Below are 57,671 nucleotides of genomic sequence, written 5' to 3'. Positions count from 1 at the left end.
TCGTAATGTATAAAATTTGTCGAAATGACCATGACACGTTATGACAAACATTCTACCGCATAGCGGTTAAAGTTAAACGTAAAGAGTGAGGTTATTAGACAGATTGAGAAGATAAGGCTAACATCAAACTTTGGTGTTAGCCCAATTTTCTTCTTGCGCTAACCTTAGCTCTCAACGAAGGGGGTCAAATTGTGCTAAGAGATTTATTCGTGAAAAAGAAAAAGTACGCTGCAATACCTTCAGAACAAGTACGAAAAGATGTACCGGATGGCGTTATGACAAAATGTCCGAAATGTAAAAAAATCATGTATACGAAAGAGCTGCTAAAAAATTTAAAAGTATGTGTGAATTGTGGATATCATCATCCTATGAATGCATGGGAACGTCTTGATAGTATATTGGACGAAGGGTCATTCCGTGAGTATGACAAAGAAATGGTTTCATTAAATCCACTCGAGTTTCCAGGATACGAAGAGAAACTAGAGAGCGATCGTAAGAAGACTGAATTGAACGAAGCGGTTGTAACTGGTGAAGGAACAATTGATGACATGCTTGTTGTTGTTGCAGTAATGGATTCTCGTTTTCGAATGGGCAGCATGGGCTCTGTTGTAGGAGAGAAGATTGCCCGTGCAGTTGAAAAAGCGTACGACTTACAAGTTCCATTTATTATCTTTACTGCATCGGGTGGTGCCCGTATGCAAGAAGGGATATTAAGTTTAATGCAAATGGCAAAAACAAGCGTAGCTTTGAAAAAGCATAGTAATGCAGGAGGACTATTTATTTCTGTTATGACTCACCCGACGACGGGCGGGGTTTCAGCGAGTTTCGCTTCACTTGGTGATTACAATCTTGCAGAGCCAGGTGCACTTATCGGATTTGCTGGTAGACGTGTAATTGAACAAACAGTGCGTGAGAAACTACCGGAAGATTTCCAAACGGCAGAATTTTTACTAGAGCACGGTCAATTAGATGCGGTGGTGCATCGTGATGATATGAGAGAATCGCTCCGTAAGATTTTAGAAGTTCATCAAGGAGGGGAAATGGCTGTATGGCAGAGTTAGAATTTGAGAAACCAGTTGTTGAGCTAAGAAATAAGATTCGTGAACTGAAAGACTATACGAAAAACAGCCAGATGGACTTCAGTGAGGAGATTCGTATTTTGGAAGACAAGCTAGAAAAATTAGAGGAAGATATATACGGCAATATGAAAGTATGGGACCGTGTTCAAATTGCTCGTCATGCAGAACGACCGACAACGCTCGATTATATTGAGCACTTATTTACTAATTTTTTTGAATGTCATGGAGATCGCCTATTTGGCGACGATGCAGCGATTGTCGGCGGCATTGCGAAATATAAAGGGATGCCTGTAACTGTAATTGGGCACCAACGCGGAAAAGATACGAAAGAAAATATTCGTCGTAATTTTGGGATGCCTCATCCAGAAGGATATCGAAAAGCACTGCGTCTCATGAAACAAGCGGAAAAGTTTAATCGTCCTATTATTTGTTTCATCGATACGAAGGGAGCTTATCCTGGTAAAGCAGCTGAAGAACGTGGACAAAGTGAGGCAATTGCCCGTAATTTATTTGAAATGGCGGGTTTAACTGTACCTGTTATTTGTATTGTTATCGGTGAAGGTGGTAGCGGTGGTGCGTTAGGTCTTGGAGTAGGAGATTACATTCATATGCTGGAAAATTCCACGTATTCTGTTATTACACCAGAGGGTGCGGCGGCAATTCTTTGGAAAGATGCAGGAAAAGCGAAGGAAGCTGCAGAAGCGATGAAAATTACAGCATTAGATTTGAAAGAATTAGGTGTAATTGACGAAATTATTCCAGAGGCAAAAGGCGGAGCGCATCGTAATGTTTTAAAACAATCAGAAAATATAGATTTAATGCTTAAGAAAACTTTTGAACAATTAAGCGGAATTTCGAAAGATGAATTAATCGAAAAACGTTATGAAAAATATATGAAAATTGGGCAAGTTTCGTTTTCAAACGCTTCCATTGGGATAAAATAAGAAAAGCGTGCGTTCCTCTTCGCGAATGCACGTTTTTATTATGAAAAGACACATCTTCTCCATTGTGTTTTTGTATTTTTTCGTGTTATTTTATTATAAGGCAAATAATCTTTATGAGGTGAGTACAAATGAAACGTATTGGTGTATTAACAAGTGGTGGAGATTCACCTGGTATGAATGCTGCCATTCGTGCAGTTGTTCGTAAAGCGATTTTCCATGATATTGAAGTATATGGTATTTACCATGGATACGCTGGTTTAATTTCTGGTCATATTGAAAAATTAGAACTTGGTTCTGTTGGCGATATTATCCACCGTGGTGGTACAAAATTATATACAGCAAGATGTCCTGAGTTTAAAGACCCAGAAGTACGACTTAAAGGAATCGAGCAATTAAAGAAACATGGTATTGAAGGACTTGTTGTTATTGGTGGAGATGGTTCTTACCAAGGTGCTAAAAAATTAACTGAGCAAGGATTCCCATGTGTTGGTGTACCAGGTACAATCGACAATGATATCCCTGGAACAGACTTCACAATTGGTTTCGATACAGCTTTAAATACTGTTATTGATGCAATTGATAAAATCCGTGATACAGCTACATCTCATGAACGTACATATGTTATCGAAGTAATGGGGCGTCATGCTGGAGATATCGCATTATGGGCTGGTTTAGCTGATGGTGCCGAAACTATCTTAATTCCAGAAGAAGAGTATGACATGGATGATGTTATTGCTCGTCTGAAACGCGGTAGTGAACGTGGTAAAAAGCACAGTATTATCGTTGTAGCTGAAGGTGTTGGAAGTGCGATTGACATCGGTAAGCACATTGAAGAAGCAACAAGCTTTGATACTCGTGTAACTGTATTAGGTCACGTACAACGTGGTGGATCACCAAGTGCACAAGACCGTGTATTAGCAAGTCGTCTTGGTGCAAGAGCAGTTGAATTATTAATTGCTGGTAATGGCGGACGTTGTGTTGGTATTCAAAACAATAAACTTGTTGATCATGACATTATCGAAGCGTTAGCTCAAAAGCATACAATCGATAAAGATATGTATCAATTATCTAAAGAATTATCCATCTAATCGGCTTAATGCCTTGTATTTGGGAACGGTTTCATAATTTTCGGAGGTGCAATATGCGTAAAACTAAAATTGTATGTACTATAGGTCCTGCTAGTGAAAGTATTGAGAAATTAGAACAATTAATGGAAGCGGGTATGAACGTTGCTCGTTTAAACTTCTCTCATGGTAGCCATGAAGAGCACGGCGCTCGTATTAAAAACATTCGTGAAGCTTCAAAGAAAACTGGTAAAACAGTTGGTATTTTACTTGATACAAAAGGTCCGGAAATCCGTACTCACGACTTCGTAGACGGACAAGCTGAGCTTGTAACAGGTGCGGAAGTAATTCTTTCTACTGAACAAGTATTAGGAACTGCAGAGAAGTTCTCTGTATCTTATGCTGGTCTTTATGATGATGTTGACCCAGGTTCTCGTATTCTAATCGATGACGGTCTTATCGAACTAGAAGTAATCGAAAAAGCTGATGGAAACATCCGTACAAAAGTATTAAACAGCGGAACTGTAAAAAATAAAAAAGGTGTTAACGTACCAAACGTAAGCATTAAGCTTCCTGGTATCACTGAAAAAGACGTAAAAGATATCGTTTTCGGTATCGAGCAAAAAGTTGATTTCATTGCGGCATCTTTCGTACGTAAAGCATCTGACGTATTAGAAATTCGTGAATTATTAGAAGGACATGACGCTCAATACATCCAAATCGTACCAAAAATCGAAAACCAAGAAGGTATCGACAACATCGATGCAATCTTAGAAGTTTCTGACGGTTTAATGGTTGCTCGTGGTGATATGGGTGTAGAAATTCCACCAGAAGAAGTACCATTAGTACAAAAGCGTCTAATTAAAAAATGTAACGTATTAGGCAAACCGGTTATTACTGCAACACAAATGTTAGATTCTATGCAACGTAACCCACGTCCGACTCGTGCGGAAGCAAGTGACGTAGCAAACGCAATCTTCGATGGAACAGATGCAATTATGCTTTCAGGTGAAACTGCTGCGGGTCAATACCCTGTAGAAGCTGTAACAATGATGGCTAACATTGCAGTGCGTGTTGAAAAATCATTACAATATGAAGATATGTTCAAAAAACGTATTAAAGAGTTCACTCCAACAATTACAGATGCAATTAGCCAATCTGTTGCGCATACAGCACTTGCTCTTGATGTAGCTGCAATCGTAGCTCCAACAGAAAGTGGACATACTGCGAAAATGATCTCTAAATACCGTCCAAAATCTCCAATCGTAGCTGTAACATCTGACGAGCAAGTAGGACGTCGTCTTGCACTTGTTTGGGGTGTACAAGCGTTTATGGCTGGAAAACGTGCAGCTTCTACTGACGAAATGTTAGATACTGCAATTCAAACAGGTATGGATGCAGGTCTAATCGGACTTGGAGACACTGTAGTAATCACTGCTGGTGTTCCAGTTGCTGAAACTGGTACAACAAACTTAATGAAAATCCACGTTGTTGGTGAAGAAGTTGCTAAAGGACAAGGAATCGGTCGTAAAGCTGCAAAAGGTAAAGTAGTTGTAGCAAAAACAGCTGCTGAAGCTGTAGCGAACGTAAACAAAGGTGATATCCTTGTTACAACAAGCACTGATAAAGATATGATTCCTGCAATTGAAAAAGCTGCTGCTTTAGTTGTTGAAGAAGGCGGCTTAACAAGCCATGCGGCTGTTGTAGGTGTATCTATCGGTATTCCTGTTATCGTTGGTGTAAACGGCGTAACAACAACTTTAAAAAATGGCCAAGAAGTAACAGTTGATGCAGCACGCGGAATTGTTTATAATGGACATGCGGAAGTGCTATAAGAAGTAATACGGAGAGAAGGAGCGGAGTCCTTCTCTTTTTTTTACACAAAAAAGGATAGAGATAACTTTAAACGCCTGAAATCACTCCAGGAAACGTTTGTTATAACGTTTATTGGAGAGGGTTGTTTATCTTTTATGAGGCTTATACGGACGTCGTAAGGGACTTATAAGGGGCTTGGTAAGGTGAAAGGAAGATACTTAAACCTTTGAAATGAAATGTGAAGGAGTGCGAGCTATGAAGTGGTTACTATTCTTGCTTATTTTAATACCGGCGATTGAAATTACGGTCTTAATTGGATCAAGTCATGTAATAGGTTTATGGTCTACGTTCGCTATGATTGTATTTACAGGTATTGTAGGTGTGTATTTGGCGAAACGGCAAGGGTTTAAAATAGTTAGAGAGATTCAATTTAGGTTAAATAGAGGAGAAATGCCGGGTGATGCCGTCCTAGATGGTATTTTCGTCTTTATAGGAGGTATTCTTTTAGTGCTTCCTGGATATGTGACAGATATAATAGGTTTTATCTTTGTTATCCCAGTAACGAGGGTTTTATTGAAGCCGATTGTTATGAAGTGGATTGATTGGAAATTGAGAAAGAAGGCTACTATTATTGTTCAGAAATAACACTTAGATTATAGCGATCTAAGTGTTATTTTTTTATTGTATTTTCTATTTATACCTCTGGTAGTTAATGCTAGGTAGAATACAGGGGGTTACGGATTGGGAGTTTTACATTAGGGTAATATTTTTTTGTGTTGTTTAGTGTGAAAAAAGTTAGATGAGAGAAAAAACTACTGATTAAAGGAGTGGTTCGCCCTATTTTGTATATCTATTCATTTACATAAAAAGTAATAAATGTAAGTAATAATTATAAAATAAATAGAATAAAAATGTAAAAATACCGCGAAATATGCGTTTTTCATGAAAAAAACAAGAGAATTATCCTTTTTTAGGAAATCCTCTCGTTTGAAATGTAGTTAGTATAAAAATAAGTACAATGAATAATCAGTGGGAAATTCCCACTGATTACAGTTAAGTTTTTTGTTGTATGTGAATTAGAAAATATTATTTTGATGGTGAGCCTTTAATGAATTTCCATAAGTCATGGAAAACGTGGGCTTTGTGTAATGTGTTAAGTAGTACTAATGTGACTGGACCGATGATTAATCCTAAAAAACCAAAGAGCTTAAAGCCGACAAATAAAGCGATGAGTGTCGCTAATGGATCAAGTCCAATATTAGATGAAAGTACTTTCGGCTCCATGATTTGTCTTTGGACAATCACGACGATGTATAAGATGAGAAGACCGATGGCGAATGCGGTGTCGCCTGTGAAAAATACGTATATAACCCAAGGAACGAAGACGGCTCCAGTTCCTAAGTATGGGAGTAAATCTACAACTCCTGTAATAATCGCGATAGTAATTGCGTATGGCACGCGTAATATTAAAAGGCCGATTAGTACAATGACAGTTGTCATAGACACGAGTGTAAGTTGTGCTTTAACAAAACCAAACAAAGCTTTTCTTAAATCGACAAAAATAGTTTTTCCGTATCCGTGTACACGATTAGGTAAAAAATTTCTTACTTTATGAGCAAGATGGTGCCAATCGTAACTAATGAAGAAAGTTGCTAATAAAATGAATACAAGGACAGTTAAAGTTGTTGGTAATGCGCTAATGAAATTTGTTAATCCACTTATAATAGCGGTTAAAAGTTCTTTCATTTGTGTCGTTGCTTCAGTGCCTAAGTTTTGAATGTTTTGTGTAATAGTATATCGTTGTGGTTCGCCGAGATGATTAAATTTAGAAATTAAATCATCGTAGAGAGGCATAATATGATTAAGCGCAAATTGTTGAGCGAATGCAACGATATCTGGGAACTTCACTGTAACAATTTGAAGTAAGTATGTTGTGGCGGATATTGCTTCAGTTACAAGGTATGTAACAAGTCCGACGATAGCCCCGAATACGAGAATTAAGCTAACGAGTACTGCTAATGCACGAGGGAATTGTAGTTTTTGATTAAGGAAATTGACGACAGGATTAATCAAATAAGCGAATGCAAAAGCGATAATAAAAGGATAGATAAGTCCTGACATGTATAGTAATACATAGAACCCAGCTACCGTTGCTACAATGACAAATATGAGTCGCAATATCATATATAGTAAGTTTCGGTTCAAAGATGTATACCTCCCATTCCAATTTGTATTAGCCTAATTCGTTCAACTTATAACGAGTAGCATTCACTGATTAAAGTTTCACTTTTATGTTATAGTGGAATGATGGATTTTCCCTGCTTTTTCAGTACATGAACGACTGTAAAAGCTTGTTGATGATGCTTCTACTATATGGTAAAAACTTCATTTTCTCTTCTTTTTATTTTACCTGTTTCTTGTTAGAAAAGAAAGGAGAGACAATCGTTTTCAAAAATGTATACATGCTTTACTTTTTTTTGTTACAGTCTCATTCTGTAAGTTAAAAATGCATGGAAAAATGAAATTGTTACCTTATTCTCATTGGCAAATAGACATCGATATGACATGTATAACGATAGGTTTAAAGGTATTTTTGTTTGAAAGCGAGTTCATTATTTTCAGAAAGGAAGTGCAAACATGATTAGTCAGTCAACGTTATTTTTATTCATACTACTTATTATAGGACTTATTGCTAAAAACCAATCGCTTACTGTAGCTATTGGAGTGTTATTCTTATTGAAGTTTACGTTTTTAGGAGATAAAGTCTTTCCTTACTTACAAACGAAAGGGATTAACCTTGGTGTAACAGTCATTACAATAGCAGTGCTCGTACCGATTGCGACAGGGGAAATAGGCTTTAAACAACTTGGAGAAGCAGCGAAATCGTATTATGCATGGATTGCTTTAGCCTCAGGTGTGGCGGTCGCTTTGTTAGCGAAAGGCGGCGTACAATTATTGACGACGGACCCACATATTACAACTGCGCTTGTTTTTGGGACAATTATAGCTGTAGCTTTATTTAATGGAGTCGCTGTAGGTCCGTTAATTGGGGCTGGAATTGCCTATGCAGTTATGAGTATTATACAGATGTTTAAATAAGGAATTTTATAGTAATATAAAATTTTTGAATTCTTTCTGTTCACAAAAGTCAGATAATTGTTTATAATAGGATTAGAAACTTTGAAAAGTTACATAACAGCAGAGACTATACACCAGATAAAATAAAAACAACATAAAACAATTTTATAATGATATTGTTTTATGTTGTTTTTATCATAAACTCTTCGGGATTCATTTTCCTCACTAACTTGTTGTTCTGAGCGTGAGGATTCGGGGAGACATTCACGCTCATGCTTTCCATGTAGCAATGGACAATAAGAGGGGAACATCGCAACAAATTTGCATGAACGTGCATTTTGCTTGCCTAAAGAGTGAACGAGCGTTCATAATTTATAAGGGGAGCAAATAGATATAAGGAGCAAGGTTGGGAGAATTTTCAGGAAAAGGAGAGAATGTCATGACTGTTATTCGAGGTTTAGAAGGGGTAGTAGCAACAACATCATCTGTGAGCTCTATTATTGATGATACATTAACTTATGTTGGGTATAATATTGATGATTTAGCTGAGAATGCTACGTTTGAAGAAGTAGTGTACTTATTATGGCACCGCAAGCTTCCTAACGAAAAAGAACTAGCGGAATTTAGTGAAACTGTATCTGAATACTATAAAGTACCAGGTGAGATTTTAACATATTTGAAACAAGTAGATTTAAAAATCGCGCATCCGATGTCTGTTTTACGAACTGCGATTTCCATGCTATCATTATACGATGAGAGCGCTGAAATTATGGATGAGAAGTCCAATTATTTGAAAGCGGTTAAATTACAGGCTCAAGTAGGAACTTTAATTGCTGCTTATGCAAGAATCCGTAAAGGTTTAGATATTGTTGAGCCGAGAAAAGATTTATCATTAGCTGGAAACTTCTTGTACATGTTAAATGATCGTGAGCCAAATGAAGTTGAAATTGAAGCTTTTGATAAGGCGCTTGTACTTCATGCAGATCATGAGTTAAACGCTTCTACATTTACTGCACGTGTTTGCGTAGCTACACTTTCAGATGTATATTCTGGTATTACAGCAGCAATCGGTGCATTAAAAGGTCCTCTTCACGGCGGAGCAAATGAAAATGTAATGAAGATGTTAACTGAAATTGGCGAAGAAGAAAATGTAGAATCATATATTCATAATGCTCTTCAAAATAAAGTGAAAATCATGGGCTTTGGCCACCGTGTGTATGAGCATGGTGATCCACGTGCAAAACATTTACGTGAAATGTCTAAGAGATTATGCGTGCTTTTAGGAGAAGACAAATGGTATAATATGTCTATCAAAATTGAAGACATTGTAACAAAAGAAAAAGGTCTTCCACCAAATGTTGATTTCTATTCAGCTTCTGTATACCATTGTTTAGGAATTGACCATGACTTATTTACACCTATTTTTGCAATTAGCCGTATGTCAGGCTGGTTAGCTCATATTCTAGAACAATATGAAAATAACCGTTTAATCCGTCCACGTGCTGATTATAATGGACCTACGCATCAAGTGTATGTTCCAATTGCACAACGATAAGCGAAAAACACTATTTCGATAGTAAAAATACGCTTTCAAAAGTCTGATTTTTCCGGGAAGATGTAATGATTAGAATATTTAAATTTGACTAACGGTTTGAACTGAGGGGTTATTCCCTCAGTTTCATACATATGAAATTTCAAACATGGGGGTTATCACATTGACGACAGGTGAAAAAATTACTGTAACTAATGGTGTTATGAATGTACCAAACAATCCGATTATTCCATTTATCGAAGGAGATGGAATTGGTCCTGATATTTGGGCTGCAGCGTCTCGCGTACTAGAAGCAGCAGTTGAAAAAGCTTATGATGGTGAGAAGAAAATCGTTTGGAAAGAAGTGCTTGCAGGGGAAAAAGCATTCAACCAAACAGGCGAGTGGTTACCGGAAGAGACTTTAAATTTAATCCGTGAATATTTAATCGCAATTAAAGGTCCACTTACAACTCCAGTTGGCGGTGGTATTCGTTCTCTAAACGTAGCGCTTCGTCAAGAATTAGATTTATATGTATGTCTACGTCCAGTTCGTTACTTTGAAGGTGTTCCTTCACCTGTAAAACGTCCGGAAGATACTGATATGGTTATTTTCCGTGAAAATACAGAAGACATTTATGCTGGAATTGAATATGCACAAGGTTCTCCAGAAGCAGAAAAAGTTCTTGCTTTCTTAAAAGAAGCAATGGGTGTTAATAAAATCCGCTTCCCAGAAACATCTGGCATTGGTATTAAACCAATCTCAGAAGAAGGGACAAAGCGTCTTGTTCGTGCTGCAATTCAATATGCAATTAACGAAAAACGCTCTTCTGTTACATTAGTTCATAAAGGAAACATTATGAAATTTACAGAAGGTGCTTTCAAGAACTGGGGTTACGAAGTAGCGGAACAAGAATTCGGCGACAAAGTATTTACTTGGGCTGAATATGATCGTATCGTTGAAAAAGATGGAAAAAATGCAGCGAATAAAGCGATGGCAGACGCAGAAGTGGCTGGGAAAATCATCGTAAAAGATTCTATTGCAGACATCTTCTTACAACAAATTTTAACTCGTCCACGTGAGTTCGATGTTGTTGCAACAATGAACTTAAACGGAGACTACATCTCTGATGCACTTGCTGCACAAGTAGGTGGAATTGGTATTGCACCTGGTGCAAACATTAACTATGTGACTGGACATGCTATCTTTGAAGCTACACATGGTACAGCTCCAAAATATGCAGGTTTAGATAAAGTAAACCCATCTTCAGTTCTTCTTTCAGGTGTACTATTATTAGAGCACTTAGGATGGAACGAAGCTGCGAATTTAGTAACTGATTCAGTTGAGAAAACAATTGCTTCAAAAGTAGTAACATATGATTTCGCACGCTTAATGGAAGGTGCAACAGAAGTGAAATGTTCTGAGTTCGCTAATGAACTTATTAAAAACATGGATGTAGCGATAATCAAAAACGCATAATTAAAGGGGGGGAAATTATGACAATCAAACGCAAGAAAGTTTCAGTCATCGGTGCAGGATTTACAGGAGCAACAACAGCATTCTTATTAGCACAAAAAGAACTTGCAGATGTTGTATTAGTGGACATTCCACAGCTGGAAAATCCAACAAAAGGGAAAGCGTTAGATATGTTAGAAGCGAGCCCAGTACAAGGTTTTGATGCTAACATTATTGGTACATCTGATTACGCAGATACTGCTGATTCTGATGTTGTCGTTATTACAGCAGGTATTGCGCGTAAGCCTGGTATGAGCCGTGATGACTTAGTAGCAACAAACTCTAAAATTATGAAAAGTATTACGCGCGACATTGCAAAACATTCACCAAATGCGATTATTGTTGTATTAACAAATCCGGTTGATGCAATGACATATTCTGTATTTAAAGAAGCAGGATTCCCGAAAGAGCGTGTTATCGGTCAATCGGGCGTATTAGATACAGCTCGTTTCCGTACATTCATTTCACAAGAATTAAATCTTTCTGTGAAAGACATTACAGGATTTGTTCTTGGTGGACATGGTGACGATATGGTACCTCTTGTACGCTATTCCTATGCAGGTGGCATTCCGTTAGAAACATTAATTCCAAAAGAGCGTTTAGAAGCAATCGTAGAACGTACACGTAAAGGTGGCGGTGAGATTGTAGGCTTATTAGGAAACGGTAGTGCATATTATGCGCCAGCAGCTTCTTTAGTTGAAATGACAGAAGCAATCTTGAAAGATCAACGCCGTGTATTACCTGCTATTGCATACCTTGAAGGTGAGTATGGTTATAGTGACCTTTACTTAGGGGTACCAGTAATTCTAGGTGGTAACGGAATTGAAAAAATTATTGAATTAGAACTTCTTGCAGATGAAAAAGAAGCGTTAGATCGCTCTGTAGAATCTGTACGTAACGTTATGAAAGTTCTTGTTTAATAATTAAATATAAGCGGAAAAAGATTCGGGGCCCCGAATCTTTTTCTACTATATATTGAAATGTTTTTTTGAAATAATATGAAAACGCTATCATTAGGTGTATCCTATAATGAAACTATAGACTTATACTATATATTGCCCTCATCATAGTAAATTTCGGATAAGGTATCGCTTTTAGTAGGATAATAAGGTGAAAAAATCGGAGGGGGTTGTAACATGTTAAAGAAAAAAGTTCAAATTGGTCGTAGAATGGATGAAATTACAGTAGGAGAGAAATTATCTATCACTGAAAAAATTGAGGATAAAGATTTGTTATTGTACTTAGGGTTAACGAATGATGCCAATCCATTATATATTCAGCATGATTACGCATCCCAAACTCCGTATGAAAAGCCGATTGTGCCAAGCATTATGCTAACAGGGCTCATTACAACGGCGGTTACGAAATATTTACCGGGTCCAGGTAGTCATATTACTAGGAAGGACCTTACGTTCGTGAAACATGTTCACCATTATGAAACGTTACAAATCCACTTTGAAGTTGTGGCTGTTTCAGAGGAGGAACATACAATTGATATGCTCGTATCAGCTTATGATGAACAAGGAGAGCATGTTGTAAAAGGTTCATTAACAGTAACGCCACCTTTTAAATCTGTTTCTATTATGGAAAAAGCATTAGATAATTTTTAAAAAATGAAAGTTAGAATGATATAAAAGTAGCGCTGGTCGTATTCTTATTAAGGATATGCTGGCGCTACTTTTTGTTTGGAAGAGGGGACGATAACTGTGAAATGGGAAAGGGAAGACATTATTTTTGAAATGATGAGAGAGGCTGAAGTATGGGCTGATTCAATCGCGAATGAAATGTACGGGAGTGTATTTGATGGATATGAAACACCAGATTATAAAATAGCGTATGCTCTTTCGTTTTTTTTAGCGCAAAATCAAGGCTTCACGGTTTGTACAGGGGTGATTTGTGAAGCTGATAGGATGATTTACAGGGTATGGATAGCTAATGAATAGCGAAAGTGTAATTATTTCGATTTTCTAGAGTAAATCTACTGTAATCTAACCCCACAAATAGACAATTATATTGAGGGGGACCTTGTTTTCTAGTATGATGAGAATAACGGGGAAAATACTAGGATGAAGAAGGTTTCAAGTCTATAACTTGGAGGAAAAGAATGAACAATCGTATTTTAGTAGTGGATGATGAGGAGTTTATCTTAACTTTAATTGAATTTAATTTACAACAAGCTGGGTTTGAAGTTATAACAGCGATGGATGGAGAAATGGCGCTTCAAAAAGCGACAACAGAACGCCCAGATTTAATTATATTAGATTTAATGCTTCCGAAAATGGATGGTATGGAAGTTTGTAAAGAATTACGATTGCAGCGTGTTATGACGCCGATTTTAATGCTAACAGCAAAAGATGATGAGTTTGATAAGGTACTGGGTCTTGAACTTGGGGCTGATGATTATATGACGAAGCCATTTAGCCCGAGGGAAGTTGTTGCTCGTGTGAAGGCGATTTTGCGCCGCACGAAATTACAGCAAGAAGAACAAGTTTCGGAAGCACCAGATGAAGAGAGCATCATAATTGCAGAGCTTAAAATTTTACCGGAGTTTTATGAAGCGTACTTCCAAGGTAGGAAACTGGAGTTAACACCGAAAGAATTTGAGTTACTTGTTTATCTCGCGAAAAATAAAAGTCGTGTATTAACTCGTGACCAATTATTGAGTGCTGTATGGAATTATGATTTTGCTGGTGATACTAGAATTGTTGATGTCCATATTAGCCATTTGCGCGATAAAATTGAACAAAATACGAAAAAACCGACGTACATTAAAACGATACGTGGTTTAGGTTATAAATTAGAGGAGCCAAAAGGGGATGAATAAATTTCGCTCCAGGCTTCTTTTTACATTTGTTTCTCTTATCGTTTTTATTTTAGTTGGACTAGGTGTATTATTAGAAACTGTATTTGAAAATTACTATATAGATCATGCTAAAGAAAGAATGATAAAAGAGACAAGATATGTTGCTGTATTAGCAGAGGAGCAAGGGTTTGAATCTGTTTTAAAAAATCCGTATGTATTTCAAAAGTTAGAAGAACAAATACCAGCTTCTATTATATTTGTTGATGAAAAAAAGAAAGTTCAATATAGCGGAGGGCAACAATCTGCATTTAGTCAAGAGATGATTAAAGAACTTTCTTCTGAAACAGCAAAACAAAGAAATAAAGTTATTACGAAAGAAGCGGATCAAAAGAATGAGTTTTATCATGCTGTGTTCGTTCAGGATGTAGCAGGGAAGCAAGGATACATTTTGGTGAAAAGTACAATCGATACTTTGAGGGACGTTCACCAAAAAACGTGGGGATTATTAATTATCGGATTTGTCATTGCTTGTCTTGTCGTTGTATTCCTAGGTGTTAAAATTACAGGACAATATATTAGGCCCATTGAATCAGTTACGAAAGTTGCGATTGAATTAGCGAAGGGTAATTATAAAGCGCGTGCATATGAAAGTCATTCGGATGAAACAGGAATGCTAAGTAAAGCAATTAATATTTTAGCTCGTAATTTACAAGAGATGACACTCGAACAAGAAATGCAACAAGATCGTTTGCACACATTAATTGAAAATATGGGAAGCGGAATGATTTTAATTGATAGTCGTGGTTATATAAACCTTGTAAACCGTTCTTATAAGGAGACTTTCCACGTAACAGACGAAGAATATTTAGATCGTTTATATTATGAATCGTTTCACCATACGGAAATTATTGAGCTTGTAGAAGAAATTTTTATGACAGAAGTGAAAGTGCGTAAACAAATGTTATTGCCGCTTGGTATTGAGCGAAAGCATTTTGAAGTATACGGAGCGCCAATTATTGGGACGAACCATGAGTGGAAAGGAATTGTTCTCGTATTCCATGACATTACGGAGTTGAAGAAATTAGAACAAATGAGAAAAGACTTTTTAGCGAATGTTTCTCATGAATTGAAGACACCGATTACTTCTATTAAAGGTTTTTCAGAAACACTCTTGGACGGAGCGATGGATAATAAAAAATTCTGCGAACATTTCTTACATATTATTTTAAAAGAAAGTGAGCGCATGCAAGGATTAATTGAAGATTTATTAGATTTATCAAAAATCGAGCAGCAAGGGTTTAGATTAAATATGGGTACGGTTGATATGAAGGGGATTCTTGAAGACATTCACATGGTGCTCGATAATAAAGCGGGTGAAAAAGAAATCTCTTTACAAGTGAATGGATTGAAACGAGTTTCCGTTATTGGAGATCCGAGCCGCTTAAAACAAATCTTTATTAATTTAATTAATAATGCAATCGTGTATACGCCGGCTGGCGGTGTTGTTTCAGTTGAATTATTAGAGGATAAATATAATGCGTATATAAAGGTGTCGGATACTGGAATTGGTATTAGTAAAGAAGAAATCCCTCGTATATTCGAACGTTTTTATCGAGTTGATAAAGCGAGAAGTAGAAATACGGGTGGAACGGGTCTTGGTTTATCAATTGTAAAACATTTAGTTGAAGCACATCAAGGTACGATTACGGTGGATAGTGAGGTTGGGGAGGGAACAACATTTACGGTTGTTTTGCCAAAATCAGCTACTGAAAAATAGGGTGAAGGATATTTACAATATATTAACAATGGCTTAATTAAATATTAATAAAGCTCTGTTAATATAATAGATGAAAACCCCTTCATCCAAGGAGTAATTTTGGACGAGAATAGTTATGCTGTTCTCGTCACTTCCCTTTTATGTTAGTAAACGTTTGTATATATGATAGAAAATAGCCGTTATTTTTCTTCTCTCTATTAGTCATGTTAATATAGAGAGAGGACAGGAACGGTTTTTTTCTGAGGAAAAAATCGTTTCAAATATGTATGGGGAGGTTTGTAGTTTGGAAAAAAAAGTCGTATTAGTAGATGGTAATAATATCGCGTATCGTGCTTTCTTTGCACTACCGCTTTTAAATAACGACAAAGGTATACATACGAACGCAATTTATGGTTTTACAATGATGTTAATGAGGATACTAGAGGAAGAAAAACCGACGCATATGCTTGTGGCGTTTGATGCGGGGAAAACAACATTCCGTCATAAAACGTATAGTGATTACAAGGGAGGACGTCAAAAGACTCCACCTGAGTTATCAGAGCAATTCCCGTTTATTCGTGAGATGCTTGATGCATTTAATGTTCCGCGCTATGAATTAGAAAACTATGAAGCGGATGACATTATGGGAACGCTAGCGAAGGAAGCGAGTGAGCAAGGGGCTTATGTAAAAGTTATTTCAGGAGATAAAGACTTACTTCAACTTGTTTCTGATAATACACTTGTATGTATTCCGCGCAAAGGGATTACAGAAGTAGATGAATATACGAAAGAAGCTTTATTTGAGAAATATAGCTTATCACCAAAGCAAATTATCGATATGAAAGGTTTAATGGGAGACCAATCGGATAACATTCCAGGTGTACCAGGTGTTGGTGAGAAGACAGCCATTAAATTATTAACGCAATTTGAAACGGTTGAAGCAGTGTATGAAAACTTAGATCAAGTGAGCGGAAAGAAATTAAAAGAAAAGTTAGAAGCAAATAAAGAACAAGCACTTATGAGTAAAGAACTTGCGACGATTATTACAGACGCACCAATTACTGTGCATGTAGATGATATGGCATATAAAGGGTATGAACCAAGTGATGTTATTCCAATGTTTGAGAATTTAGGATTTACATCTCTTTTAAATAAGCTAGGTGTTACGCCTGAAGAAACAGCTCCAGCTGAGTTAGATGATATTACATTTGATATTGTGGAAGAAGTTACAGAAGAAATGCTTCAGCAAGATAGTGCGCTTATTGTTGAAGTACAAGAAGATAACTATCATAGAGCGGACATTCAAGGTTTTGGTATTCAAAATGAAAATGGCTGTTACTTTATTCAAACAGACATTGCTCTTAAATCAGATGCTTTCAAAGCATGGCTTGCAAATGCAGAAATGAGAAAGCATACATTTGATGCGAAGCGAGCTATCGTTGCTCTCAAGTGGAAAGGTGTAGATATTCAAGGGATTGATTTTGATTTATTAATTGCTGCTTATTTACTGGATCCAGCTGATACAGATAAAGATTTTCGTGCTGTAGCAAAAATGAAAGAAACACATGCCGTGAAATCTGATGAAGAAGTTTACGGAAAAGGTGCGAAGCGTGCAGTTCCAGAGTTAGATGTAGTAGCGGAGCATGTAGCTCGTAAAGTGCATGTATTATATGATGTAAAGCAAACATTCATTGAAGAGTTAAAAAAGAATGAGCAATATGAATTGTTTACAGAGTTAGAATTACCACTTGCGCGTGTATTAGCTGATATGGAAGTAAAAGGTGTAAAAGTTGATACGGAGCGTCTTCGTAATATGGGAGAAGAACTTGCAGGTAGACTAAAGGAAATGGAACAGGAAATTTATAAGCTTGCGGGAACGGAATTTAATATTAATTCACCGAAGCAACTTGGGGTTATTCTGTTTGAGAACTTAAACTTACCAGTTATTAAAAAGACGAAAACAGGTTATTCTACGTCGGCGGATGTATTAGATAAACTTATGGATCATCATGAAATTATTCCAAATATTTTACATTATCGTCAATTAGGAAAGCTAAATTCAACTTACATTGAAGGTTTATTGAAAGTTGTACATGAAGATTCATCTAAAATCCATACTCGTTTCAATCAAGTGTTAACGCAAACAGGTCGATTAAGTTCAACAGATCCGAACTTACAAAATATCCCGATTCGATTAGAAGAAGGAAGAAAGATTCGTCAGGCATTCGTTCCATCAGAAGAAGGATGGATCATGTACGCGGCGGATTATTCACAAATCGAACTTCGTGTGCTTGCTCATATTGCAAATGATCCAGGGTTAGTTGAAGCATTCCAACATGACATGGATATTCATACGAAAACAGCTATGGATGTATTTGGTGTTGGGAAAGATGAAGTAACATCTAACATGAGACGACAAGCAAAAGCTGTTAACTTCGGAATTGTGTATGGCATTAGTGATTATGGTCTTTCGCAAAACTTAGGAATTACAAGAAAAGCAGCAGCGGAATTTATTGAAAAGTATTTAGAAAGTTTCCCTGGTGTACAAGAATACATGGATGAAATCGTAAAAGATGCGAAACAAAAAGGATATGTGGTTACATTATTAAATCGTCGCCGTTATATTCCGGAAATTACGAGTCGTAATTTCAATTTACGTAGCTTTGCTGAGCGTACAGCTATGAATACACCAATTCAAGGTAGTGCGGCTGATATTATTAAAAAAGCGATGATTATTATGGCAGATCGTCTAGAAGAAGAAGGATTACAAGCACGTCTTCTTCTGCAAGTACACGATGAATTGATATTTGAAGCACCAAAAGAAGAAATTGAAAAATTAGAGAAGCTTGTACCTGAAGTAATGGAGCATGCAATTGAACTAGCCGTTCCATTGAAAGTTGATTATTCTTACGGTCCAACTTGGTACGACGCGAAATAAGGACGTGATGAAATGCCAGAATTACCAGAGGTTGAAAACGTTAGACGGACGCTTGAAAATCTTGTAACAGGAAAAACGATTGAAGATGTCGTTATTACTTATCCAAAAATAGTAAAACGACCGGATGATGCAGAAATCTTTAAAGAAATGCTAAGAGGCGAGACAATTGAAAATATAAAGCGAAGAGGAAAGTTTTTGCTTTTATATGTAACGAATTATGTCATTGTTTCACATTTGCGTATGGAAGGTAAGTTTTTACTTCATCAAGAGGATGAGCCAATTGATAAACATACGCACGTCCGTTTCTTATTTACAGATGGAACTGAATTACATTATAAAGATGTGAGAAAGTTTGGTACGATGCATCTCTTTAAGAAAGGTGAAGAGTTGAATCAAATGCCTCTTGCTGACTTAGGCCCGGAGCCATTTGATGCTGAATTGACACCGCAGTATTTACAAGAAAGATTGCAAAAAACAAATCGTAAAATAAAAGTTGTATTATTAGATCAGCGTCTTTTAGTGGGGCTTGGAAATATATATGTAGATGAAGTGTTATTCCGTTCTCAAATTCACCCAGAACGAGAAGCTGCGTCTTTAACAGAAGAAGAAATAGAAAGAGTGTACGAAGCAATTGTTACAACGCTAGGCGAAGCAGTAAAGCGAGGCGGCAGTACAATTAGAACGTATATCAATTCGCAAGGGCAAATTGGTTCATTCCAAGAACTTCTAAATGTATACGGAAAAAAAGGAGAACCATGTGTGACTTGTGGTACGATCTTAGAAAAAACAGTTGTTGGCGGCCGGGGAACACATTACTGCCCAATTTGTCAGCCTAGAATATAGAAAAGAGATAACATCGGATAGGCATTTGTCATATACATACAGCAGAGCTATGTATAAGGGAGGAGCTTACCGATGTACCTTTATTTATCTCTTATTTTATTAGCTTTTACATTAAGCTTAGATAGCTGTAGTGTAGGGCTAACATACGGATTAAGGAGTGTAAGAATTCCACTAAGATCAATTATAATTATCGGGATCTGTTCAGCGGCTGTCATGCTCGTTTCCATGGGAATTGGACATATGATCGCGAAAATATTTTCACCTGTTATCGCAACGCGTATCGGTGGGCTTGTTCTTATTGGAATCGGGATTTGGGTATTATATCAATTTTTTCGGAGTGATAAAAAAGAAGAACCGAAGCAAGAGGAGAAGGTTTGGAAATTAGAAATTGCTTCTCTAGGGCTAGTGATTCAAATTTTGAGGAAACCGACTGTTGCGGATTTTGATAAATCAGGAACTATATCTGCAGGTGAAGCGCTACTTCTCGGTATTGCTCTTTCTGTCGATTCGTTTGGTGCTGGAATTGGTGCATCCTTATTAGGTTATGCACCTGCTATGATGGCGATATTAGTTGCAGTGATGAGTTCTTTATTTTTATTTATTGGAATGAAGCTTGGTACGGTTTTATCGAATATGAAGTGGTTACAAAAATTTACATTCCTGCCTGGGGTATTACTCATTATTATTGGAATTTGGAAAATGTAAGTATGGGCGTGGAACATTAGTTTCGCGCCTTTTATTATGAGGAGGATTATTATGACAGTAGTAATTGGATTAACGGGAGGCATTGCAAGCGGAAAAAGTACGGTATCAGAAATGTTTCGTGAACTAAATATACCAGTTATTGATGCTGATATTATTGCACGAGAAGTTGTAGAACGAGGAAAGCCAGCATATAACAAAATTGTAGAGGTGTTTGGAACGGAAGTGTTACAAGAAGATGGGGAGCTTGATCGACCTAAATTAGGAAGTGTTGTTTTTTATAATGAAGAAAAACGATTGCAGTTAAACAAAATTGTGCATCCTGCGGTACGTGAAGAAATGAATGCGCAAAAGGAGATGTACATAAAAGAAGGTATGCAAGCGGTTGTGTTAGATATCCCTCTTTTGTTTGAAAGTAAATTAACAAATCTCGTTGATCGTATTTTAGTTGTAGCAGTTATGCCGAGTACGCAATTAGAACGTTTAATGAAACGGAATAATTTTTCAGAAAAAGAAGCAACGGCGCGTATTCAATCTCAAATGCCATTAGAAGAAAAAGTAAAGCATGCAGATGAAGTGATAAATAATGATGGCACAATTATGGGAACGAAAACACAATTACAGGTAATTTTAAAGAAGTGGAACATTATTAACTAAAAAATTGTGAAATTAATGAAAATGCTTAGTGACATATCTCCTTTTTGTGTTATACTATTATTGGGATTGGAGATAAATAGTATAACGCATTCAAGGGGGATAACATATTATGACTCGTGTGGCAATTAATGGATTTGGACGTATTGGGAGAATGGTATTTCGTCAAGCAATAAAAGAAAGCGCATTCGAAATTGTAGCAATCAATGCAAGCTATCCATCAGAAACGTTAGCACATTTAATTAAATATGATACAGTTCATGGTAAGTTTGACGGAACAGTAGAAGCATTTGAGGATCACTTATTAGTTGATGGGAAAATGATTCGCCTTTTAAACAACCGCGATCCAAAGGAATTGCCTTGGACGGATTTAGGTGTTGAAGTTGTAATTGAAGCAACTGGTAAATTTAACTCGAAAGAAAAAGCAATTCTTCACGTTGAAGCTGGAGCGAAAAAAGTTATTTTAACAGCGCCTGGTAAAAATGAAGATGTAACAATCGTAGTTGGTGTGAACGAAGACCAATTAGATATTACAAAACATACTGTTATTTCAAATGCATCTTGTACAACAAACTGTTTAGCGCCTGTTGTAAAGGTGTTAGATGAGCAGTTCGGAATTGAAAACGGTTTAATGACGACTGTTCATGCTTATACAAATGACCAAAAAAATATTGATAACCCACATAAAGATTTAAGAAGAGCACGTGCTTGCGGACAATCAATTATTCCGACAACGACAGGTGCTGCGAAAGCGCTTGCAAAAGTTCTTCCGCACTTAAACGGCAAACTTCATGGTATGGCACTTCGTGTACCAACACCAAACGTGTCTCTTGTTGACTTAGTAGTAGACGTAAAACGTGATGTAACAGTTGAAGATATTAATGAAGCGTTCAAAACTGTTGCAAACGGTGCATTAAAAGGAATTGTAGAATTTAGTGAAGAGCCTTTAGTGTCTATCGATTTTAATACAAATACACACTCAGCTATTATTGATGGTTTGTCTACAATGGTAATGGGTGATCGTAAAGTGAAAGTACTTGCTTGGTATGATAATGAGTGGGGCTACTCTCGTCGTGTTGTAGATCTTGTAACGTTAGTTGTTGATGAATTAGCGAAACAAAAAAATGTGCAACATATTTAAGTGAACGAGGGAGAGGGCAAGTGAAAATTTGCCCTCTCTTTTTAATTTTTTCTGAAAAGGAAAAAAATTATATGAGTATATTTTGGAAAGTGGACATACCACGAAACGTTGGGATTACTGTATTCGTGAATCATTAATTGTTTTTAGGGAAAAGTAAAGAGGAAAATATGACAGAAAATCGAAAAAACTGTTGTTGCAAAATGAAAATAAACAAAGTATACTAACACTCGTAAACTTAAGAGCTGAGGTACGTAGTCACTACTTAAAGGGTTAGGACCTCTCTGGACTAACTTTCCCCCGTGGTAGTGGAGCAAGCCAAATTGCAAATTAGTTTTCAATTCGAACAGTTAGAATAAATTTACAAGGGGGAACTGTAGAATGGATACTATGGATACGATGGGTCGTCACGTGATCGCTGAACTTTGGGATTGCGATTTCGACAAGCTTAATGACATGCCGTATATTGAACAATTATTTGTGGATGCAGCACTAAGAGCTGGTGCTGAAGTGCGTGAGGTTGCTTTTCATAAATTTGCACCACAAGGTGTAAGTGGAGTAGTAATTATCTCGGAATCACATTTAACAATTCATAGCTTTCCGGAGCACGGTTACGCAAGTATTGATGTTTATACTTGTGGGGATCGTATTGATCCAAATGTTGCTGCAGAATATATTGCAGAAGGTTTAAACGCGAAAACGCGTGAGAGCATCGAGCTTCCTCGAGGCACTGGTAGCTTCGAAATTAAGCAGAGAGAAACAAAAGCTCTTTAAAAAAGAACATAATTGATTTAAAATGTAAAGAGGTGTATAATGCACCTCTTTTTTAGTTTATATAAAATAGGATCATGATATGTAATAACTTAGAGTGGTCAGTATATAAGAATGAGTTATATAATATTGTATATATATTTTCACATGTAGGTGAGTAGCGAAAAAATAAAGATTATATTGTAAAGGAGTGAATGAATTGCGTTGTCCATCCTGTTTTCATAATGGCACAAGAGTGTTAGATTCGCGTCCGGTAGACGAGGGACGCTCTATTCGAAGAAGAAGAGAGTGTGAAAGTTGTTTAAGTCGCTTTACAACATTTGAAAGAGTAGAAGAATCACCTCTTATCGTTGTTAAAAAAGAAGGAACACGAGAAGAGTTTAATAAAGAGAAGATTTTACGCGGTTTAATTAAAGCGTGTGAAAAAAGACCTGTATCTTTAAGGCAGTTAGAGGAAGTGACACAAAGTGTGGAGCGTGAACTTCGTAACTTAGGTATATCGGAAGTGAAAAGTGATATGATTGGTGAAATTGTTATGGAAGAACTTCGTGATATTGATGATGTTGCTTACGTACGTTTTGCTTCTGTGTATCGTCAATTTAAAGATTTAAATGTATTTATTGAAGAATTAAAAGATATACTGCAAAAAGAGAGAGAGTAGAAGGTGTAGTATATTCTCTTTATATACTGTAAGTAAATGAGATAAGAGAGCTAGAAGCGGAAGCTAATAGCTCTTTTTCGCTAAGGAATTATATAATAAAGATAGAACGAGTGAAATATAGGTTAGATTGGATGAGAGAAAGGAAAAGCAAGAATGGAAAAACAGTCATGGATGGAGCTATTGCCGATTGATCGTTATAAGGTAAGTGCGAAAGGGTTGTTACATAATTACGACCGGAAAGTTTTAACAATGTTGTATCAGCCATTAATAGGTAGTAGAGCTTTTAGCTTATACATGACGCTATGGGGAGAGTTAGAGCAAGATCGTGTATTTGGAAAAGAGAATACACATCACTCCCTTATGGTGACCATGCAAATGCAACTTCCTGAAATATATGAGGAACGAGTAAAGTTAGAGGCGATTGGGCTTTTAAATGTATATATTAAAAAAGAAAAAGATATTCGAATGTTTATATATGAGTTGCAACCACCGTTATCTCCGAAGCAGTTTTTTGATGATATTGTTTTAAGTATCTTTTTATACAATCGATTGAGTCGGACAAAATATAACCAAGTAAAGCAATATTTTTTAGAAGAAGAATTCGATTTTGCTTCTTATGAAAATGTTACGCGCTCCTTCAACGATGTATTTGATTCATTTAACCCGGGTCAGTTTGAGCATGCGCAAGAAGAACTTCGTATCCCGAAAACGACAATTATGCCAAGTAACGAGAAGGGGGATGCTCCGAAAGTTTGGAATGATTTCTTTGATTTCTCTTTATTTGTGGAGGGATTATCAGCGCTTGTTCCTAAAAAGGCAATTACAGATCAAGTACGAGAATGTGTCATTACACTCGCTTATGTGTATGGTGTGGATGTGTTATCAATGCAAAATATCGTTCTTGGTACGGTGACAGAGGTGCAAACAATTGATATCGAAAGACTTCGAAAAGGAGCTCGTGATTGGTATCAATTTGAAAATGGTCAAGCATTACCTATATTAAGTGAAAGAGTGCAACCTCATGCTGCGCGTACGATGAAAGAGAAAGAGCCATCTACGCAAGAAGAAATGCTGATGAAGCAGTTAGAGGAAATATCGCCAAAACAACTATTGAAAGAAATTTCGGGCGGTGCAGAAGCAACGAAAGCAGACTTGCAAATTGTTGAGGATGTAATGATAAATCAAAAGTTAACGCCGGGGGTTGTGAATGTACTTATTTATTATGTTATGCTACGCTCAGATATGAAACTTGCGAAAACGTATGTTGAGAAGATTGCTGGACATTGGGCACGAAAAAAGGTCGGTACAGTAGCTGAAGCGATGGCGTTAGCGAAAGAAGAAAACCGTCAATATCAAGAGTGGGCTGAGACGAAGAAAAAAGGTCGTACGGCGAAGAAAACAGTGCGAAGAGAAATGGTACCAGATTGGCTTAAAGAAGAGCCGAAAGAAGAAGTGAAAGAAACTGTGAAAACGGACGTGAGTGTTGAGAAAAATACAAGTTCGTTAGAAGATGAGCGGAAGCGATTAGAAGAAGTGTTGAAAAAATATAAGCGTGATTAATAAAAGAGAATGAACGCTCTTTGAGGTGAGGAAATGGAGCATATTCAAAATTCATTTACGAAATTAATGGAAAATGAAAATTTTAAAAATAGATATGAAGTCTTAAAGACAGAAGTGATGGCGCATCCGCGTGTGAAAGCATTTATAGACGAACATAAAGGTGAAGTAACGACTTCTATGATTGAGCGTAGCCTTGTGAAGTTGTATGAATATATTGGACAAAGTGTAGGGTGTGCGGATTGTCCGGATTTAGGATCATGTAAAAACATGCTAGAAGGATATGAGCCGAAGCTCGTCATCCAAGGTAAGATGATTGATATTCAATACGATCGTTGCATTAGAAAAGTAGCATATGATGAGAGAAAAAAATATGAAAAACTTGTTCAAAGTGTATATATGCCAGCTGACATTTTACAGGCAACTATGGAAAATTTAGACCCTTCAGATTTAGATGCACGTATTGATGCAATAGGTGCATCGAATGAATTTTTAAACACATTCGAACCAGGTAAAAAAGTACAAGGTTTATATTTGTACGGTAAATTTGGTGTAGGGAAAACGTATCTTTTAGGGGCAATTGCAAATGAGCTTGCTCGAAAGAAAATTAGTTCGATGCTCGTATACTTCCCTGAATTTCTACGTGAAATTAAAAGTTCGATTCAAGATAATTCGATTGGTGAAAAGATTGATGCAGTTAAACGCGTACAAGTATTAATGTTAGATGATATCGGAGCAGAAGCGATGTCAAGTTTTGTGCGTGATGATGTGCTTGGCGCAATCTTGCAGTTCCGTATGTTAGAGAACTTACCGACGTTCTTTACGTCTAACTTTGATTTCAAGGAGTTGGAACATCATTTAACGTATACACAACGCGGTGAGGCAGAACAAATGAAAGCAGCACGTATTATGGAACGAATTAAATATTTAGCGAAGCCAATTCCAATTGGTGGGAAGAACCGTCGTCATAAGTAAAAGAGCAAGCTGAGAAGCTTGCTCTTTTTTTGTTATAGTGATGATTTCTTGGCGATAAGATTAAAGTATTCAAGGTGTCTAAAACTAATGCTTTCTTCATAACGATGTAGTAACTCTTAAGCCGTTTACATATGACGGAGGAATCTTTTATATACTCAAACATCTTAATACCGTCCGTTTATCCTAATTCGTGAGGGCTAATAATCAGTAGGGGATGAATAAAACCCCCACTGATTAAAGTTTCACTTTATCATAATGGTCAAATTGTTGAAAATTCATAGTAGCTTGTATCATTTTTTTCTCTCCCCCTTAATATATATAAAATTAGCAAGCCATATCGAGTGGATTTTCTAACGATGGGAGATATATTTCTACTAAGAGTGAACTTCCACAGATCGGACTCTTATAGGATGTGTAACGTATAGATGCAATCCTTTAGAGCGGGGATAAAAGGGGGGACAAAAGTGATTGAAATTTGCTTCGAAGAAAAAAATGATGCTGCGCACGTATACAGACAACTAACGAAAAGAACGGAATCTTTATACAAGGAAACAAGTGTATATTTAGATGGGCAAAAGGTTATTATTCATATACCACTATGTGAATCGAATTATATTGAAAAGATTTTATTGCCAGTACTACTATATTTCATTATGAATGTGAAACAAAATGAATGGATTCATACCATTTTAAAGGAAAAGTTTTTTTACGAAGAACAAGAAGAGTGTCATCAAATCTTGCATATGGCACAGGAGATATTAAAAGAAAGAAGAAAAGGAGTGGCTCATGATTTAACGCGTCATAAATTTGAGACCTATATTATGTCATCTTTAAATGATTGGCTTTGTGATCCGCTTTCATTCTCGTTTTCATCATATGTCCGTTTTCGCCTTCGTACATATAGGGAAATGGTAGCCAGACTTGCTGAAGTTGCAATTGATGAGTATAAAATGGAGCAAGAATACCAAATGTTCATTGAGACCCTTCGTCAACAAGTTAGTGACCGGAAATCACGTTTGTCCTGTGTACATCTTATTTTTGATGAAAGTTTTATTTTCTATGATGATAAAGGTAGACGTTTAAAACAGGAGAGATTGGTCCAATATATAGATGAAGAATTATTAAAGCAAAAGGATGTATATATCGATACGAAAGTAATTGCGCCACTTCTTTCTATTTCGCCGAAAAAGATTTATTTATATACGAAAGAACAAGATCATAACATGATTGTAACTTTGCGAAATGTATTTCAAGAACGGGTCCAATTGCATGGATTACATGAGTTTGAGCGCAATGTGAAAAATTTAAAAAATAAAGGTAACGCCCTTGATTTTCTAAGTTTTTGAGCATATAATTACCTACATAAATGAAATATATTGAAATGTCATGATGAGGACATGAGTAGTTATCTACGATTTTCAGAGAGGGAAGCCTTAGGGTGCGAGCTTCCTAGTACGGGATTATTACTTACCACCTCTAAACTTTAGCAGTGAACGTTTTTCTAGTAATTGCTAACGGACAACACCGTTATGTTGAACTTGAGCAATTAACAATAAGGTTAATTGGAACAAGGGTGGAACCACGAATTCAACACTCGTCCCTTTTTACGGGATGAGTGTTTTTTATTTTGAAAAAAAAGAGGAGTGACCAGTGATGGCAGATGTAGTTAAAATTACTTTCCCTGATGGAGCTGTGAAGGAGTTTCCAAAAGGCGTAACAACTGAAGAAATCGCAGCTTCTATTAGCCCAGGCTTAAAGAAAAAAGCTGTGGCTGGAAAATTAAACGATGAGATGATCGATCTTGTTACACCAATCGAAGAAGATGGTGCAGTTTCTATTATTACATTAGATTCTGAAGATGGCTTATACATTTTACGCCATTCAACAGCCCACCTTTTAGCACAAGCGTTAAAACGTTTATATAAAGATGTTAAGCTTGAGCTTGGCATTGGTCCAGTAATCGAAAATGGCTTCTACTACGATATTGATATGGAAGAAGCAATTACGGTTGAAGACTTCAAGAAAATCGAAAAAGAAATGCAAAAAATTGTGAACGAGAACTTAGAAATCGTTCGTCATGAAGTACCACGTGCAGAAGCACTTCGTCGCTTTGAAGAAATCGGCGATGAGTTAAAATTAGATTTAATTAACGATCTTCCAGAAGATGCAGTTATTACAATCTATGAGCAAGGCGAATTCTTCGACCTTTGCCGTGGTGTTCACCTTCCATCTACAGGGAAGATTAAAGTATTTAAATTATTAAGCGTTGCTGGTGCTTACTGGCGCGGCGATAGCAATAATAAAATGTTGCAACGTATTTACGGTACTGCATTCGTTAAGAAAGCAGAATTAGATGAGCACTTACGTATGCTTGAAGAAGCAAAAGAGCGCGATCACCGTAAATTAGGCAAAGAATTAAAACTATTTACTAATAGCCAAAAAGTAGGACAAGGTTTACCACTTTGGTTACCAAAAGGTGCTACAATCCGCCGTATTATCGAGCGTTACATCGTTGATAAAGAAGCAAGCTTAGGCTATGATCACGTATACACTCCAGTACTAGGAAGTAGAGAGCTTTATGAAACTTCTGGTCACTGGAACCACTACCGTGATGGTATGTTCCCATCAATGGAAATGGATAATGAAGAATTAGTTCTTCGTCCAATGAACTGCCCTCACCATATGATGGTTTATAAAAATGATATTCACAGCTACCGTGAATTACCAATCCGTATTGCGGAACTTGGAACAATGCACCGTTATGAAATGTCAGGTGCGTTATCTGGATTACAACGTGTACGCGGAATGACTTTAAATGATGCGCACATTTTCGTTCGTCCAGATCAAATTAAAGAAGAGTTAAAGCGTGTTGTAAACTTAACTCTAGAAGTATACAAAGATTTCGGTTTAGAGAACTATTCATTCCGTCTATCTTATCGTGACCCAGCTGATACTAAAAAGTACTATGCTGATGATGAGATGTGGGAAAAAGCACAAGGTATGTTAAAAGAAGCTATGGATGAAATGGGTCTTGATTACTACGAAGCTGAAGGTGAAGCGGCATTCTACGGTCCAAAACTTGATGTTCAAGTTCGTACTGCTCTTGGAAAAGACGAAACACTTTCAACTGTACAATTAGACTTCTTACTTCCAGAACGCTTTGAACTATCTTACGTTGGTGAAGATGGTAAACAACATCGTCCAGTTGTAATTCACCGTGGTGTTGTATCAACTATGGAGCGTTTCGTTGCCTTCTTAATTGAAGAATACAAAGGTGCATTCCCAACTTGGTTAGCTCCAGTTCAGGCGCAAGTAATTCCTGTTTCTCCGCAAGTGCATTTAGACTATGCGAAGAAAGTACAAGATGAATTACGACGTGCTGGTATCCGTGTTGAATTAGACACTCGTGAAGAGAAAATTGGTTACAAAATCCGTGAAGCACAAATGCAAAAAATCCCGTACATGCTTGTAGTAGGTGACAATGAAGTGGCTGAAAACGGCGTAAACGTACGTAAATATGGTGAACAAAAATCAGAAACAATTGCATTAGATGCTTTTGTTGACATGATTAAAGTAGAAGGAAAACGATAAGAAAGAGCCGCGGTATACCGCGGCTTTCTTATGTATTATAAATAATTAAATTTAGAAAAAATAACCAAACAATACTTATCATAAAAAAGTATTGCAAGTATGTTAGTTGTTTGTTACAATATTTCTTGTTGTTAGTAAAACACATCGCGTCTTCTTGACAGACGTCATGTCCTATGATAAACTCATCAAGGATAATAGAATATGGTTTTGGAACAAGTAGAAGCACCCGCTTCTCACCTGATGGACGCATTCGCAGTTAGCAGGTAAATGTATTTCTTACTTAAGATATTACAAGTGTGGGTGCCGTATGCCCGCACTTTTTTTGTTCGGGTTCTACAATTACAAAACGTATTCTGAGAAAACCTTGGAGGTGGCTTACTATTAGCAAGGATATGATGATTAACGAGCAAATTCGTGCACGTGAAGTACGTTTAGTTGGTGCAAATGGCGATCAACTTGGAATCAAGTCTCGTAATGACGCTTTAGACTTAGCTGCAAATCTTAATCTTGATTTAGTATTAGTTGCTCCAAATGCGAAACCGCCAGTATGCCGCATTATGGACTACGGTAAATTCCGCTTTGAGCAACAGAAGAAAGAAAAAGAACAGCGCAAAAATCAAAAAGTAATCAGCATGAAAGAAGTTCGTTTAAGTCCAACAATTGATGAACACGACTTTAACACAAAACTTCGTAATGCTATCAAGTTTTTAGAGAAAGGCGACAAGGTTAAAGCGTCAATTCGCTTTAAAGGACGTGCCATTACTCATAAAGAAATCGGTCAACGTGTTTTAGATCGCTTCTCAGAAGCTTGTGCTGAAGTTAGTACAATCGAATCTAAGCCTAAAATGGAAGGACGTAGTATGTTCTTAGTTTTAGCACCGAAAAACGATAAGTAATAGATAGAGGAGGAAATACCTATGCCTAAACAAAAAACTCATCGCGGCGCTGCAAAGCGTTTCAAAAAGACTGGATCAGGTAAACTGAAACGTTCTCACGCTTACACAAGCCATTTATTCGCTAACAAATCTACAAAAGCTAAACGTAAACTACGTAAAGCTGGTGTAGTAAGCGCTGGTGACTTCAAACGCATTCGTCAAATGCTTGACAACTTAAAATAAGTTCGGCTGATATATAGAACAATTAGGAGGTAATATTATGCCAAGAGTAAAAGGTGGTACAGTTACTCGTCAACGTCGTAAAAAAGTAATAAAATTAGCAAAAGGTTATTACGGTTCTAAAAATACATTATTCAAGGTTGCTAACCAACAGGTTATGAAATCTCTAATGTATGCATTCCGTGACCGCCGTCAAAAGAAACGTGACTTCCGTAAATTATGGATTACACGTATCAACGCAGCAGCTCGTATGAATGGTCTTTCTTACAGCCGCTTAATGCACGGTCTTAAAAATGCTGGCATCGAAGTTAACCGCAAGATGCTTGCTGACTTAGCTGTTCATGACGAAAAAGCTTTCGCTGAATTAGCAACAGTTGCAAAAAACAACATTAACTAATTAATTAGTTGAAACCTTAGAAGATTTTTCTTCTAAGGTTTTTTATTTACATTCATTGCAAATATTTAATGATTTGCAAAATCCTTTACTTATTATCGTTATCGATATGACAAAATCAATGCGAAAACTATAGTGATATAGAAGAATATGTGTATAAAGTCGGGAGAATCCTCCCGGCTTTTTTTTATTTATGCTCCTTTGGAAAGAAGAGTATCTTTCCTAGCAGAAACGACACTGCTATAATGGAAAGATGATATGGAACTTTCATCAGATAAAGTAAAATTTTAATCAGTGGGGTGTTATCCTCGGCTAAATATTAGCCATCACCAATGAGATGAACAATCGAATAGCGATGATTGAAACGTATTTGCAAATTAAGGACAAGCTATTTTATAAAGAGTTAGGTAGCTGACTTGTTAATAAGAACCGAAAAATAATAATGAACTTTGAGATGAAACAACATTGTTGCGTAAAATGCGATGTTGGAGGAGGACAATAGAATGGACTTACTACAACTATTTAAACTACAAAAAGAATTAGATGACCGTATTGTGAAAGAACATGACTTACAACCGAAAAAGTTGTTAAAAGAAAAAATGTTAGCTCTTCTTGTAGAAATTGGAGAACTTGCAAATGAAACACGTTGTTTTAAATATTGGAGCAATAAACCAGCATCAGAGCGTGAAGTAATATTAGAAGAATACGTAGATGGTTTGCATTTTATCTTATCAATCGGAATCGATTTAGGAATTGATAAAAACTTCTTATTCTATAAATGTGCGCAAACGAATAAAACACAAGTAGAAATTTTCTTAGACACATATGCAAAAGTGATTCGATTTACAGATCAACCTTCTATTACGAACTATATTGAACTATTTACAAGTTATCTTCGCCTTGGACAAGCGCTTGAATTTGAACAAGAAGAGATTGAAAAGGCGTATTTAGACAAAAATGAAGTGAATCATCAGCGTCAAACACAAGGATACTAAGTTAATTTTTGAATATTTCAATTTCCTTTTGTATAATAAAGTGACTGAAGAAAAAGGAGGGTGTTGGCAATGACAAAATTAGACGAGACATTGACAATGCTAAAAGAATTAACAGACGCACGCGGTATTGCGGGTAATGAGCGCGAACCACGTGAAGTAATGAAGAAATATATTGAGCCGTTTGCAGATGAACTTTCTACTGATAATTTAGGAAGTTTAGTTGCAAAAAAAATTGGGGAAGAAAACGGCCCAAAAATTATGGTTGCAGGTCATTTAGATGAAGTTGGCTTTATGCTTACGCAAATTGATGACAAAGGCTTCCTTCGTTTCCAAACGGTTGGTGGCTGGTGGTCGCAAGTTATGCTTGCACAGCGCGTAACAATTGTAACGCGTAAAGGAGATATAACAGGTGTGATTGGTTCGAAACCACCGCACATTTTACCTCCAGAAGCTCGTAAAAAGCCAGTTGACATTAAAGACATGTTCATCGATATTGGTGCTTCTAGCCAAGAAGAGGCAATGGAGTGGGGCGTAAGACCAGGAGATCAAGTTGTACCTTACTTTGAATTCCAAGTAATGAAAAATGAAAAGATGTTACTTGCAAAAGCATGGGATAACCGAATCGGTTGTGCGATTGCAATTGACGTATTAAAACAATTAAAAGGTGAAAAACATCCAAACGTTGTATACGGCGTTGGGACTGTGCAAGAAGAGGTTGGTCTTCGTGGTGCGAAAACATCTGCGAATTATATCAAACCAGATATTGCGTTCGCAGTAGATGTTGGTATCGCTGGAGATACACCGGGTGTAACGTCAAAAGAAGCGCAAAGTAAAATGGGCGATGGACCGCAGATCATTTTATATGATGCTTCTGTTATTGGTCATACAGGTTTACGTGACTTTGTAGTTGATGTTGCTGATGAATTACAAATTCCATATCAGTATGATTCTGTAGCGGGCGGGGGAACAGATGCAGGAGCAATTCACATTGCTGTAAATGGTATTCCTTCTATGGCAATTACGATTGCGACACGCTACATTCATTCTCATGCGGCAATGTTACACCGTGATGACTATGAAAATGCAGTGAAGTTAATTGTAGAAGTTATTAAACGTCTTGATAAAGAGGCTGTACATAACATTACTTTTAATTAATAGAGAAAGCGAAGGGATCTTTCCCTTCGCTTTTTGCATTTTAAAATGGTCTTTCTAACCCTGCTGCAGTATGAGCTCCTAAAATAATTAAGCGAGTTAATTGCATTGCCATGAAATGTGGGGTATAAATCATGCCTCTTTTTAACCATGACATAATCATTCCGATATGAGCGCCTGTAACATAACTAATAAGAATATCACGAGGGACCATAAGGTCTTCATCATCTGGCTGGGAAATAGATAAGCTTAATGTTAAATGTGTTTGAATTGTTTTCATCATTTTATAAGAATAGTTGCCAGTTGCCTTATCGCCGAGCATAACGTTATAGAAATTAGTATTTTCTGCGATATGCTCAAACAAAGCTAAAAAAGTTGGATGTGGTGAATCAAAAGTGAGCTGAAAATCTTCTTTATTTCGATTTTGTGGTTTAATTACTTCAGCTAATTTTTCTAGCATTTCTTCTATGCTTTTGTCTAATAAATCATATTTATCATGGTAATGGCTATAAAATGTAGCGCGATTTACAGGAGCACGTTCCGCGATATGTTGCACAGTTACATTTTCAAAGCCCTTTTCGCCTACTAAAGCGACAAAAGCATCCTGTATGAGTTGTCTCGTTCGTTTTACACGTGGATCATTTGTATTTTTAATAGACATTTTTACTTCACCTCGTTTAATTTTTTTAACTTAAACAACACATATATAGTGTAATGTTGCTTAAACAACATATAGATTTAAATTGTTGGTTGTAGATTTGGCACAATTATTTATAATTATAAACGATAGTCCTTCAGAAATCAGCACCGCTCGCAGACAGACGAAATGAGGTTTGTACTGCAAAGGGTGTGATTTTTTTGTTTAAAAGTTAATATAATTAACAATTAAACAATATAAACAATAAGGATGTAAATAGTTTAGAAAAAAATTATATGCGATATAAGGAGAGGAATGCAATGAATCAGTTTCGAAGAATGGTAATTATCAACATTATCACATTAATTGTATTAGTTGGCGGCGGTATCGGCGGTTATTACTACTACAATCAAGCAGAAAATTATTTAAAAACAGACAATGCAAAAATTGACGGAAAGGTAATTCCGATTGCATCACCAGTAGCAGGTAAGTTAACAGACTGGAAAGCTGAAGTAGGAAAAAACTACAATGAAAACGATAAATTAGGTGCTGTCACTGTAGCAGGAGCAAATGGCGAACAAACAGTAGACGTAACAATTCCGCAAAATGCAACGGTTGTACAATCAAACGCAACAACAAACGCGTTCGTTGGAGCAGGTAGCCCAATTGCATACGCATTTGATATGAGTAATCTATGGGTAACAGCAAACATTGAAGAGACAACTATTGATGATGTTCAAAAAGGTCAAACAGTAGATGTATATGTAGATGCATACCCAGATACAACGTTAACAGGAAAAGTAGAACAAGTTGGATTAACAACAGCGAATACATTCTCGATGTTACCATCAAGTAACGCAACAGCGAACTATACGAAAGTAAAGCAAGTTGTGCCAGTTAAAATTTCTTTAGATCATAGTAAATCAGTAAATATTGTTCCTGGAATGAATGTGTCAGTTCGTATTCATAAGTAAGGGGGAGATGAGATGTCCTCAATTGCAATTGTAGGATATGCACTATTTTGTATAATCGTCTTCTTCCTTGTAAATCGTCTTTTACGAAAGAAAAAAACGAATATGGGAGAAGAACAAGTCCCAGCCGTAAGTAAAATAGAGGTAACTAAAGCAGAAACAGAACTTGAACAAAAACAAGAAATAGAAGCTTCTAACGTAGTGGAATTAGAAACAGGGAAGCAAGAGCAAGTAAAGCAGGAAAAAGAAATGCTGAAGAGACAATTGCCGGTAGAGAATGTGAATGTAAAGGCAGTTGTAGCTGTATTAATTCTTGGTATGTTCGTTTCTATTTTAAACCAAACAATCATTAATGTTGCATTGCCTCCATTAATGAATGAATTTAACGTATCAACTTCAACGGCCCAATGGTTAATTACAGGCTTCATGCTTGTAAACGGAATTTTAGTACCGATTAGTGCCTTTTTAGTTTCACGATTTACGTATCGTAAATTATTCGTAGCGGCAATGTTATTTTTCACGGTAGGATCTATCATTTGTGCTACATCAGGTAACTTTACAATGATGATGACGGGCCGCATTATTCAAGCGGTCGGTGCAGGTATTTTAATGCCAGTTGGTATGAATATCTTCATGACATTATTCCCGCCTCATAAGCGCGGAGCAGCGATGGGATTACTAGGGGTAGCAATGATTTTAGCGCCAGCTATCGGACCAACTATTACAGGTTGGGTGATTGAAAATTATAGCTGGAACTTAATGTTCTACGGTATGTTTGTGATCGGTTTAATTATTACGTTCTTATCTTTAAAATTCTTCACACTAGCACAGCCGGTGTCTAAAACAAAGTTAGATGTATTTGGTGTTATTAGTTCAAGTATTGGACTAGGAAGCTTATTGTACGGATTTAGTGAAGCCGGAAATAATGGCTGGACTAGTGCAGAAGTTGTTATAACACTTATCATCGGTGTCATTGGTTTAGCAGTATTTATTTGGAGAGAGTTAACAACGGACAATAAAATGCTCGATTTACAAGTGTTTAAATATCCAACGTTCACTTTCACATTAGTAATTAACGCAATCGTAACGATGGCATTATTCGGAGGTATGTTATTACTTCCAGTATATCTGCAAAATATTCGCGGCTTTACGCCGATGGAATCTGGTCTACTACTCCTTCCGGGATCATTAATTATGGGGATTATGGGACCAGTTGCAGGTAAACTATTTGATAAGTATGGTATTCGTCCGTTAGCAATTGTCGGATTAGCCATTACAACATTTGCGACATATAAATTTACAACGTTATCGATGGATACACCGTATAGCGTTATTATGATGGATTATATTATACGTTCAATTGGTATGTCATTCATTATGATGCCAATTATGACAGCTGGTATGAACGCGTTACCGATGAAATTAATTTCTCACGGTACAGCAACGCAAAATACGTCAAGACAAGTAGCTGGTTCAATTGGAACGGCGATATTAATTACGCTTATGACGCAACAAACTACTGCTCACGTAGCGGATTATGGCAATATGTTAACAACGTCAAACCCAATTTTAGTTGATAAAGTACACGGTATGGGCCAAAGCTTAGCGGCATTAGCCGGATCAGCTCAAGCAGGAGATGTGATGAGCACGCAACTATTATTCGGACAAATTTCAAAGTTATCTGCAATTAACGGTATTAACGATGCCTTCTTAATTGCCACAATATTAGCCGGTATTGCTTGGGTGTTATCGTTCTTCTTACCATCAGGCAATAAACCAAATAGAAAAGCAGGGAATTAATTTCCCTGCTTTTTTATGTTTTTATGTAGTTAAATATAAAAGATGATAAGCAGTCAAAGAGCATAATCCTGTTATAAACAAAATTATCCCCATAGAACGGATATGTGTGAATTGTCTCCCGCTTATAATAGCTAATAGTCCGGCTAAAGGGAAGAAGCTCCAATATAAAGTTCCTGAAATTGGGAGCATCCGCTCTAAATCTATTCCATAGCCTATACAAATGATAGGAATAACGATAAGCGATATGCTAATCAATCCCGCTATAAAAGTAAGTAATTTCCGGTATTTAATTCCGGCAGCAATTAAAAAAATGCCCACGATGACTTCACATAGCATCAAAATAGGGCCTAAGATAATCCAAACTAACAATCCGGTAACTTCCATGTGTAATAACTCCTTAATGAATGAAATATGAATCAGGCATAGACATGAGCTGATAACAAATAGCTGCGAACAGTCCTAACGAGAAAATAATGGATCCCATATTACGTATACTTTTAATTTTTGAACGTGCCCCATTAATCCCTGCTAATAAACCAGCTAGAGAGAAAAGCATCCAATATAGAACCGCTGGAATATGAAGAACATCCTCTCCGTTTATACCTTTGTTCAAAAAAATAAAAGGCATTATAACGAATGAGCAGCAAATAATCCCCATTAAAATAGCAAGGAATTTACGATGAATAATTCCGTTTACCACTAAAAAAATACCACCAGCAATTCCGCACAACATGAGAAGTGGCATAAAAAGCATCCAAATATTACTTAATTAACATAGGTAAACTCCTTTATGTTAATTAAGTGATATTTTACTACATGAGGTTTATTTTGGATATTGTTAATAAATATGAATAATTTGATAGGAATGTATGGATGATGTGTTATTGGCTCTTAGAAAAGCTAGGGGATAGTGTGACGAGAGAAGCGTTTGAAGTTGTTATAAAAGAATGAAGGAGGTATCGGGATGATACCTCTTTTTTACGTTGAAAAGGCGATTACATTAGTCAAAATATGTAATAGTATAGCTGGAATAATAGATTTAGTTTGTTTGTACAATAAACAAGCAAATATTCCTGTCATAAATGCGCTAATCATAACTCCCGCAGAGTACGTATGAGCAATACCGAAAATTAAACTTGAGAGGATTACAGCTGGCCAAAAGGTAAACTTCTCTTCGAAAAAACGAAGAAGAATACCTCTGCATACAAGCTCTTCAAAAATAGGTGTAAAAATCCCACCAGCTAGAAGTAAGAGAAGTGGATAGTGCTCTAGTGTTGAAAGTTGTAATGCATCAGACTGTTCTTGTACGGATGAAGGGAATAATTTATCTAGTACAAACATATCTACAAACAGGGTGAGTACATAATAAATGAGAACATAGATGTACATCTGAAAAGATTTTAAAACTCGAAAATCGAATGTAGGTAATACTAGTTCTTTCAGTGGTTTATATTTCATGATATATACGATTAGTAAAAGTAGGGCAACTGATTCATAACTTGCATTTTTTATAGATTCAAGCAAAGGTTTATTTGTATCTGGGTTAATGTATCCATATAACTCAATAGGTAAAAATGTAAAGAGTATATTTATTAATGAGAGACACGGAAAGAGAATGAATAAAACTCCAAGAAATTGTAACCATGACATAGAGTTTTTCTGTTCGTGTGGAATTTGTGTAGCGGGTTGCATATGTTCAAATCACCTCTTTATATTTATATATAAAATTATAGTTGATTTGAATTTGGAATGTTACGTTTAAATATTACATACAAGATTCAAATTTGAAATATTCCGTTTGTTTTTTAGGGGGAAATAATAAAAGAGGTATCACTCTGTAGTGATGCCTCTTTCTCATTGATAACTATGTTCTGCCTTGTTATTCGATTTCGATTGCTCTATTTGCAATTCACGCTCTACCAATCGGTCTAGTTGTTGGATAGCTTTCAATGCTTTTTCATAAGAAATCGTTCTATAATGATGTGCGCCACCCGGTTCTTCATCGGCTTCATCCGCCCACTTAATAACGTTTTGTAGAGGTGTTCTTTCAAGCGTTTGTTCTAGTAGGAAAGAATCGGTGTGCAGAAGAATTGCAACAGAAATTTCTTTTGCTAGTTTCGGATGTTCTCCTAATCTAATAAGCAATTTATGAGCTCTTTCGGCTCCTTTAATCGCATGTATATCATTCTTTTTATACAAGTCATAGTCCCATTCTCCCTCACTGTACCATGTGTGATGTCCGATATCATGAAGGAAACCAGCTTTTGTTGCAGCGTCGACTGAGGCATGATGCTTTTTCGCTAAGTGAAACGCATGGTAAGCGACAGCAATCGCGTGGACCATTCCAGAACGGTTTACATATTTTTGTGTAATGTGATGTTTAAAAACTTGTTCAAGCGTAATACGTTGCATAAAACATTCACTCCTTTTTATCTAATGGTGTCTATAAGAAAATCGATCGGTTTAAATGTATTTTGAACATTGTACTCCATCGGGATAGCGTTAGTAAAGTAGAAATGTTTAGGAGAAGAAAAATTTTATAGACATAAAAGGTCACCTTAGTTTTTTTTCTAAGGTGACCTTTTATTGTTTATTTTTTTAATCCTTGCTCCAGTGTTTCTAACATTTCGTGTTTTTCATTTTCATCAGCATTTTTCCAAATGACTTCGAATAAAACGCCAAGACCTGGAAGCATTTTTTCTTCACCGCTTTGAATTGCATCGACAATCGTTTCTTGTAATTGGTCTTGTGAATTCCCAGTTACATTCGCTAATACAGCGCCGCGTAAATTAAAATTCATGATTTTCACCTCTTCTTCAGAATTGAAACTGACGTTAGTTTTTGTTCTTTTTTATGTAAATATGTATGAAAAATAGGCTATAATGATAAGACAAGAAGAGAGGGAAATACATATTATGAAAAACATTGATTCAGTACAAAATCCGCGTGTGAAGCAGTGGAAAAAGCTGCAGACGAAAAAAGAGCGCGATAAAAAAGGTTTATTTTTTGTAGAAGGATTCCATTTAGTAGAGGAAGCTTTAAAGGCGGGAGTTGTAACAGAACTTATCGTTTCTGATCAGACAGATCTTCCGAAAGATTGGACAGTTAATGATGTGGAAATGTATATTGTGCCTGAAGCAATTGTAAAAATACTTCGTGAAACAGAAACAACGCAAGGTGTATTTGCTGTTTGTGAAAAGCACGAGAAAGAAGTAGCTCTTACTGATGGGAAGTTTCTTTTATTAGACGGCCTTCAAGACCCAGGTAATTTAGGAACGATTATTCGTACAGCTGATGCAGCTGGTATCCATGCCGTTGTGCTTGGAGAAGGATGCGTTGATGTTTATAATAGTAAAGTACTCCGTTCTACACAAGGTTCTATTTTCCGCTTACCAATTGTAAAAGGGAACTTAGAAGAATGGGTAGACAAGTTAAAAGAAAATAGTGTCCCTGTATATGGAACAGCTCTTGAAAATGGAGTTCCTTACGGTGAAGTAACACCGGCCGGAAGTTTTGCATTAATTGTAGGAAATGAAGGAAGCGGCGTACGCCAAGAAATTCTTGCGAAAACTGATCAAAACTTGTATATTCCAATTTATGGCGGGGCAGAATCATTAAATGTTGCAGTTGCAGCAGGGATTTTAACGTATTATTTACAAAGCCCGGTTGCGAACAAATAAAAAACTTCTTATAATAAGTTGAAGTATATGTTTGTAATGAACATACAATAAAAGTTAAATAACGAAAAACGTTGATAGAGAAGAGTAGCTTACAAAATCGCCATATAGGGAGAGAGTGCCATAGACTGAAAGCATTCTTATGGTAGACGAAAGTGAATTCACCTCTGGAGTTGACGCCAGGACCATTTATATGTAAAGGCGTTCCGGTCAGAATTGATCGTTATAACTAATGAGTGGGCAGACTTGTTCTGTCAATTTAGGGTGGTACCGCGAATTTACCTCGTCCCTTTTTGGGAGCGGGGTTTTTTTATTTTTAAAATTAGGAGGGTTCCAAATGGAAGCACGTTTAAAAGAGCTAAAGCAAAAAGCGTTAGAGCTTATTGAAGAAGCGAAAGAGCTAAAAGGCTTAAACGATGTACGCGTAGCGTATTTAGGGAAGAAAGGCCCAATTACAGAAGTATTACGCGGCATGGGAAAATTATCAGCAGAAGAGCGTCCACGTATGGGAGCATTAGTAAATGAAGTACGTGAAGCGATTCAAACGCGTCTAGACGACAAAATTGGTAACTTAGAAAAAGCAGTAATTGAGGCGAAATTAGCTACTGAAACAATTGATGTTACACTGCCAGGTCGTCCTGTTGAAACAGGTTGTCACCATCCGTTAACATCAGTTGTTGAACAAATTGAAGATGTATTCATCGGTATGGGTTATGAAGTAGCTGAAGGAACAGAAGTAGAAAAAGACTACTACAACTTCGAAGCATTAAACTTACCGAAAGATCACCCAGCGCGTGATATGCAAGATACATTCTACATTACAGAAGAAACGTTACTACGTACACATACATCTTCTGTGCAAGCACGTACGATGGAAAATAATAAAGAAAAAGGCCCGATTAAAATTATTTGTCCTGGTAAAGTGTATCGCCGCGATGACGATGATGCGACGCATTCACACCAGTTCATGCAAATTGAAGGTCTTGTAATTGATAAAAACATTCGCATGAGTGACTTAAAAGGTACACTGCAAGTATTCGTGAAAAAGATGTTCGGTGAAGATCGTGAAATCCGTCTTCGTCCAAGTTTCTTCCCATTCACAGAGCCATCTGTAGAGATGGATATTTCTTGTATGATGTGTCACGGCAAAGGTTGCGGCACTTGTAAAGGAACTGGCTGGATTGAAATTTTAGGCGCAGGTATGGTTCACCCGAACGTACTTGAAATGGCTGGTTATGATTCAAAAGAATATCAAGGTTTCGCATTCGGTATGGGCGCAGAGCGTATCGCAATGTTGAAATACGGCGTAGATGACATTCGTCATTTCTATACAAATGATGTACGTTTCTTACAACAATTCAAACGAGCGTAAGGGAAGGAGAGGATAAATATGTTCGTATCATATCGTTGGTTACAAGAGTATGTAGATATTAAAGATGTAACAGCACAAGAACTAGCAGACAAAATCACGAAAAGTGGTATTGAAGTAGAGGGCGTTGAAGTATTAAATAAAGGTGTAAAAGGTGTTGTAGTTGGTCACGTATTAGAATGTGAAAAACACCCAGAAGCTGATAAATTAAGCAAATGCTTAATTGATATCGGTGAAGAAGAGCCAGTACAAATTATTTGTGGTGCTGCTAATATTGCAAAAGGTTTAAAAGTACCAGTTGCAAAAGTTGGCGCTGTACTTCCTGGTAACTTCAAGATTAAAAAAGCAAAACTACGCGGTGAAGCTTCTCACGGTATGGTTTGTGCGCTTCAAGAGCTTGGTATTGATGGAAAGTTAGTTTCAAAAGAATATGCAGATGGTATCTTCATCTTCCCAAGTGACGCTGAAGTTGGTGCAGATGCACTTGAAATTTTAAACTTACACGATGAAGTACTTGAGCTTGGTTTAACACCAAACCGTGCAGATTGCTTAAACATGTTAGGTGTTGCATATGAAGTAGCTGCTATTTACGGCCGTGAAGTAAAACTTCCAGCTATCGACTTACAAGAAACAGCAGAAAAAACTTCTGATTACATTTCTGTAAGTGTAGAAGCGAAAGAAGAAAACCCATTATATATTGCAAAAATGGTTAAAAACGTAAAGATTGGTCCATCACCAATCTGGATGCAAACTCGTCTTATGGCAGCTGGCATTCGTCCAATTAGCAATGTAGTTGATATTACAAACTACATTTTAATGGAATACGGTCAACCGTTACATGCATTTGATTACGATAAATTAGGTTCAAAAGAAATCGTTGTTCGTCTTGCAAAAGAAGGCGAAAAAATTGAAACGTTAGATGATCAAGAACGTACATTACAAAGCCACCACCTTGTAATTACAAACGGCACAAAAGCTTTAGCTGTTGCTGGTGTAATGGGCGGAGCTGATTCTGAAGTTACAAATGACACAGTAAACGTTCTAATCGAGTCTGCATACTTTGCAGGACAAACTGTGCGCCGTACATCAAAAGATTTAGGTCTTCGTAGTGAATCAAGTGCACGTTTTGAAAAAGGGATCGACCCAACACGCACATTTGAAGCGATTCAACATGCAGCTGCTTTAATGGCAAAATACGCTGGCGGTGAAGCACTTGAAGGTGTAGTAGAAGCTGATAACTTACAAGTACAAGAGCGTACAGTATCTGTTACTGCTGAAAAAGTAAACCGTGTATTAGGTACAGATATTTCTGCAAGTGAAATGGGTACAATGTTCACAAACTTAAAATTCCCATTCACAGAAGTTGAAGGAACATTCCATGTAAATGTACCAGCACGTCGTCCTGATATTACAATTTCAGAAGACTTAGTAGAAGAAGTGGGTCGTCTATACGGTTATGACCACATTCCAGTTACATTACCTTCTGGAACGATGACACGTGGTAAATTAACATCGGCACAAACGAAACGTCGTAAAGTACGCCGCTTCTTAGAAGGCGCTGGTTTATATGAAGCAATCACGTATTCATTAACAAGCGCTGACAAAGCGAAACAATATATGGTTGAGCTAAACGAAAAAGCTCCTGTAAATCTTGCACTTCCAATGAGCGAAGAGCGTAGCCAACTTCGTTTAAGCTTAGTGCCACAATTGTTAGAAGCAGTTTCATACAATGTTGCACGTAAAAACGATAGCGTTGCTTTATACGAAGTAGGTTCTGTCTTCTTACCAACAGAAGCAGGAGAACTTCCGAAAGAAGAACAACATCTTGCAGGTGTTATGACAGGTCTGGCTCTTCACCATGCATGGCAAGGTGAGAAGAAAGTTGTAGACTTCTTCGTTGTGAAAGGTGTGCTAGAAGGATTATTCGACGTACTAGGTGTTGCCAACCAAATCACATATGCACCAGCAAAACGTGAAGGTATGCACCCAGGTCGTACAGCTGACATCGTATTAGATGGCGAAGTAATCGGATTCATCGGTCAATTGCACCCAGAAACAGAAAAACAAATAGATGTGAAAAATACATTCGTGTTCGAACTATCTCTTGTAAAAGTATTCGGTGCAGACGCAGAGGAAACTTACTACTCAGCAATTCCACGTTTCCCATCTATGACACGTGATATGGCTGTTGTCGTAACAACAGAAACAAAAGCTGGTGAAATGAAGCAAGTAATTGCTGAAGCTGGCGGAGAACTTCTGAAAGACGTAACACTATTTGACTTATACGAAGGTGAAAAAATGGAAGAAGGCAAGAAATCACTTGCATTCTCTATGACTTACTTCGATGCAGAACGTACGTTAACAGACGAAGAAGTAACAGAAGCACATAACCGTGTATTAACAACGGTAGAAGAGAAATTTGGTGCGGAGTTACGTAAGTAATTAAAAATTGCCGGATTTAATTCCGGCAATTTTTTTATTGGAGCGGTTGTCGAGTGTTATCGGTAATTCGATATATTATAAAAATCGCCGATATACATCAAGGCATCTTGCATCTTTCTCTCGAATGTAGTACATTAATTTTAGTTTAACAAAATGAAAGACGATGATAAGGAAAAGTAGTATATACTATAATCCAAAGCGAGTCAGGGACGGTGAGAGCCTGATGAGGCGGTATATGTGAAGAACACCTTGGAGTTGCTAACCGAAATTGAAGCTTGTATTCAAGAGTAGACTTAGACGGGAATCCGGCCTGTTACAAACCGGGAAGTATGTATTACATACGAGTTAAAGTTGGTCTTTATGACAAATTGGGTGGTACCGCGAAGTTTAACCTTTCGTCCCTTTATGGATGAAAGGTTTTTTTGTATTTAAATATATCAGCAAAGGAGAATTTCACTATGGAAAACACATTAGTAAAAAGTCTGTATAGAGATACAGAAAAGTATGCAGATCAAACAGTACAAGTATCAGGGTGGATTCGTAACTTACGTGATTCAAAAGCATTTGGTTTCATCGAATTAAACGATGGTAGCTTCTTCAAAAGCGTTCAAATCGTTTTCGATACAGAATTAGAGAACTTCAAAGAAATTGCAAAGCTTCCACTTAGCTCTTCAGTTAAAGTAGAAGGTAAAGTAATTGCAACGCCTGGAGCGAAGCAACCATTTGAAATTAAAGCAGAAAAAATTGATATCGAGGGCTTATCAGATTCTGATTACCCACTTCAAAAGAAGCGTCATACGTTTGAATACTTACGTACAATCGCTCACTTACGTCCAAGAACAAATGCATTCTCTGCAACGTTCCGTGTACGTTCTATCGCAGCATTTGCGATTCACCAGTTCTTCCAAGAGCGTGGATTCGTACATGTTCACACACCAATCATCACTGGTAGTGATACAGAAGGTGCAGGCGAAATGTTCCGTGTAACAACACAAGATTTAAACAACGTACCAAAAGGTGAAGACGGACAAGTTGATGAATCAAAAGACTTCTTCGCTAAAGAAACAAACTTAACAGTAAGTGGACAGCTGAACGCTGAAGCTTATGCATTAGCATTCCGTGATGTTTATACATTTGGACCTACATTCCGTGCGGAAAACTCAAACACAACTCGTCACGCGGCTGAGTTCTGGATGGTTGAGCCTGAGATTGCATTCGCTGAGTTAGGCGATGTAATGGATCTTACAGAAGATATGCTGAAATATGCAATGAAATACGTACTAGAGCATGCACCAGAAGAAATGGACTTCTTCAACAGCTTCGTTGATAAAACAGTTCTAGAGCGCATGAACAACGTGATTAACTCTGACTTCGGTCGTATCACATATACAGAAGCAATTAAAGTACTTCAAGAATCAGGTGCTGACTTCAAATACCCGGTAGAATGGGGTATTGATTTACAAACAGAGCATGAAAGATACTTATCAGAAGAAATCTTCAAACGCCCTGTATTCGTAACAGACTATCCAAAAGACATTAAGGCATTCTACATGCGTATGAACGAAGATGGTAAAACAGTAGCTGCTACTGACCTTCTAGTTCCTGGCATCGGCGAATTAATCGGCGGAAGTCAACGTGAAGAAAGAATGGACGTTTTAGTAGACAGAATTAAAGAACTAGGCATGAACGAAGAGGACTACTGGTGGTACTTAGAACTTAGAAAATACGGCGGTACAAAACACGCTGGATTTGGTCTAGGTTTCGAGCGCTTCCTAATGTACATCACTGGCATGGCTAACATCCGTGACGTAATTCCATTCCCAAGAACGCCAGGTTCTTCTGAATTCTAAAATATGAAAAAAGCGAGAGGATTTCCTCTCGCTTTTTATTTTGTATATTGTATAGTTTATTCTCCCATAGTAAAAAGTAACGCGAAGGGGTGAATATAAATGAGTAAAAAAGTGAAAAAAGATCATTCAAGATCAAGCCTTGGTTCTCCAGAAGTAGAAGGACAAGGAACAACGACGCATGAAACAGGTTCTCATAAAGTATCTTCATCAAATAAGAAGCAGAAACGAAGCTAACATAAAGAAGGAGAGTCTTGGCGACTCTCCTTTTTTTATGAATTACATCTTATTATCATTAATCTCTTTTGTAATGTTATCTACATCTTTGTCTAATCGATCTAAATAGAAAAACCATAGTAAGCTCATGAGCACGTAGTAGATGGCCATCACACCAAGATTATCAGATATATTTTCGAATGTGGATTTAGTAGTGAAAAAAGCTCCCCAAATGGTAGAAATAGTGAGGTAAGAAAGTGGGCCGACGAGATGTACGAAAACATATAATAACTTTTTAACCTTTAAAGCGTTCATATGAATTCCCTCCTTATGTAAACAATCTTTTTCTTCTAATCATACATTCAGGTTCCTCACAGAAGTGTTGTAGTTTTGCTGGATTATGTATTAACAAGCGGGCATCGTGTTTCCCGATAAATCTTCGAATCCGAAAGTTTAATAAGAAAGATCGGCCATAACGCTCTATTAAATCGTTGAACTTTCGTTGTTCACTGAGTAGCTGAATGTTTTCTCTAATTTCAAACTGTCTTTCGTGTGGATCACCTAGTAAAATATTTAGAATCAGTTGTAGAAGTAGCAATGGGAATCTCCTCCTATGTTAGAATAATCTGTATATTTTAATTGTAACAAAAATAAAAGGACAATAGTAGAGTGAAACAAAAAACAGGAGTTTGTAGCCTCCTGTTTTTGTCGATACTATTTTAATAAGCGAAGCGCCTTCTCCCTATTAGCGAAATGCATTTTCACAAACTCAGGTAAGCGTTCTTTACCAAGCTTTTGAATTAATTTAGCAGCGGCGATATCAACTTGTTTACCGGCACCTTTTGGAAGTGGCATACCAGCTTTTTTACTTAGTTCGTCAAACTGTTTTACGAACGAGTAACGAGCTAAAATGGAGGCAGCGGCTACTGCTAAATGGACGCTTTCGCCTTTCGTCGCGAAGTAAACATTTTCACGCTGTACCTGTTTTTGTTTTGCTAAATATTTGTAGTATGTATCAGGTTGTGTGAATTGGTCGATTAAGACGCCTTCAGGTTTTGTAGGTGCGATTTTTGCTAATAAGTTTGTAATAGCTTTATTATGTAGTAAAGCTTTTAACTTACCTTGGTTGTTTCCTTTATCAAATAGCTCGTTATATTTTTCGTTATGAAGGACAAGAGAGCTGTAAGGAACAACGTGTAGAAGTTGTTTTGCAATGGCAGTAATTTGATCGTCATTTAAGTTTTTAGAGTCTTTTACACCAAGTTCTTTTAAAAGTGGAATTTGCTTCGCATCCACATATACAGCAACTACTGTCATCGGTCCGAAGAAATCACCAGTACCAACTTCATCTGATCCTACGATAGACATTGTACTGATGGAAGCGGGCGGTGCATAACGGTGTGAATCGACAGATTTTTTTACAGCTGTTTTCGGTGTTTGAGAGACAGTTTGCCAACGAGAAGCTTCTGCTTCAGCGCGTCCACCTTGGAACATTACTTTTCCAGATTTATACGCTGTAATTGTGCAAGATGGCACCTTTGCCATGAAGATTCCGCCTTGTGGAATTTTCGGGCTAAGCGCTTGTTTATATTGTTGTTTCATGTCTTCAATTACTGTAGAATTTGTTTGAATTACGATAGAATTTGACATAGTGGTCGCCCCTTTTTTTATATTGTTATTTTTATCATATCGGATTGTTCTTTCTGTTTCCATAATATGATGGTTCATGGTATGATAAACTTTAGGATTCTGTACGTGATTGGAGGCCGGTGAGTTGTCACAACAAAAGGGAAAGAAAAGTCGAATTAATGTAGAAATCTATGGTCAACAATATTCAGTTGTTGGCGATGAAAGTACAAGTCATATCCGCATGGTAGCAGCGATTGTGGATGATAAAATGCGCGAACTCAATGCCAAGAATCCTTCGCTTGACACGAGTAGACTAGCGGTATTGACGGCGGTAAACGTCATACACGATTACATAAAATTAAAAGAAGAACATGAGAAATTGAAAGAAAGTATGACAAAAAAAGGAATGGAATAACATGATTGATATTATTATCATTTTACTGCTTGTTATGGGATTTTTCCTCGGCTTACGCAGAGGGTTTATTCTGCAACTTGTAAAGTTAACAAGCTTTATTATCGCATACCTTGTTGCATACTGGTACTGTAAAGATTTAGCGCCAGCACTTGCGAAATTTATTCCGTATCCATTTGATAAAAACGTATCTGTTCCAGAATGGATTGATGCAAATAATATTGAGACAGTATTTTATCAAGCACTTGCGTTTATCATATTGTTTATTATTACAAAAATTGCACTTTCATTACTTGGTAATTTGTTAAATATGTTTGCAGAAATACCGGTTTTAAAGCAAGTCAATGCGTTTGCGGGGGCAATCCTCGGATTTTTAGAAGTATATATTATTTTGTTTGTTTTAATTATCGTTGGAAACATCCTTCCGATTGAGCAAATACAAACACCATTACAAAAATCATCAATTAGCAAAATAATTGTAGACGATACACCGATTCTTTCTGAAAAGGTGAAGGAGCTATGGCAGACAGGTAGCAAAGTATAACTTCTCTTTTTTCGGAAAGAGGAGTTTTTTTCTATGAAAGAAAGGCGGGGCAATGATGAAAGTAAATAAAAAACAAGTTATTAAATTATTAGAGACAATCGGCCTGTTTATGGAACTAAAGGGCGCGAATCCATTTAAAATATCTGCATTCCGTAAAGCAGCAGCAGCACTAGAAAGTGATGATCGTAGTCTTTCTGAAATTGAAGATTTCACAAAGATTCCAGGCATCGGAAAAGGAACGGCAGCAGTGATTCAAGAATATATAGAATCGGGAACATCTGAAGTATTACAAGAGCTTGAAAAAGAAGTGCCAAGTAGCTTATTACCGCTATTAAAATTGCCAGGCCTTGGTGGCAAAAAGGTAGCTAAGTTATATAAAGAACTTGGTGTTGTTGATATGGAATCGCTAAAAGCAGTTTGTGAGGAAAATAAAGTACAAGCTTTAGCGGGTTTCGGTAAGAAGACAGAGGAGAAAATATTAGAAGCAATCGATCAAGTAGGCTCTCGTCCAGAGCGTTTACCAATTGCAATGGTATTGCCTATTGCCGGGGAAATAGAGGAGAAATTGTCGAATGTTGCTGAAATAATTCGTTTCTCTCGCGCTGGTAGTTTACGCCGTGTTCGTGAGACAGTAAAAGATTTAGATTTCATTATTGCAACGACGGAGCCAGCAGTAGTACGTGAACATTTATTACAATTCGATAATATGATTGAAGTGATTGCAAGTGGAGATACGAAAGTATCTGTTCGTCTTCAATATGAATATGATATTTCAATTGACTTCCGCTTAGTAAAACCAGAAGAATTTATTACAACTCTTCACCATTTCACAGGATCAAAAGACCATAACGTAAAAATGCGCCAAATCGCGAAAGATAGAGGCGAGAAAATTAGTGAATACGGTGTGGAAAACTTAGAAACAGGCGAAGTAAAGACATTTGAAACAGAAGAGGAGTTCTTTGCTCATTTCGGTCTTCCGTTTATTCCGCCAGAAGTACGTGAAGATGGAAAAGAAATTGAATTAATTAAAGAGTATCCGAATTTAATTCAGTTCTCTGATATACAAGGTGATTTACATATGCATACAACATGGAGTGACGGCGCTTTTTCCATTGAAGAGATGGTACAAGCGTGCCGTGCTCGTGGATATAAGTTTATGGCGATTACGGATCACTCACAATACTTGAAAGTAGCGAACGGTTTAACGAAAGAGCGCCTTCGTGAACAAGCGAAAGAAATTGAACGTATGAACGAAAAGTACCCAGACATTACAATTTTACGCGGAATTGAAATGGACATTTTACCGGATGCAACACTTGATTTTGATGATGAAGTATTAGCAGAATTAGATTATGTCATTGGAGCGATTCACTCTAGCTTCTCACAAGACCGTGAAACGATTATGAAACGTCTTCGTGCTGCGCTGGAGAATAAGCATGTCACAATGATTGCTCATCCGACAGGACGTCTTCTTGGACGCCGCGAGGGCTATGATGTGGATACAGATTTATTAATCGAGCTCGCAAAAGAAACAAATACAGTTTTAGAATTAAATGCGAATCCGAACCGTCTAGATTTAAGCGCGAAATTATTAAAACAAGCACAAGATGCTGGTGTAAAAGTAGCGATTAATACGGATGCTCATACGCTTGAAATGTTAGAAGATATGGAAACAGGTGTAGCAGCAGCACGTAAAGGTTGGATTCAAAAAGATAACGTAATTAACACATGGGATATTGAACGTTTATTAGACTATATTAAACGTAATAAGTAACACAAGGGGGACCTGCAACATGTTAGAAAGAACGTTGCGTGTATTAGAATACAATAAAGTAAAAGAACAATTACTTGAACATACAGCCTCTTCACTTGGCCGTGACAAGGTGAAGAATTTAGTACCAAGCACAGATTTTGAAGAAATTGTAGAACTGCAAGATACGACGGATGAAGCTGCGAAAGTCATTCGTCTAAAAGGTAGTGCACCATTAGGTGGTATTACGGATATTCGCTCAAATGTAAAACGTGCAAAGATTGGAAGTATGCTAAGCCCAAATGAACTACTTGATATTGCGAATACGATGTATGGTAGTCGTAATATGAAACGTTTCATTGAAGATATGGTTGATAATGGTGTCGAGCTTCCAATTTTAGAAACTCATGTCGCTCAAATTGTATCTTTATATGATTTAGAAAAGAAAATTACAAATTGCATCGGTGATGGTGGTGAAGTAGTCGATAGCGCAAGTGATAAACTGCGTGGTATTCGTACTCAAATTCGTACTGCGGAAAGCCGTATTCGTGAAAAGTTAGAAAACATGACGCGTTCTTCAAACGCGCAAAAGATGCTGTCTGACGCGATTGTAACGATTCGTAACGAACGTTACGTAATCCCAGTAAAACAAGAATACCGCGGCGTATATGGCGGTATTGTTCACGATCAATCAGCTTCTGGACAAACGTTATTTATTGAGCCGCAAGTAATCGTAGAATTAAATAATGCGCTTCAAGAAGCACGTGTGAAAGAAAAACAAGAAATCGAACGCATCTTATTGATGTTAACAGAAGAAGTAGCAGTAGAAGCAGATATCGTTTTATCTAACGTAGAAGTAGTTGCTAATCTTGACTTCATATTTGCGAAAGCTTTTTATGCGAAGCGAATTAAAGCAACGAAGCCAATTGTAAATAACGAGCGCTACATGGATTTAAGACAAGCACGTCATCCGCTTATTGATCCAGAAATTATCGTGCCAAATAATATTATGCTCGGTAAAGACTTCACAACAATTGTTATTACAGGGCCGAATACAGGTGGTAAAACAGTTACGCTAAAAACCGTTGGTATTTGTGTATTAATGGCGCAATCTGGTCTGCACATTCCAGTAATGGACGAGTCAGAGATTTGTGTATTTAAAAATATATTTGCTGATATCGGTGATGAGCAATCGATTGAACAAAGTTTAAGTACGTTCTCCTCGCATATGGTGAACATTGTAGATATTTTAGAAAAAGCTGATTTTGAAAGCTTAGTTTTATTCGATGAATTAGGTGCTGGAACAGATCCACAAGAAGGGGCTGCACTAGCGATTTCAATTTTGGATGAAGTATGTAACCGCGGTGCTCGCGTTGTTGCAACGACGCATTACCCAGAATTAAAAGCATACGGATATAACCGTGAGAAAGTTATTAATGCGAGCGTTGAGTTCGACGTGAACACATTAAGTCCAACGTATAAATTATTAATCGGTGTACCAGGACGTAGTAATGCCTTTGAAATTTCGAAGCGCCTTGGATTATCTGATCGCGTGATTGATCAAGCTCGTAACCACATTAGTACAGATACAAACAAAATTGAAAATATGATTGCGAAGTTAGAAGAAAGTCAAAAGAATGCAGAACGTGACTGGAACGAAGCAGAAGCACTTCGTAAGCAATCTGAAAAACTGCATCGCGAATTACAGCGTCAAATTATTGAATTTAATGATGAGCGCGATGAAAAATTATTAAAAGCGCAAAAAGAAGGGGAAGAAAAAGTCGAAGCTGCAAAGAAAGAAGCAGAAGGCATTATTCAAGAACTTCGTCAATTGCGTAAAGCACAGCTTATAAACGTGAAAGACCATGAGCTTATTGAAGCAAAGAGCCGTCTAGAAGGTGCGGCGCCAGAGCTTGTGAAGAAACAAAAAGTAAACGTGAAAAACACAGCGCCAAAACAACAATTACGCGCAGGCGATGAAGTAAAAGTATTAACGTTCGGTCAAAAAGGTCAATTACTTGAAAAGGTAAGTGATACAGAGTGGAGCGTACAAATTGGTATTCTGAAGATGAAAGTGAAAGAATCCAATATGGAATACATTAATACACCGAAGCAAACTGAGAAAAAAGCAGTCGCAAGTGTGAAGGGTAGAGATTATCACGTGTCGTTAGAACTTGACCTTCGCGGTGAACGTTATGAAGATGCAATGATGCGCGTTGAAAAATATTTAGACGATGCACAGCTTGCAAGCTATCCTCGTGTATCAATCATTCACGGTAAAGGAACAGGAGCGCTTCGCCAAGGTGTACAAGATTACTTGAAGAAACATCGCGGCGTGAAAAACTACCGCTACGGTGACATGGGCGAGGGAGGCCTAGGCGTAACAGTTGTCGAATTAAAATAGCAAACAACCAAACAAAAGGGGAACCACTATATGTTTATGGACAAACTTGCAAAAGTATTGTTAGCTTGTTGCGGAATGTTTTTGGTGATTGGGGTTATTTATTTAGTTGTTTTTGCGAAGTAAAAGAGCGTCAATCGTGGCATAATGATATTGCCATAGATTGACGCTTTTAATATATATGAAAAGGAATAAGCTATGAAAATCAACCAATACATAAGCGAAGCAAAGTCCTGCTCAAGACGCGAAACAGATCGCCTTATTAAAGCAGGACGCGCTGCAATTAACGGTGAAATATGTACGCACGGTGCACTTGTTAATGAAAGTGATGTCGTAACGATTGATGGACAGGTTATTGCAAAAGAAGAGAAAGAAAAGGTGTATATCGCCTTTCATAAGCCGGTCGGAATCACTTGTACAGCAGCCGATCATATTGAAGATAATATTATTGATTATATTAATTATCCAGAGCGTATCTTTCCTGTTGGACGATTAGATAAAGCGTCGGAAGGACTTATCTTATTAACGAATGACGGTGCGATTGCCAATCAAATTTTACATGGTGATCATGAGCATGAGAAAGAATATGTTGTCACTGTCGATAAGCCGTATACAGATTGGTTTATTGATGAGATGTCCAGCGGTGTAAAGATTAAAGATGGAATGACGAAGCCATGCAAAGTGACGAGAGTCGGCCAATCTACATTTCGCATCGTTTTAACACAAGGAATGAACAGACAAATTCGTAGAATGAGCCGTGCTTTCGGGTTTACTGTAATAAAGCTAAAGCGAGTGCGCATTATGAATATAGAATTAAATGAGCTTGAAGTAGGAAAGTGGCGGAGCGTTACAGCTGAAGAGTTAGAAATTTTAATAGGGCAGTTATAGGGAGGAAAAATTTTCTCCCTATATTTTTTTGTCAGAAAAAATAAAACTATTGATTTTTTAAAAAATAGCCCATATAATAAAAAACAACAAGTTTCGACAAGATATTTTATAAAAGTAATGATGAGGACATGAGTTGTTTTCTACGATTCTCAGAGAGGGAAGCCTTAGGCTGTGAGCTTCCTAATACGAAAAGACAATCTTACCACCTCTAAACTTCAAGAGTGAACTGCATGCATGATGCATTGTAATTCTTGGCGGATAAAACCGTTATCAATTTACACGAGCTATAAAATGAGCTTATTTCGTTATAAATTCATTTTATTAGAATAAGGGTGGAACCACGATTTCAACACTCGTCCCTTTGTTAGGGACGGGTGTTTTTTGCGTTCTTTTACGGGGAAGTATGCTTGAAAGAGGATATGTGACGGATTTTAATTCAGAATATTTTGTTAATCAAACAATTAGGAGGTTAGTAGAAATGAAATCATCTTTAAAGTTTTCTGAGATGTTTGCAATAAGTTTAATGCTGTTTGCGCTATTCTTTGGTGCAGGTAATATGATTTTCCCGCCGGCGTTAGGGCAAGGTGCTGGAACTGATGTATGGATCGCGTTATTTGGCTTTATCGTAACAGGTGTTGGATTACCTTTATTAGGGGTAATTGTTATTGCTCTAAAGGGAGATATTAATGAGCTAGCGGGACGTGTACATCCTGTATTCGCACTAGTTTTTATCACTGCAATATATTTATGTTTAGGCGTATTTGTAAGTGTTCCGCGTACAGGAACAGTTGCTTATGAGATGAGTGTTGCACCGTTTTTACCAAGTGAGATAGCTGGTCAATCCTATCCACTTGTTATCTTTACATTTATTTTCTTTGCAGTAACTTTCTATTTAGCTTTAAACCCATCGAAATTAGTGGGGCGCATTGGTAAAGTGTTAACTCCAATTTTATTAGCTGTTATTGCAATTATTGTAGCGAAAGCAATTATGACGCCAATGGGAGAGTTTGGTGCACCGACAGAAGCATATAGTGCTCCACTCTTTAAAGGTTTTATTGATGGATATTTAACTTTAGATGGACTTGCAGCACTTGTTTTCGGAAATGTTGTCATTAATGCTTTAAAAGCAAAAGGTATTACAAATAAGAATAGTATTGCGAAAGTAACAATCTTTGCAGGATTTATTGCAGCACTTGGTTTACTACTAGTTTATTTAGCGCTTGCTTACCTTGGAGCTTCTAGTGTTTCACTCGGAATGGGGGCAAACGGAGGAATTATTTTAACAAACGTAGTGAATCATTTATTTGGTAGTTACGGAACATTATTACTAGGGATCGCAATTACAGCAGCATGTTTAACAACTTCTGTAGGTATTGTTGCAGCTTGTGGAGAATATTTTTCTTCGTTATTACCAAAGCTTTCTTATCAAAAAAACGTTTTCATTTTCTCTGTATTAGCATTTATGGTAGCAAATCTTGGTTTAACTCAGTTAAACGCATTAGCATTGCCGATTTTAATTGCAATTTACCCAATTGGTATCGTACTGATCGTATTATCACTTGTTGAAAACTATATTCGTCTTCCATTAGCTATGTATGTAGGCGGTATTGTAGGCGCATTTGCAATTAGCTTCTTTGATGGATTGCATAATGCAAATCTTCAAGTAGCGGCCCTTGCTCCTATTTTAGATAAAATTCCATTATATAGTGTAGGGATTGGGTGGCTAGTTCCGGGTATCATTGGAATTGCAATTGGATATGTAGTTTCTTTATTTCAAAAGCAAGAAATTGCTGTAGAAAAATAAGGGAAAGAGGCTTTCTTTAAAAGAAAGTCTCTTTTTTTGTAGAAAAATTATATATAGAAGAATTTAGATATTAAAAATTTTATACGTAATATAGTTGACAAAAAAATTACCAGTAGGCTAAGATTGACTTAGTTGTGGAAATATTGGAAGGGAAGAGGTTTTCTATGACTATATCATTTTTGTAAGAAGAGGTGATAGAACGATAGAATTAGGCGGTTTATTTTTTTTGAACTTCGTTGAGAATGATAATCAATAAAATGATGAAAGAGTTTTATGTTTATTCTTATAGGAAAAATTGGTGGGATTATTTTTTTGTCTATCAATGAGAATGATAATCAATACATTTCTAACTACATATTGTTACTCGTTATAAAATAGAGATAGAAAGATTATTTTTTTCTTATATATTGAGAATAATTATCATTTTCAAAAAAGAAAAACAAGGAGGCAGTAAGGTAAATGAGAAAGTTTTCGGTATTACCCGCTTTTATTATGACATTCGTATGTATGCTAGCTTTTCTCGTAGTGCCATTCGGACAAGCTTCGGCAAATGTAGCTGACGGTACTTACGATATTAACTATGTCATACAAAAAGCAGAAAATGATTCAGCTTCAATGGCAAATGATTATTTTGAAAAACCAGCTAAGTTAATTGTAAAAAATGGTGAGATGAGAGTACAAATTCCTATGAATCATAGTGCTTGGATTACAGAATTTAAAGCACCAGAGAATGGAAACTTTGTTGATGCAAAAGTTGTTAGTAAAGATGAATCTGCAGATAAAAGAACTGTAGAGTTTAAAATTGACGACCTATCTAAACCAGCAGCTGTAAAAATTCATGTTGTTGTACCGAATGTAAATTATGACCATAATTACACAATTCGCTTTGCGTTTGATGCAAATGTAAAAGCAGTAGGTGGAGAGAATAAGGAAACTGCTGCAACAAAAAATGAAGATCAAACTCAAAAAAATACACAAGTAAAAGAAGAAGTGAAGAAAGAAGAGAACAAAGAAACAAACAAAGATGTAAATAAAGGAACAAATGAAAGTGGGAAAGCTGAAAAAACAGATAACCCAAAAACAAGTGATGAAGCACGTATCGGATTATTTGCAGCATTACTTCTTATTTCAGGTGTTTTCTTAATTCGTAAAGTACGTCAAAACTAAATAAAGGAGAGGTACTCCATTGAATAAATATCTTAAAATTGTTGCTGCGATGTTTTTAATGGTATTTACATTCGTATCAACATTACAACCCCTTGCGGTTCAAGCTGCTAGTCAACTAGCTGACGGTGAATATTCAATCGGTTTCAAAGTTCTTAAAGACACATCAGATGAAGAATCCATGATGAATCAATACTCTGTAAGTCCAGGAACTTTAAAAGTAAAGAATGGGAAAAAGAAAGTATCCTTTACGTTAGAACATAGTTCATGGATTACAAAGTTTGAAACGGAAAAAAGTGGTCAGTTTGTTGCGACAAATGTAATTAATGAAGATAAAGAAAAAGATACAAGAGTCGTAGAATTTGAAGTGGACGATGTAGAGAAGGTATTAAATGCGAAAGTAAAAGTAGACATTGACTTTTTAAATTATCATCATGATTATGATGTGCGTATTGCATTTGATCAAAATAGTATTACACCGGTTCATGTAGAACAACCAAATGAAAAAGAGGACCCAGCTAATAAGCCAGATCCAAATGAAAATCCGGATCCGAGTCAGAAGCCCGACCAAAAGCCTGACCCAGATCAACAACCAAATTCTAACACAATTAAAGATGGAGAGTACAGCATTCCATTTAAAGTGTTAAAAGATCAAACAGATGAAGAATCTAAGATGAATACTTACATGGTAAATCCAGGAGTATTAAAAGTAGAAAATGGTAAGAAAAAAGCAATTGTAACACTAAAAAGTAGCTCATTAATTAAAAATTTCCAAACGGAAAAAGATGGTGCATTTATCGATGCAAAAGTAGTGAGTGAAGATAAAGAAAAAGATACAAGAGTAGTAGAGTTTGAAGTAAACGATTTATCTAAAAAACTAAATACAAAAGTATTTATCGAAATGGCATCAAGAAACTATAAGCAAACACATGATGTGCAACTTTTATTTGAACAAGATAAACTTGAACAAATTAAAAACGAAGAGAAACCAGAAGTAGAGAAACCAGAAGTAGAGAAACCAGAAGTAGAGAAACCAGAAGTAGAGAAACCA

55 protein-coding genes and 5 other annotated features (1 of these 60 running past the window's edge) are annotated in these 57,671 nt (G+C 36.8%); of the genes, 45 read left to right on the top strand and 10 right to left on the bottom strand.

The window, feature by feature from the left end; genetic code table 11:
- The 6 genes from MRBLBA3_RS09460 to MRBLBA3_RS09435 all read left to right on the top strand — a co-directional run.
- Nucleotides 1-6: the final stretch of a FadR/GntR family transcriptional regulator gene (locus MRBLBA3_RS09460; protein WP_000204430.1), read on the top strand. 639 nt of this gene lie to the left of the window's left edge; 6 of the gene's 645 nt are visible here — the last part of the coding sequence; the start codon falls outside the window, past its left edge; it ends in the stop codon at nucleotides 4-6.
- A 185-nt stretch (nucleotides 7-191) separates the two neighbouring features.
- A complete protein-coding gene (gene accD / locus MRBLBA3_RS09455) occupies nucleotides 192-1,061 on the top strand; it encodes an acetyl-CoA carboxylase, carboxyltransferase subunit beta (RefSeq protein ID WP_000942865.1) in 870 nt (289 codons plus the stop codon).
- On the top strand, nucleotides 1,049-2,023 hold the full coding sequence (gene accA / locus MRBLBA3_RS09450; RefSeq protein ID WP_000818787.1) for an acetyl-CoA carboxylase carboxyl transferase subunit alpha: 975 nt from the start codon (nucleotides 1,049-1,051) through the stop codon (nucleotides 2,021-2,023). Before accD ends, accA begins: the two co-directional genes overlap by 13 nt.
- Before the next feature lie 128 nt (nucleotides 2,024-2,151).
- Nucleotides 2,152-3,111, top strand: coding sequence for a 6-phosphofructokinase (gene pfkA / locus MRBLBA3_RS09445; protein ID WP_000821159.1), 960 nt, complete (start codon nucleotides 2,152-2,154; stop codon nucleotides 3,109-3,111).
- Between the two features lie 53 nt (nucleotides 3,112-3,164).
- Nucleotides 3,165-4,922 carry a pyruvate kinase gene (gene pyk / locus MRBLBA3_RS09440; protein ID WP_001232681.1) on the top strand — a complete coding sequence of 586 codons (1,758 nt, stop codon included), beginning with the start codon at nucleotides 3,165-3,167 and terminating at the stop codon, nucleotides 4,920-4,922.
- A gap of 235 nt (nucleotides 4,923-5,157) precedes the next feature.
- Nucleotides 5,158-5,547, top strand: coding sequence for an FxsA family protein (locus MRBLBA3_RS09435; protein ID WP_044737591.1), 390 nt, complete (start codon nucleotides 5,158-5,160; stop codon nucleotides 5,545-5,547).
- 441 nt (nucleotides 5,548-5,988) lie between these two features.
- On the opposite strand, the gene ytvI is transcribed toward MRBLBA3_RS09435, so the two are convergent.
- Complete coding sequence (ytvI, locus tag MRBLBA3_RS09430) at nucleotides 5,989-7,107, bottom strand: sporulation integral membrane protein YtvI (RefSeq protein ID WP_001081384.1); 1,119 nt, start codon at nucleotides 7,105-7,107, stop codon at nucleotides 5,989-5,991.
- A 432-nt stretch (nucleotides 7,108-7,539) separates the two neighbouring features.
- Between ytvI and MRBLBA3_RS09425 the strand changes: the two genes are divergently transcribed.
- The 24 genes from MRBLBA3_RS09425 (at nucleotide 7,540) to MRBLBA3_RS09310 (ending at nucleotide 33,072) form a co-directional block, all read left to right on the top strand.
- Nucleotides 7,540-8,001, top strand: a complete 462-nt coding sequence (locus MRBLBA3_RS09425) for a DUF441 domain-containing protein (RefSeq protein ID WP_000625507.1) — start codon at nucleotides 7,540-7,542, stop codon at nucleotides 7,999-8,001.
- A gap of 385 nt (nucleotides 8,002-8,386) precedes the next feature.
- The gene (gene citZ / locus MRBLBA3_RS09420; RefSeq protein ID WP_141531859.1) at nucleotides 8,387-9,535 is read left to right on the top strand and encodes a citrate synthase; all 1,149 of its coding nucleotides are present in this window, start codon (nucleotides 8,387-8,389) and stop codon (nucleotides 9,533-9,535) included.
- Between the two features lie 160 nt (nucleotides 9,536-9,695).
- The gene (icd, locus tag MRBLBA3_RS09415) at nucleotides 9,696-10,988 is read left to right on the top strand and encodes an NADP-dependent isocitrate dehydrogenase (protein ID WP_363380977.1); all 1,293 of its coding nucleotides are present in this window, start codon (nucleotides 9,696-9,698) and stop codon (nucleotides 10,986-10,988) included.
- Nucleotides 10,989-11,005: 17 nt separating this feature from the next.
- Complete coding sequence (gene mdh, locus MRBLBA3_RS09410) at nucleotides 11,006-11,944, top strand: malate dehydrogenase (RefSeq protein WP_000153239.1); 939 nt, start codon at nucleotides 11,006-11,008, stop codon at nucleotides 11,942-11,944.
- Between the two features lie 216 nt (nucleotides 11,945-12,160).
- On the top strand, nucleotides 12,161-12,634 hold the full coding sequence (locus tag MRBLBA3_RS09405) for a MaoC family dehydratase (protein ID WP_000914188.1): 474 nt from the start codon (nucleotides 12,161-12,163) through the stop codon (nucleotides 12,632-12,634).
- A 96-nt stretch (nucleotides 12,635-12,730) separates the two neighbouring features.
- Nucleotides 12,731-12,967, top strand: a complete 237-nt coding sequence (locus MRBLBA3_RS09400; protein WP_000870781.1) for a hypothetical protein — start codon at nucleotides 12,731-12,733, stop codon at nucleotides 12,965-12,967.
- 161 nt (nucleotides 12,968-13,128) lie between these two features.
- Complete coding sequence (phoP, locus tag MRBLBA3_RS09395; protein ID WP_001065224.1) at nucleotides 13,129-13,848, top strand: two-component system response regulator PhoP; 720 nt, start codon at nucleotides 13,129-13,131, stop codon at nucleotides 13,846-13,848.
- Complete coding sequence (gene phoR, locus MRBLBA3_RS09390; RefSeq protein WP_044737592.1) at nucleotides 13,841-15,604, top strand: sensory box histidine kinase PhoR; 1,764 nt, start codon at nucleotides 13,841-13,843, stop codon at nucleotides 15,602-15,604. The genes phoP and phoR overlap by 8 nt, the downstream gene beginning before the upstream one ends.
- Nucleotides 15,605-15,887: 283 nt before the next feature.
- Nucleotides 15,888-18,521, top strand: coding sequence for a DNA polymerase I (gene polA, locus MRBLBA3_RS09385; protein WP_212088127.1), 2,634 nt, complete (start codon nucleotides 15,888-15,890; stop codon nucleotides 18,519-18,521).
- 12 nt (nucleotides 18,522-18,533) lie between these two features.
- Nucleotides 18,534-19,364 (top strand): DNA-formamidopyrimidine glycosylase, encoded by an 831-nt coding sequence (gene mutM / locus MRBLBA3_RS09380; RefSeq protein WP_001114501.1) that lies wholly within the window; start codon nucleotides 18,534-18,536, stop codon nucleotides 19,362-19,364.
- A 72-nt stretch (nucleotides 19,365-19,436) separates the two neighbouring features.
- Nucleotides 19,437-20,069 carry a sporulation membrane protein YtaF gene (gene ytaF, locus MRBLBA3_RS09375; protein ID WP_000281731.1) on the top strand — a complete coding sequence of 211 codons (633 nt, stop codon included), beginning with the start codon at nucleotides 19,437-19,439 and terminating at the stop codon, nucleotides 20,067-20,069.
- 51 nt (nucleotides 20,070-20,120) lie between these two features.
- On the top strand, nucleotides 20,121-20,723 hold the full coding sequence (gene coaE / locus MRBLBA3_RS09370) for a dephospho-CoA kinase (RefSeq protein WP_044737594.1): 603 nt from the start codon (nucleotides 20,121-20,123) through the stop codon (nucleotides 20,721-20,723).
- Nucleotides 20,724-20,832: 109 nt separating this feature from the next.
- Nucleotides 20,833-21,861 (top strand): glyceraldehyde-3-phosphate dehydrogenase, encoded by a 1,029-nt coding sequence (locus tag MRBLBA3_RS09365; protein WP_000198980.1) that lies wholly within the window; start codon nucleotides 20,833-20,835, stop codon nucleotides 21,859-21,861.
- 387 nt (nucleotides 21,862-22,248) lie between these two features.
- Nucleotides 22,249-22,632, top strand: a complete 384-nt coding sequence (gene speD, locus MRBLBA3_RS09360) for an adenosylmethionine decarboxylase (protein WP_002003660.1) — start codon at nucleotides 22,249-22,251, stop codon at nucleotides 22,630-22,632.
- Between the two features lie 196 nt (nucleotides 22,633-22,828).
- Nucleotides 22,829-23,290, top strand: a complete 462-nt coding sequence (gene nrdR / locus MRBLBA3_RS09355) for a transcriptional regulator NrdR (protein ID WP_001203686.1) — start codon at nucleotides 22,829-22,831, stop codon at nucleotides 23,288-23,290.
- 153 nt (nucleotides 23,291-23,443) lie between these two features.
- On the top strand, nucleotides 23,444-24,850 hold the full coding sequence (locus tag MRBLBA3_RS09350) for a replication initiation and membrane attachment family protein (RefSeq protein ID WP_000415036.1): 1,407 nt from the start codon (nucleotides 23,444-23,446) through the stop codon (nucleotides 24,848-24,850).
- Nucleotides 24,851-24,883: 33 nt separating this feature from the next.
- A complete protein-coding gene (gene dnaI / locus MRBLBA3_RS09345) occupies nucleotides 24,884-25,822 on the top strand; it encodes a primosomal protein DnaI (RefSeq protein ID WP_000400122.1) in 939 nt (312 codons plus the stop codon).
- A gap of 464 nt (nucleotides 25,823-26,286) precedes the next feature.
- Nucleotides 26,287-27,168, top strand: coding sequence for a putative sporulation protein YtxC (gene ytxC, locus MRBLBA3_RS09340; protein WP_000569601.1), 882 nt, complete (start codon nucleotides 26,287-26,289; stop codon nucleotides 27,166-27,168).
- A gap of 31 nt (nucleotides 27,169-27,199) precedes the next feature.
- Nucleotides 27,200-27,427, top strand: a binding site (T-box leader).
- A gap of 48 nt (nucleotides 27,428-27,475) precedes the next feature.
- Entirely contained in the window at nucleotides 27,476-29,413 is a 1,938-nt protein-coding gene (thrS, locus tag MRBLBA3_RS09335) for a threonine--tRNA ligase (protein ID WP_000786078.1), read from the top strand.
- A 208-nt stretch (nucleotides 29,414-29,621) separates the two neighbouring features.
- Nucleotides 29,622-29,742 (top strand) — a sequence feature (ribosomal protein L20 leader region).
- Nucleotides 29,743-29,805: 63 nt separating this feature from the next.
- A complete protein-coding gene (infC, locus tag MRBLBA3_RS09330) occupies nucleotides 29,806-30,309 on the top strand; it encodes a translation initiation factor IF-3 (RefSeq protein WP_000973214.1) in 504 nt (167 codons plus the stop codon).
- A gap of 21 nt (nucleotides 30,310-30,330) precedes the next feature.
- A complete protein-coding gene (rpmI, locus tag MRBLBA3_RS09325; protein WP_001125945.1) occupies nucleotides 30,331-30,531 on the top strand; it encodes a 50S ribosomal protein L35 in 201 nt (66 codons plus the stop codon).
- Nucleotides 30,532-30,568: 37 nt separating this feature from the next.
- Nucleotides 30,569-30,925 carry a 50S ribosomal protein L20 gene (gene rplT / locus MRBLBA3_RS09320; RefSeq protein ID WP_001138362.1) on the top strand — a complete coding sequence of 119 codons (357 nt, stop codon included), beginning with the start codon at nucleotides 30,569-30,571 and terminating at the stop codon, nucleotides 30,923-30,925.
- Between the two features lie 500 nt (nucleotides 30,926-31,425).
- Complete coding sequence (locus tag MRBLBA3_RS09315; RefSeq protein WP_000365057.1) at nucleotides 31,426-31,917, top strand: dUTP diphosphatase; 492 nt, start codon at nucleotides 31,426-31,428, stop codon at nucleotides 31,915-31,917.
- Between the two features lie 69 nt (nucleotides 31,918-31,986).
- The gene (locus MRBLBA3_RS09310) at nucleotides 31,987-33,072 is read left to right on the top strand and encodes a M42 family metallopeptidase (protein WP_044737595.1); all 1,086 of its coding nucleotides are present in this window, start codon (nucleotides 31,987-31,989) and stop codon (nucleotides 33,070-33,072) included.
- 40 nt (nucleotides 33,073-33,112) lie between these two features.
- Here the strand turns inward: MRBLBA3_RS09310 and MRBLBA3_RS09305 are convergent, their stop codons facing one another.
- Nucleotides 33,113-33,730, bottom strand: a complete 618-nt coding sequence (locus MRBLBA3_RS09305) for a TetR/AcrR family transcriptional regulator (protein ID WP_000023663.1) — start codon at nucleotides 33,728-33,730, stop codon at nucleotides 33,113-33,115.
- A 296-nt stretch (nucleotides 33,731-34,026) separates the two neighbouring features.
- On the opposite strand from MRBLBA3_RS09305, the gene MRBLBA3_RS09300 reads away from it, so the two are divergent.
- Together MRBLBA3_RS09300 and MRBLBA3_RS09295 are read left to right on the top strand one after the other, a co-directional pair.
- Nucleotides 34,027-34,680 (top strand): HlyD family secretion protein, encoded by a 654-nt coding sequence (locus tag MRBLBA3_RS09300; RefSeq protein WP_001071405.1) that lies wholly within the window; start codon nucleotides 34,027-34,029, stop codon nucleotides 34,678-34,680.
- Between the two features lie 12 nt (nucleotides 34,681-34,692).
- Nucleotides 34,693-36,477: a DHA2 family efflux MFS transporter permease subunit gene (locus tag MRBLBA3_RS09295; RefSeq protein ID WP_044737596.1), complete on the top strand. Its 1,785-nt coding sequence runs from the start codon at nucleotides 34,693-34,695 to the stop codon at nucleotides 36,475-36,477.
- A 21-nt stretch (nucleotides 36,478-36,498) separates the two neighbouring features.
- Here MRBLBA3_RS09295 and MRBLBA3_RS09290 read toward each other — a convergent pair whose 3' ends face one another.
- From MRBLBA3_RS09290 to sspI, 5 genes are all read right to left on the bottom strand, one after another.
- The gene (locus tag MRBLBA3_RS09290; protein ID WP_044737597.1) at nucleotides 36,499-36,861 is read right to left on the bottom strand and encodes a hypothetical protein; all 363 of its coding nucleotides are present in this window, start codon (nucleotides 36,859-36,861) and stop codon (nucleotides 36,499-36,501) included.
- 13 nt (nucleotides 36,862-36,874) lie between these two features.
- Nucleotides 36,875-37,222 carry an ammonia permease gene (locus MRBLBA3_RS09285; protein ID WP_363380962.1) on the bottom strand — a complete coding sequence of 116 codons (348 nt, stop codon included), beginning with the start codon at nucleotides 37,220-37,222 and terminating at the stop codon, nucleotides 36,875-36,877.
- A gap of 233 nt (nucleotides 37,223-37,455) precedes the next feature.
- Entirely contained in the window at nucleotides 37,456-38,169 is a 714-nt protein-coding gene (locus MRBLBA3_RS09280; RefSeq protein WP_044737598.1) for a CPBP family intramembrane glutamic endopeptidase, read from the bottom strand.
- Between the two features lie 162 nt (nucleotides 38,170-38,331).
- Nucleotides 38,332-38,889 (bottom strand): HD domain-containing protein, encoded by a 558-nt coding sequence (locus tag MRBLBA3_RS09275; protein WP_044737599.1) that lies wholly within the window; start codon nucleotides 38,887-38,889, stop codon nucleotides 38,332-38,334.
- 178 nt (nucleotides 38,890-39,067) lie between these two features.
- Nucleotides 39,068-39,277, bottom strand: coding sequence for a small acid-soluble spore protein SspI (gene sspI, locus MRBLBA3_RS09270; protein ID WP_044737600.1), 210 nt, complete (start codon nucleotides 39,275-39,277; stop codon nucleotides 39,068-39,070).
- 82 nt (nucleotides 39,278-39,359) lie between these two features.
- Here sspI and MRBLBA3_RS09265 point away from each other — a divergent pair, with 82 nt between their 5' ends.
- The 5 genes from MRBLBA3_RS09265 to MRBLBA3_RS09245 all read left to right on the top strand — a co-directional run bounded on the left by MRBLBA3_RS09265 (nucleotide 39,360) and on the right by MRBLBA3_RS09245 (nucleotide 46,049).
- The gene (locus tag MRBLBA3_RS09265) at nucleotides 39,360-40,157 is read left to right on the top strand and encodes a TrmH family RNA methyltransferase (protein WP_044737601.1); all 798 of its coding nucleotides are present in this window, start codon (nucleotides 39,360-39,362) and stop codon (nucleotides 40,155-40,157) included.
- Nucleotides 40,158-40,219: 62 nt separating this feature from the next.
- Nucleotides 40,220-40,448 (top strand) — a binding site (T-box leader).
- Between the two features lie 43 nt (nucleotides 40,449-40,491).
- Complete coding sequence (gene pheS / locus MRBLBA3_RS09260; protein WP_044737602.1) at nucleotides 40,492-41,526, top strand: phenylalanine--tRNA ligase subunit alpha; 1,035 nt, start codon at nucleotides 40,492-40,494, stop codon at nucleotides 41,524-41,526.
- 18 nt (nucleotides 41,527-41,544) lie between these two features.
- Nucleotides 41,545-43,965, top strand: coding sequence for a phenylalanine--tRNA ligase subunit beta (gene pheT, locus MRBLBA3_RS09255; RefSeq protein WP_363380955.1), 2,421 nt, complete (start codon nucleotides 41,545-41,547; stop codon nucleotides 43,963-43,965).
- Nucleotides 43,966-44,119: 154 nt separating this feature from the next.
- Nucleotides 44,120-44,371, top strand: a binding site (T-box leader).
- Nucleotides 44,372-44,423: 52 nt separating this feature from the next.
- Entirely contained in the window at nucleotides 44,424-45,815 is a 1,392-nt protein-coding gene (asnS, locus tag MRBLBA3_RS09250) for an asparagine--tRNA ligase (protein WP_000432179.1), read from the top strand.
- A gap of 99 nt (nucleotides 45,816-45,914) precedes the next feature.
- On the top strand, nucleotides 45,915-46,049 hold the full coding sequence (locus MRBLBA3_RS09245) for a YuzL family protein (protein WP_000039594.1): 135 nt from the start codon (nucleotides 45,915-45,917) through the stop codon (nucleotides 46,047-46,049).
- Nucleotides 46,050-46,091: 42 nt separating this feature from the next.
- Here the strand turns inward: MRBLBA3_RS09245 and MRBLBA3_RS09240 are convergent, their stop codons facing one another.
- From MRBLBA3_RS09240 to rnhC, 3 genes are all read right to left on the bottom strand, one after another.
- Nucleotides 46,092-46,343, bottom strand: coding sequence for a hypothetical protein (locus MRBLBA3_RS09240; protein WP_000992802.1), 252 nt, complete (start codon nucleotides 46,341-46,343; stop codon nucleotides 46,092-46,094).
- Between the two features lie 13 nt (nucleotides 46,344-46,356).
- Entirely contained in the window at nucleotides 46,357-46,626 is a 270-nt protein-coding gene (locus MRBLBA3_RS09235) for a hypothetical protein (RefSeq protein ID WP_044737603.1), read from the bottom strand.
- 116 nt (nucleotides 46,627-46,742) lie between these two features.
- A complete protein-coding gene (rnhC, locus tag MRBLBA3_RS09230; RefSeq protein WP_044737604.1) occupies nucleotides 46,743-47,678 on the bottom strand; it encodes a ribonuclease HIII in 936 nt (311 codons plus the stop codon).
- Between the two features lie 124 nt (nucleotides 47,679-47,802).
- On the opposite strand from rnhC, the gene zapA reads away from it, so the two are divergent.
- The 8 genes from zapA to MRBLBA3_RS09190 all read left to right on the top strand — a co-directional run.
- On the top strand, nucleotides 47,803-48,072 hold the full coding sequence (gene zapA, locus MRBLBA3_RS09225; protein WP_000082701.1) for a cell division protein ZapA: 270 nt from the start codon (nucleotides 47,803-47,805) through the stop codon (nucleotides 48,070-48,072).
- 1 nt (nucleotide 48,073) lies between these two features.
- Complete coding sequence (locus MRBLBA3_RS09220; protein WP_000565410.1) at nucleotides 48,074-48,613, top strand: CvpA family protein; 540 nt, start codon at nucleotides 48,074-48,076, stop codon at nucleotides 48,611-48,613.
- Between the two features lie 55 nt (nucleotides 48,614-48,668).
- Complete coding sequence (gene polX, locus MRBLBA3_RS09215) at nucleotides 48,669-50,387, top strand: DNA polymerase/3'-5' exonuclease PolX (RefSeq protein ID WP_044737605.1); 1,719 nt, start codon at nucleotides 48,669-48,671, stop codon at nucleotides 50,385-50,387.
- A gap of 19 nt (nucleotides 50,388-50,406) precedes the next feature.
- Nucleotides 50,407-52,767, top strand: coding sequence for an endonuclease MutS2 (locus MRBLBA3_RS09210; RefSeq protein ID WP_000893737.1), 2,361 nt, complete (start codon nucleotides 50,407-50,409; stop codon nucleotides 52,765-52,767).
- 195 nt (nucleotides 52,768-52,962) lie between these two features.
- Nucleotides 52,963-53,652 carry a 23S rRNA pseudouridine(2604) synthase RluF gene (locus MRBLBA3_RS09205; protein WP_044737606.1) on the top strand — a complete coding sequence of 230 codons (690 nt, stop codon included), beginning with the start codon at nucleotides 52,963-52,965 and terminating at the stop codon, nucleotides 53,650-53,652.
- Between the two features lie 108 nt (nucleotides 53,653-53,760).
- Nucleotides 53,761-54,016, top strand: a binding site (T-box leader).
- 114 nt (nucleotides 54,017-54,130) lie between these two features.
- Nucleotides 54,131-55,456 (top strand): branched-chain amino acid transport system II carrier protein BrnQ6, encoded by a 1,326-nt coding sequence (brnQ6, locus tag MRBLBA3_RS09200; protein ID WP_044737607.1) that lies wholly within the window; start codon nucleotides 54,131-54,133, stop codon nucleotides 55,454-55,456.
- A 459-nt stretch (nucleotides 55,457-55,915) separates the two neighbouring features.
- The gene (gene isdC / locus MRBLBA3_RS09195; RefSeq protein WP_044737608.1) at nucleotides 55,916-56,623 is read left to right on the top strand and encodes a heme uptake protein IsdC; all 708 of its coding nucleotides are present in this window, start codon (nucleotides 55,916-55,918) and stop codon (nucleotides 56,621-56,623) included.
- Between the two features lie 19 nt (nucleotides 56,624-56,642).
- Nucleotides 56,643-57,671 (top strand): NEAT domain-containing protein (locus MRBLBA3_RS09190; protein WP_363380945.1); only part of this gene is annotated, 1,029 nt, incomplete at its 3' end.

This window comes from Bacillus sp. LBA3-1-1.1, from assembly GCF_040676495.1.
Classification (GTDB): domain Bacteria; phylum Bacillota; class Bacilli; order Bacillales; family Bacillaceae_G; genus Bacillus_A; species Bacillus_A nitratireducens.
Note: the sequence above shows the minus strand (reverse complement) of the source record. Positions and strands in the feature narration are given on the sequence as shown.

What these genes read in the sequence shown, in the direction of transcription:
- MRBLBA3_RS09285 (WP_363380962.1), bottom strand. Translation starts at nt 37,222, where the DNA reads ATGCCACTTCTCATGTTGTGCGGAATTGCTGGTGGTATTTTTTTAGTG.
- pyk (WP_001232681.1), top strand. Translation starts at nt 3,165, where the DNA reads ATGCGTAAAACTAAAATTGTATGTACTATAGGTCCTGCTAGTGAAAGT.
- MRBLBA3_RS09350 (WP_000415036.1), top strand. Translation starts at nt 23,444, where the DNA reads ATGGAAAAACAGTCATGGATGGAGCTATTGCCGATTGATCGTTATAAG.
- MRBLBA3_RS09290 (WP_044737597.1), bottom strand. Translation starts at nt 36,861, where the DNA reads ATGGAAGTTACCGGATTGTTAGTTTGGATTATCTTAGGCCCTATTTTG.
- MRBLBA3_RS09300 (WP_001071405.1), top strand. Translation starts at nt 34,027, where the DNA reads ATGAATCAGTTTCGAAGAATGGTAATTATCAACATTATCACATTAATT.
- MRBLBA3_RS09280 (WP_044737598.1), bottom strand. Translation starts at nt 38,169, where the DNA reads ATGCAACCCGCTACACAAATTCCACACGAACAGAAAAACTCTATGTCA.
- thrS (WP_000786078.1), top strand. Translation starts at nt 27,476, where the DNA reads ATGGCAGATGTAGTTAAAATTACTTTCCCTGATGGAGCTGTGAAGGAG.
- speD (WP_002003660.1), top strand. Translation starts at nt 22,249, where the DNA reads ATGGATACGATGGGTCGTCACGTGATCGCTGAACTTTGGGATTGCGAT.
- pfkA (WP_000821159.1), top strand. Translation starts at nt 2,152, where the DNA reads ATGAAACGTATTGGTGTATTAACAAGTGGTGGAGATTCACCTGGTATG.
- polX (WP_044737605.1), top strand. Translation starts at nt 48,669, where the DNA reads ATGAAAGTAAATAAAAAACAAGTTATTAAATTATTAGAGACAATCGGC.
- brnQ6 (WP_044737607.1), top strand. Translation starts at nt 54,131, where the DNA reads ATGAAATCATCTTTAAAGTTTTCTGAGATGTTTGCAATAAGTTTAATG.
- MRBLBA3_RS09205 (WP_044737606.1), top strand. Translation starts at nt 52,963, where the DNA reads ATGAAAATCAACCAATACATAAGCGAAGCAAAGTCCTGCTCAAGACGC.
- ytaF (WP_000281731.1), top strand. Translation starts at nt 19,437, where the DNA reads ATGTACCTTTATTTATCTCTTATTTTATTAGCTTTTACATTAAGCTTA.
- phoP (WP_001065224.1), top strand. Translation starts at nt 13,129, where the DNA reads ATGAACAATCGTATTTTAGTAGTGGATGATGAGGAGTTTATCTTAACT.
- MRBLBA3_RS09265 (WP_044737601.1), top strand. Translation starts at nt 39,360, where the DNA reads ATGATAAGACAAGAAGAGAGGGAAATACATATTATGAAAAACATTGAT.
- phoR (WP_044737592.1), top strand. Translation starts at nt 13,841, where the DNA reads ATGAATAAATTTCGCTCCAGGCTTCTTTTTACATTTGTTTCTCTTATC.
- isdC (WP_044737608.1), top strand. Translation starts at nt 55,916, where the DNA reads ATGAGAAAGTTTTCGGTATTACCCGCTTTTATTATGACATTCGTATGT.
- rnhC (WP_044737604.1), bottom strand. Translation starts at nt 47,678, where the DNA reads ATGTCAAATTCTATCGTAATTCAAACAAATTCTACAGTAATTGAAGAC.
- MRBLBA3_RS09295 (WP_044737596.1), top strand. Translation starts at nt 34,693, where the DNA reads ATGTCCTCAATTGCAATTGTAGGATATGCACTATTTTGTATAATCGTC.
- rpmI (WP_001125945.1), top strand. Translation starts at nt 30,331, where the DNA reads ATGCCTAAACAAAAAACTCATCGCGGCGCTGCAAAGCGTTTCAAAAAG.
- MRBLBA3_RS09425 (WP_000625507.1), top strand. Translation starts at nt 7,540, where the DNA reads ATGATTAGTCAGTCAACGTTATTTTTATTCATACTACTTATTATAGGA.
- mutM (WP_001114501.1), top strand. Translation starts at nt 18,534, where the DNA reads ATGCCAGAATTACCAGAGGTTGAAAACGTTAGACGGACGCTTGAAAAT.
- mdh (WP_000153239.1), top strand. Translation starts at nt 11,006, where the DNA reads ATGACAATCAAACGCAAGAAAGTTTCAGTCATCGGTGCAGGATTTACA.
- MRBLBA3_RS09220 (WP_000565410.1), top strand. Translation starts at nt 48,074, where the DNA reads ATGATTGATATTATTATCATTTTACTGCTTGTTATGGGATTTTTCCTC.
- pheS (WP_044737602.1), top strand. Translation starts at nt 40,492, where the DNA reads ATGGAAGCACGTTTAAAAGAGCTAAAGCAAAAAGCGTTAGAGCTTATT.
- MRBLBA3_RS09240 (WP_000992802.1), bottom strand. Translation starts at nt 46,343, where the DNA reads ATGAACGCTTTAAAGGTTAAAAAGTTATTATATGTTTTCGTACATCTC.
- MRBLBA3_RS09435 (WP_044737591.1), top strand. Translation starts at nt 5,158, where the DNA reads ATGAAGTGGTTACTATTCTTGCTTATTTTAATACCGGCGATTGAAATT.
- MRBLBA3_RS09305 (WP_000023663.1), bottom strand. Translation starts at nt 33,730, where the DNA reads ATGTCTATTAAAAATACAAATGATCCACGTGTAAAACGAACGAGACAA.
- pheT (WP_363380955.1), top strand. Translation starts at nt 41,545, where the DNA reads ATGTTCGTATCATATCGTTGGTTACAAGAGTATGTAGATATTAAAGAT.
- asnS (WP_000432179.1), top strand. Translation starts at nt 44,424, where the DNA reads ATGGAAAACACATTAGTAAAAAGTCTGTATAGAGATACAGAAAAGTAT.
- MRBLBA3_RS09405 (WP_000914188.1), top strand. Translation starts at nt 12,161, where the DNA reads ATGTTAAAGAAAAAAGTTCAAATTGGTCGTAGAATGGATGAAATTACA.
- MRBLBA3_RS09275 (WP_044737599.1), bottom strand. Translation starts at nt 38,889, where the DNA reads ATGCAACGTATTACGCTTGAACAAGTTTTTAAACATCACATTACACAA.
- MRBLBA3_RS09310 (WP_044737595.1), top strand. Translation starts at nt 31,987, where the DNA reads ATGACAAAATTAGACGAGACATTGACAATGCTAAAAGAATTAACAGAC.
- MRBLBA3_RS09315 (WP_000365057.1), top strand. Translation starts at nt 31,426, where the DNA reads ATGGACTTACTACAACTATTTAAACTACAAAAAGAATTAGATGACCGT.
- rplT (WP_001138362.1), top strand. Translation starts at nt 30,569, where the DNA reads ATGCCAAGAGTAAAAGGTGGTACAGTTACTCGTCAACGTCGTAAAAAA.
- MRBLBA3_RS09210 (WP_000893737.1), top strand. Translation starts at nt 50,407, where the DNA reads ATGTTAGAAAGAACGTTGCGTGTATTAGAATACAATAAAGTAAAAGAA.
- MRBLBA3_RS09365 (WP_000198980.1), top strand. Translation starts at nt 20,833, where the DNA reads ATGACTCGTGTGGCAATTAATGGATTTGGACGTATTGGGAGAATGGTA.
- accA (WP_000818787.1), top strand. Translation starts at nt 1,049, where the DNA reads ATGGCAGAGTTAGAATTTGAGAAACCAGTTGTTGAGCTAAGAAATAAG.
- MRBLBA3_RS09245 (WP_000039594.1), top strand. Translation starts at nt 45,915, where the DNA reads ATGAGTAAAAAAGTGAAAAAAGATCATTCAAGATCAAGCCTTGGTTCT.
- infC (WP_000973214.1), top strand. Translation starts at nt 29,806, where the DNA reads ATGATGATTAACGAGCAAATTCGTGCACGTGAAGTACGTTTAGTTGGT.
- sspI (WP_044737600.1), bottom strand. Translation starts at nt 39,277, where the DNA reads ATGAATTTTAATTTACGCGGCGCTGTATTAGCGAATGTAACTGGGAAT.
- dnaI (WP_000400122.1), top strand. Translation starts at nt 24,884, where the DNA reads ATGGAGCATATTCAAAATTCATTTACGAAATTAATGGAAAATGAAAAT.
- coaE (WP_044737594.1), top strand. Translation starts at nt 20,121, where the DNA reads ATGACAGTAGTAATTGGATTAACGGGAGGCATTGCAAGCGGAAAAAGT.